55 protein-coding genes, 1 pseudogene and 1 riboswitch (2 of these 57 only partly in view) are annotated in these 57,671 nt (G+C 37.0%); of the genes and pseudogenes, 38 read left to right on the forward strand and 18 right to left on the reverse strand.

Annotated elements, in window-relative coordinates:
- The 3 genes in view from ACHUFV_RS03285 to ACHUFV_RS03295 are tightly spaced (at most 36 nt apart) and all read right to left on the reverse strand, a layout consistent with a single transcriptional unit that may run on beyond the window.
- A protein-coding gene (locus tag ACHUFV_RS03285; RefSeq protein WP_394232180.1) for an FAD-dependent monooxygenase crosses the window boundary here: on the reverse strand, window positions 1-1,265 show its 5' portion. It extends 79 nt beyond the left edge of the window; the window shows 1,265 of its 1,344 coding nt (coding positions 1-1,265); its start codon is at window positions 1,263-1,265; the stop codon falls past the left edge of the window.
- Window positions 1,266-1,301: 36 nt separating this feature from the next.
- Entirely contained in the window at window positions 1,302-2,282 is a 981-nt protein-coding gene (locus ACHUFV_RS03290) for a sensor histidine kinase (RefSeq protein WP_394232181.1), read from the reverse strand.
- A gap of 13 nt (window positions 2,283-2,295) precedes the next feature.
- Window positions 2,296-2,994 carry a LytR/AlgR family response regulator transcription factor gene (locus tag ACHUFV_RS03295; protein ID WP_394232182.1) on the reverse strand — a complete coding sequence of 233 codons (699 nt, stop codon included), beginning with the start codon at window positions 2,992-2,994 and terminating at the stop codon, window positions 2,296-2,298.
- Between the two features lie 191 nt (window positions 2,995-3,185).
- Between ACHUFV_RS03295 and ACHUFV_RS03300 the strand changes: the two genes are divergently transcribed.
- The 8 genes and pseudogenes from ACHUFV_RS03300 (at window position 3,186) to ACHUFV_RS03335 (ending at window position 10,930) form a co-directional block, all read left to right on the forward strand.
- Window positions 3,186-3,938, forward strand: a complete 753-nt coding sequence (locus tag ACHUFV_RS03300) for an ABC transporter ATP-binding protein (RefSeq protein WP_394232183.1) — start codon at window positions 3,186-3,188, stop codon at window positions 3,936-3,938.
- Window positions 3,928-5,085: an ABC transporter permease gene (locus ACHUFV_RS03305; RefSeq protein ID WP_394232184.1), complete on the forward strand. Its 1,158-nt coding sequence runs from the start codon at window positions 3,928-3,930 to the stop codon at window positions 5,083-5,085. Before ACHUFV_RS03300 ends, ACHUFV_RS03305 begins: the two co-directional genes overlap by 11 nt.
- A 159-nt stretch (window positions 5,086-5,244) precedes the next feature.
- A riboswitch (TPP riboswitch) is annotated at window positions 5,245-5,345 on the forward strand.
- Window positions 5,346-5,448: 103 nt separating this feature from the next.
- Window positions 5,449-6,723: an acetylornithine deacetylase gene (locus tag ACHUFV_RS03310; protein WP_394232185.1), complete on the forward strand. Its 1,275-nt coding sequence runs from the start codon at window positions 5,449-5,451 to the stop codon at window positions 6,721-6,723.
- 23 nt (window positions 6,724-6,746) lie between these two features.
- The gene (tenA, locus tag ACHUFV_RS03315; protein ID WP_394232186.1) at window positions 6,747-7,421 is read left to right on the forward strand and encodes a thiaminase II; all 675 of its coding nucleotides are present in this window, start codon (window positions 6,747-6,749) and stop codon (window positions 7,419-7,421) included.
- A complete protein-coding gene (locus tag ACHUFV_RS03320; protein WP_394232187.1) occupies window positions 7,414-8,178 on the forward strand; it encodes an ABC transporter ATP-binding protein in 765 nt (254 codons plus the stop codon). The genes tenA and ACHUFV_RS03320 overlap by 8 nt, the downstream gene beginning before the upstream one ends.
- Complete coding sequence (locus tag ACHUFV_RS03325; protein ID WP_394232188.1) at window positions 8,175-8,924, forward strand: ABC transporter permease; 750 nt, start codon at window positions 8,175-8,177, stop codon at window positions 8,922-8,924. The genes ACHUFV_RS03320 and ACHUFV_RS03325 overlap by 4 nt, the downstream gene beginning before the upstream one ends.
- On the forward strand, window positions 8,924-9,946 hold the full coding sequence (locus tag ACHUFV_RS03330) for an ABC transporter substrate-binding protein (protein ID WP_394232189.1): 1,023 nt from the start codon (window positions 8,924-8,926) through the stop codon (window positions 9,944-9,946). The genes ACHUFV_RS03325 and ACHUFV_RS03330 overlap by 1 nt, the downstream gene beginning before the upstream one ends.
- 126 nt (window positions 9,947-10,072) lie before the next feature.
- A pseudogene (locus ACHUFV_RS03335) lies at window positions 10,073-10,930 on the forward strand (manganese catalase family protein).
- 92 nt (window positions 10,931-11,022) lie between these two features.
- Here the strand turns inward: ACHUFV_RS03335 and ACHUFV_RS03340 are convergent.
- A complete protein-coding gene (locus ACHUFV_RS03340; RefSeq protein ID WP_394232190.1) occupies window positions 11,023-11,382 on the reverse strand; it encodes a carboxymuconolactone decarboxylase family protein in 360 nt (119 codons plus the stop codon).
- Between the two features lie 208 nt (window positions 11,383-11,590).
- Here ACHUFV_RS03340 and ACHUFV_RS03345 point away from each other — a divergent pair, with 208 nt between their 5' ends.
- The 10 genes from ACHUFV_RS03345 (at window position 11,591) to ACHUFV_RS03390 (ending at window position 21,307) form a co-directional block, all read left to right on the forward strand.
- Complete coding sequence (locus ACHUFV_RS03345; protein WP_394232191.1) at window positions 11,591-11,869, forward strand: transcriptional regulator SplA domain-containing protein; 279 nt, start codon at window positions 11,591-11,593, stop codon at window positions 11,867-11,869.
- Entirely contained in the window at window positions 11,847-12,875 is a 1,029-nt protein-coding gene (gene splB / locus ACHUFV_RS03350) for a spore photoproduct lyase (protein ID WP_394232192.1), read from the forward strand. Before ACHUFV_RS03345 ends, splB begins: the two co-directional genes overlap by 23 nt.
- Window positions 12,876-12,981: 106 nt before the next feature.
- Entirely contained in the window at window positions 12,982-13,155 is a 174-nt protein-coding gene (locus ACHUFV_RS03355) for an asparagine synthase (RefSeq protein ID WP_394232193.1), read from the forward strand.
- Between the two features lie 226 nt (window positions 13,156-13,381).
- On the forward strand, window positions 13,382-14,392 hold the full coding sequence (locus ACHUFV_RS03360; protein WP_394232194.1) for a DUF3231 family protein: 1,011 nt from the start codon (window positions 13,382-13,384) through the stop codon (window positions 14,390-14,392).
- Window positions 14,393-14,402: 10 nt separating this feature from the next.
- Complete coding sequence (locus ACHUFV_RS03365) at window positions 14,403-14,873, forward strand: hypothetical protein (RefSeq protein WP_394232195.1); 471 nt, start codon at window positions 14,403-14,405, stop codon at window positions 14,871-14,873.
- Between the two features lie 170 nt (window positions 14,874-15,043).
- Window positions 15,044-16,654, forward strand: a complete 1,611-nt coding sequence (locus tag ACHUFV_RS03370) for a GGDEF domain-containing response regulator (protein ID WP_394232196.1) — start codon at window positions 15,044-15,046, stop codon at window positions 16,652-16,654.
- A 35-nt stretch (window positions 16,655-16,689) separates the two neighbouring features.
- Window positions 16,690-17,064 carry a response regulator transcription factor gene (locus ACHUFV_RS03375; RefSeq protein WP_394232197.1) on the forward strand — a complete coding sequence of 125 codons (375 nt, stop codon included), beginning with the start codon at window positions 16,690-16,692 and terminating at the stop codon, window positions 17,062-17,064.
- A complete protein-coding gene (locus ACHUFV_RS03380) occupies window positions 17,051-19,945 on the forward strand; it encodes an ATP-binding protein (protein ID WP_394232198.1) in 2,895 nt (964 codons plus the stop codon). The genes ACHUFV_RS03375 and ACHUFV_RS03380 overlap by 14 nt, the downstream gene beginning before the upstream one ends.
- A 159-nt stretch (window positions 19,946-20,104) precedes the next feature.
- On the forward strand, window positions 20,105-20,809 hold the full coding sequence (locus tag ACHUFV_RS03385) for a hypothetical protein (RefSeq protein WP_394232199.1): 705 nt from the start codon (window positions 20,105-20,107) through the stop codon (window positions 20,807-20,809).
- A 159-nt stretch (window positions 20,810-20,968) separates the two neighbouring features.
- Window positions 20,969-21,307, forward strand: coding sequence for a hypothetical protein (locus ACHUFV_RS03390; RefSeq protein ID WP_394232200.1), 339 nt, complete (start codon window positions 20,969-20,971; stop codon window positions 21,305-21,307).
- Between the two features lie 36 nt (window positions 21,308-21,343).
- On the opposite strand, the gene ACHUFV_RS03395 is transcribed toward ACHUFV_RS03390, so the two are convergent.
- A complete protein-coding gene (locus ACHUFV_RS03395) occupies window positions 21,344-22,186 on the reverse strand; it encodes a hypothetical protein (protein ID WP_394232201.1) in 843 nt (280 codons plus the stop codon).
- A 270-nt stretch (window positions 22,187-22,456) separates the two neighbouring features.
- Here ACHUFV_RS03395 and ACHUFV_RS03400 point away from each other — a divergent pair, with 270 nt between their 5' ends.
- The 3 genes from ACHUFV_RS03400 to ACHUFV_RS03410 all read left to right on the forward strand — a co-directional run bounded on the left by ACHUFV_RS03400 (window position 22,457) and on the right by ACHUFV_RS03410 (window position 24,052).
- Window positions 22,457-22,666, forward strand: coding sequence for a DUF1540 domain-containing protein (locus ACHUFV_RS03400; RefSeq protein ID WP_394232202.1), 210 nt, complete (start codon window positions 22,457-22,459; stop codon window positions 22,664-22,666).
- 187 nt (window positions 22,667-22,853) lie between these two features.
- Window positions 22,854-23,372, forward strand: coding sequence for a hypothetical protein (locus tag ACHUFV_RS03405; RefSeq protein WP_394232203.1), 519 nt, complete (start codon window positions 22,854-22,856; stop codon window positions 23,370-23,372).
- A 23-nt stretch (window positions 23,373-23,395) separates the two neighbouring features.
- Window positions 23,396-24,052 (forward strand): DUF429 domain-containing protein, encoded by a 657-nt coding sequence (locus ACHUFV_RS03410; RefSeq protein WP_394232204.1) that lies wholly within the window; start codon window positions 23,396-23,398, stop codon window positions 24,050-24,052.
- An 83-nt stretch (window positions 24,053-24,135) separates the two neighbouring features.
- Here ACHUFV_RS03410 and ACHUFV_RS03415 read toward each other — a convergent pair whose 3' ends face one another.
- Complete coding sequence (locus ACHUFV_RS03415) at window positions 24,136-25,101, reverse strand: endonuclease I family protein (RefSeq protein WP_394232205.1); 966 nt, start codon at window positions 25,099-25,101, stop codon at window positions 24,136-24,138.
- Window positions 25,102-25,288: 187 nt separating this feature from the next.
- On the opposite strand from ACHUFV_RS03415, the gene ACHUFV_RS03420 reads away from it, so the two are divergent.
- The 6 genes from ACHUFV_RS03420 (at window position 25,289) to narI (ending at window position 33,264) form a co-directional block, all read left to right on the forward strand.
- A complete protein-coding gene (locus tag ACHUFV_RS03420; RefSeq protein ID WP_394232206.1) occupies window positions 25,289-25,471 on the forward strand; it encodes a hypothetical protein in 183 nt (60 codons plus the stop codon).
- Between the two features lie 163 nt (window positions 25,472-25,634).
- On the forward strand, window positions 25,635-26,597 hold the full coding sequence (locus ACHUFV_RS03425; protein ID WP_394232207.1) for a phosphoglycerate dehydrogenase: 963 nt from the start codon (window positions 25,635-25,637) through the stop codon (window positions 26,595-26,597).
- A gap of 155 nt (window positions 26,598-26,752) precedes the next feature.
- Window positions 26,753-30,442, forward strand: coding sequence for a nitrate reductase subunit alpha (locus tag ACHUFV_RS03430; protein WP_394232208.1), 3,690 nt, complete (start codon window positions 26,753-26,755; stop codon window positions 30,440-30,442).
- On the forward strand, window positions 30,432-31,997 hold the full coding sequence (gene narH, locus ACHUFV_RS03435; protein ID WP_394232209.1) for a nitrate reductase subunit beta: 1,566 nt from the start codon (window positions 30,432-30,434) through the stop codon (window positions 31,995-31,997). Before ACHUFV_RS03430 ends, narH begins: the two co-directional genes overlap by 11 nt.
- Complete coding sequence (gene narJ, locus ACHUFV_RS03440; protein ID WP_394232210.1) at window positions 31,972-32,520, forward strand: nitrate reductase molybdenum cofactor assembly chaperone; 549 nt, start codon at window positions 31,972-31,974, stop codon at window positions 32,518-32,520. The genes narH and narJ overlap by 26 nt, the downstream gene beginning before the upstream one ends.
- Window positions 32,521-32,559: 39 nt before the next feature.
- Window positions 32,560-33,264 (forward strand): respiratory nitrate reductase subunit gamma, encoded by a 705-nt coding sequence (narI, locus tag ACHUFV_RS03445; RefSeq protein ID WP_394233362.1) that lies wholly within the window; start codon window positions 32,560-32,562, stop codon window positions 33,262-33,264.
- A gap of 37 nt (window positions 33,265-33,301) precedes the next feature.
- Here the strand turns inward: narI and ACHUFV_RS03450 are convergent, their stop codons facing one another.
- The 4 genes from ACHUFV_RS03450 to ACHUFV_RS03465 all read right to left on the reverse strand — a co-directional run bounded on the left by ACHUFV_RS03450 (window position 33,302) and on the right by ACHUFV_RS03465 (window position 36,049).
- The gene (locus ACHUFV_RS03450) at window positions 33,302-33,730 is read right to left on the reverse strand and encodes a hemerythrin domain-containing protein (RefSeq protein ID WP_394232211.1); all 429 of its coding nucleotides are present in this window, start codon (window positions 33,728-33,730) and stop codon (window positions 33,302-33,304) included.
- Window positions 33,731-33,859: 129 nt separating this feature from the next.
- Window positions 33,860-35,356: an MFS transporter gene (locus ACHUFV_RS03455; RefSeq protein ID WP_394232212.1), complete on the reverse strand. Its 1,497-nt coding sequence runs from the start codon at window positions 35,354-35,356 to the stop codon at window positions 33,860-33,862.
- Between the two features lie 182 nt (window positions 35,357-35,538).
- Window positions 35,539-35,808 (reverse strand): hypothetical protein, encoded by a 270-nt coding sequence (locus ACHUFV_RS03460; RefSeq protein ID WP_394232213.1) that lies wholly within the window; start codon window positions 35,806-35,808, stop codon window positions 35,539-35,541.
- A gap of 88 nt (window positions 35,809-35,896) precedes the next feature.
- Entirely contained in the window at window positions 35,897-36,049 is a 153-nt protein-coding gene (locus ACHUFV_RS03465; protein WP_394232214.1) for a hypothetical protein, read from the reverse strand.
- 205 nt (window positions 36,050-36,254) lie between these two features.
- On the opposite strand from ACHUFV_RS03465, the gene nagB reads away from it, so the two are divergent.
- Window positions 36,255-36,986, forward strand: a complete 732-nt coding sequence (gene nagB / locus ACHUFV_RS03470; protein WP_394233364.1) for a glucosamine-6-phosphate deaminase — start codon at window positions 36,255-36,257, stop codon at window positions 36,984-36,986.
- A 342-nt stretch (window positions 36,987-37,328) separates the two neighbouring features.
- On the opposite strand, the gene ACHUFV_RS03475 is transcribed toward nagB, so the two are convergent.
- Complete coding sequence (locus ACHUFV_RS03475) at window positions 37,329-37,889, reverse strand: ribonuclease H-like YkuK family protein (RefSeq protein ID WP_394232215.1); 561 nt, start codon at window positions 37,887-37,889, stop codon at window positions 37,329-37,331.
- Window positions 37,890-38,355: 466 nt separating this feature from the next.
- Here ACHUFV_RS03475 and ltaS point away from each other — a divergent pair, with 466 nt between their 5' ends.
- Complete coding sequence (ltaS, locus tag ACHUFV_RS03480) at window positions 38,356-40,308, forward strand: lipoteichoic acid synthase (protein WP_394232216.1); 1,953 nt, start codon at window positions 38,356-38,358, stop codon at window positions 40,306-40,308.
- Between the two features lie 97 nt (window positions 40,309-40,405).
- Here the strand turns inward: ltaS and ACHUFV_RS03485 are convergent, their stop codons facing one another.
- Window positions 40,406-40,906 (reverse strand): MerR family transcriptional regulator, encoded by a 501-nt coding sequence (locus tag ACHUFV_RS03485; protein WP_394232217.1) that lies wholly within the window; start codon window positions 40,904-40,906, stop codon window positions 40,406-40,408.
- A gap of 224 nt (window positions 40,907-41,130) precedes the next feature.
- On the opposite strand from ACHUFV_RS03485, the gene ACHUFV_RS03490 reads away from it, so the two are divergent.
- Window positions 41,131-41,937 (forward strand): SIR2 family protein, encoded by an 807-nt coding sequence (locus ACHUFV_RS03490; protein WP_394232218.1) that lies wholly within the window; start codon window positions 41,131-41,133, stop codon window positions 41,935-41,937.
- A gap of 218 nt (window positions 41,938-42,155) precedes the next feature.
- Here the strand turns inward: ACHUFV_RS03490 and ACHUFV_RS03495 are convergent, their stop codons facing one another.
- The gene (locus ACHUFV_RS03495) at window positions 42,156-42,461 is read right to left on the reverse strand and encodes a phasin family protein (protein ID WP_394232219.1); all 306 of its coding nucleotides are present in this window, start codon (window positions 42,459-42,461) and stop codon (window positions 42,156-42,158) included.
- Window positions 42,462-42,758: 297 nt separating this feature from the next.
- On the opposite strand from ACHUFV_RS03495, the gene ilvB reads away from it, so the two are divergent.
- The 3 genes from ilvB (at window position 42,759) to ACHUFV_RS03510 (ending at window position 46,970) form a co-directional block, all read left to right on the forward strand.
- Complete coding sequence (gene ilvB / locus ACHUFV_RS03500; protein ID WP_394232220.1) at window positions 42,759-44,444, forward strand: biosynthetic-type acetolactate synthase large subunit; 1,686 nt, start codon at window positions 42,759-42,761, stop codon at window positions 44,442-44,444.
- 148 nt (window positions 44,445-44,592) lie between these two features.
- Complete coding sequence (locus tag ACHUFV_RS03505) at window positions 44,593-45,882, forward strand: globin-coupled sensor protein (protein WP_394232221.1); 1,290 nt, start codon at window positions 44,593-44,595, stop codon at window positions 45,880-45,882.
- Between the two features lie 161 nt (window positions 45,883-46,043).
- Window positions 46,044-46,970 carry a ketopantoate reductase family protein gene (locus ACHUFV_RS03510; RefSeq protein WP_394232222.1) on the forward strand — a complete coding sequence of 309 codons (927 nt, stop codon included), beginning with the start codon at window positions 46,044-46,046 and terminating at the stop codon, window positions 46,968-46,970.
- A gap of 101 nt (window positions 46,971-47,071) precedes the next feature.
- Here the strand turns inward: ACHUFV_RS03510 and ACHUFV_RS03515 are convergent, their stop codons facing one another.
- Window positions 47,072-47,482: a hypothetical protein gene (locus tag ACHUFV_RS03515; RefSeq protein WP_394232223.1), complete on the reverse strand. Its 411-nt coding sequence runs from the start codon at window positions 47,480-47,482 to the stop codon at window positions 47,072-47,074.
- A gap of 268 nt (window positions 47,483-47,750) precedes the next feature.
- Between ACHUFV_RS03515 and ACHUFV_RS03520 the strand changes: the two genes are divergently transcribed.
- Window positions 47,751-48,368, forward strand: coding sequence for a TVP38/TMEM64 family protein (locus tag ACHUFV_RS03520; RefSeq protein ID WP_394232224.1), 618 nt, complete (start codon window positions 47,751-47,753; stop codon window positions 48,366-48,368).
- A 37-nt stretch (window positions 48,369-48,405) separates the two neighbouring features.
- Here ACHUFV_RS03520 and ACHUFV_RS03525 read toward each other — a convergent pair whose 3' ends face one another.
- Entirely contained in the window at window positions 48,406-49,545 is a 1,140-nt protein-coding gene (locus ACHUFV_RS03525; RefSeq protein WP_394232225.1) for a CAP domain-containing protein, read from the reverse strand.
- A 227-nt stretch (window positions 49,546-49,772) separates the two neighbouring features.
- On the opposite strand from ACHUFV_RS03525, the gene ACHUFV_RS03530 reads away from it, so the two are divergent.
- Window positions 49,773-50,171 carry a GNAT family N-acetyltransferase gene (locus tag ACHUFV_RS03530; RefSeq protein WP_394232226.1) on the forward strand — a complete coding sequence of 133 codons (399 nt, stop codon included), beginning with the start codon at window positions 49,773-49,775 and terminating at the stop codon, window positions 50,169-50,171.
- 60 nt (window positions 50,172-50,231) lie between these two features.
- On the opposite strand, the gene ACHUFV_RS03535 is transcribed toward ACHUFV_RS03530, so the two are convergent.
- Both ACHUFV_RS03535 and ACHUFV_RS03540 read right to left on the reverse strand, forming a co-directional pair.
- Window positions 50,232-50,792: a TVP38/TMEM64 family protein gene (locus ACHUFV_RS03535; RefSeq protein WP_394232227.1), complete on the reverse strand. Its 561-nt coding sequence runs from the start codon at window positions 50,790-50,792 to the stop codon at window positions 50,232-50,234.
- Between the two features lie 2 nt (window positions 50,793-50,794).
- Window positions 50,795-51,601, reverse strand: coding sequence for a hypothetical protein (locus ACHUFV_RS03540; protein WP_394232228.1), 807 nt, complete (start codon window positions 51,599-51,601; stop codon window positions 50,795-50,797).
- 178 nt (window positions 51,602-51,779) lie between these two features.
- Between ACHUFV_RS03540 and pepF the strand changes: the two genes are divergently transcribed.
- The gene (gene pepF / locus ACHUFV_RS03545; protein WP_394232229.1) at window positions 51,780-53,567 is read left to right on the forward strand and encodes an oligoendopeptidase F; all 1,788 of its coding nucleotides are present in this window, start codon (window positions 51,780-51,782) and stop codon (window positions 53,565-53,567) included.
- A 119-nt stretch (window positions 53,568-53,686) separates the two neighbouring features.
- Window positions 53,687-54,685 (forward strand): LLM class flavin-dependent oxidoreductase, encoded by a 999-nt coding sequence (locus ACHUFV_RS03550; protein ID WP_394232230.1) that lies wholly within the window; start codon window positions 53,687-53,689, stop codon window positions 54,683-54,685.
- A gap of 53 nt (window positions 54,686-54,738) precedes the next feature.
- Here the strand turns inward: ACHUFV_RS03550 and ACHUFV_RS03555 are convergent, their stop codons facing one another.
- A complete protein-coding gene (locus ACHUFV_RS03555; protein WP_394232231.1) occupies window positions 54,739-55,620 on the reverse strand; it encodes a LysR family transcriptional regulator in 882 nt (293 codons plus the stop codon).
- A gap of 760 nt (window positions 55,621-56,380) precedes the next feature.
- On the opposite strand from ACHUFV_RS03555, the gene ACHUFV_RS03560 reads away from it, so the two are divergent.
- A protein-coding gene (locus ACHUFV_RS03560) for an aromatic ring-hydroxylating oxygenase subunit alpha (RefSeq protein ID WP_394232232.1) crosses the window boundary here: on the forward strand, window positions 56,381-57,671 show its 5' portion. 20 nt of this gene lie beyond the right edge of the window; the window shows 1,291 of its 1,311 coding nt (coding positions 1-1,291); its start codon is at window positions 56,381-56,383; the stop codon falls past the right edge of the window.

Genomic DNA, 57,671 nt, shown 5'->3' on the forward strand with positions numbered 1-57,671 from the left:
TTCATGACCTTTACAAATGAATCGTAAATATCTTGATTCTGTGATGATAATAGGAAAATCTTTTTGGCGTACCATTGCTGGATTGAAAGACCAATCGGTTTCTTACCGGATATACCTGGATAACGAAAATCCTCTGTAATGACCATATTCCAGATAGGGGCGATGATTTGTGGGACTTTTTTATGGAATCGAATAATGCTTCTTTGCAATGTATCACGGTCACCCCGAAATATCTTTTGCAATGCAAGTGCCTCTAATATCGCAATACTCATTCCTTGTCCAAAAACAGGATCAATTCTGCAGACTGTATCACCAATCACTAATAGTCCATTTGGTAGCTCTTTTGCTTTATCATATCTTTTCCATATGATTTGCGGTACACGAAAAACAGAGGTTTTGGACAACGGGGATCCATCTTTAATTTCATTATATATATCTAATTTTGGCAGTCCTTTTGCTAATTCTAGGAACCCATTATCATTCTTTACGGCCTCTTTTTCATCTATGGCATCCTGATAACCATTTATCGTAACAATATAGCGATTATCTTCAACCTTTGAAATCGTCCCACCTATTTTTTCTATAGGGGGATTAGGGTAAACTATTTTTATCATCCAATCCCTGGTATTATTGTCAGGAAGTTGAAAAGATTTGCTTACATATTTTAAGCCAATTTCTACTTTTTCATTAGGAATATGAATTCCTAACTTTTCTAACCAACTCGACGAAATACTACCTGCACCACTAGCGTCTACAATTAAATCTGCCTTTTGAGTTTTTAACGTGTCATCATTATTTTGTATTTCAACCCCATACACACGATTTTCGTCCTCGTCGTAAAGCAGATTTTTGACGACATGATTGTAGTAAATTGATATATTTGGAATCTTCTTTATATATTTTTCTATATGCCATTCCAAATGCGGGCGTGTTTGAAGGGTTGTGGTATACCCTCCATCATAACGAAGTTTCCATACACCATGATGAAACCATGCTAGATCTTTTGTTGAATTTATTTTCACTGCACCGCTTGCATAAAAATTTTCTGTGATTCCCGGAAATAACTCTTCAAGTCCATATTGACCTGCATGGAGAAGAGCGTGTAAATGTTCACCTTGTCTTGCACCTTTTCTTGGATAAGGTCCTAATGATTCAGTATCTCTTTCAATCACCACTACATCCTTAAAAAAATCAGATAAAACACGTGCAGCGAGTTTACCAGAAATCCCTCCTCCTATAATGATTGCTTTTTGTTTGTTGAACATATATGTACACCTTTCACATTTAATTAATCTATTCCGTCAACGGATAGAGGGGATTTTGATTTTCACGGTAAATTCTTGATTCTTATAGACAAAATCTAAATATCCTTGATTGTCCTTTACAATATCATGTATCAGCTTTGTACCTAAGCCTTCATGGTCGCCATTTTTTGTTGTTTTACCATATACCTGATATAACCCATCTACTATATCAGTTGGAATTATCCCACTATGATTCTTACAAATCAATACATACAATCCTGCTCTTTTATAAAATTGCATTGTAATCATTCCAGATGTGTCAGAACTCTTTTGCCATTCCTCACACGCGTCGATACTGTTTGATAATAGATTCCCTATTAATGTCACCATATACTGATCTGAAAGAGGTAGGGAGGACAACGGGATTTCAAAATCATAAACAATAGCAATCCCTCCTGCCTTTGCGCGTCTGTACATTTGATGCAAAACACCTGCTACAATTCCGCGCTCACCTTTAATCGATAAATTGGTCTCCTCATATCCATCTACTAATCCATCCAGATACGTTTTCGCTTCAAGAACTTTGTCATTTTCCAATAAAAAGTGAATGGCCGAAACATGCTTTAAAAAATCATGTCGCTCACTTCTAACCTGACGAAATGTTTCATTAACCTGCAGGCTTTGTTCCTCAAATTGCTGAACCTTTCTAGAAAAGGCTGCAAGCTGCTTTGCCCATACAATGCGAACTACCTCAATTCCAATAAAAATCATAAATAAACCAAAATAAACCCATGATGGCTCAACACTAGCATAAATCAAAAGCAGCAAAGCCTGCATAAGGAGGAGTGTTCCATTCCACTTTACGCCTAGATCCGATAACCAAAGAGGAAGCTTCCTCCATAGAAAATAAACAATCACAATGATAAGGACTGAAGTAATGTAGAAGGGGAGTGGCACACTTAAAATACTTAAAAGTTCCTGTACATGTACAATCCCCAGAAGTGTAATCATTCCCCAATAAATGATGTATTGTTTCAACATTTCCCCACCTTTAAAAATAATGTTGCTGTAAAAACTCTACTTTTTCCTTTGTAATCATAGCCTGTTCCTCGATGCCCTCAAACGTGACAATATAGGAATTCTTGGCATAAAGGGAGAAATTCAATACATAATGAATATTAATAATGAACGAACGATGGGAACGGATAAAATCACGCTCACGCAGTTCTCCCTCTAATTCATTTAGAGTTTGATAGGTTTTAATTGGCCCCGTTTTCGTATAAATCGTTGTCGACCTCCCAGACCTCTCAATAAAAACGATATCCTTCTTTTGAATAATATGAATATTGTTTTTCTGTTTGAGATAAAGTCGACCAGTGATTTCCGTTGATTTCGTTTTCTCCATCAGCCTTTGAACAGACTGAATTAAGCGTTCCTTCGGGTAAGGCTTCATAATATAATCATGGACGTTTATTTCAAAGGCGTGCACAGCGTAGCCGCTGTTAGCCGTTACAAAGATAACCGAAATATTCAATGCATGTGAGTGAATAATATCTGCAATTTCAAAGCCTGACAAATGAGGCATCTCAATATCTGCTATTAATAAATCAAGCTCTTCTTTTTTAATAAATTCATAGGCTTCCTCTGCGGAAGTGGTTGAAAAGACGATTTCCACATCCGCTATTCCTGAAATAATACCATTTAATTTATCTAGATCAATTTTCCTATCATCCACTAAACCAACCTTCATATGTAACTCCCTTATAAACAAGCTTTTTATCATCTCAATGTGACTATCTCTATTCTTTATTTTACCATTCTTACCAGTAAATTTGTCATTTTCGCGACATGAAACGGAACATTCACGACATAACTACAGATTCACTTTCAAATTCTTTGTATGATAATCTCAAGAAAACGAACAACGGGGTGGAGAAATTTATGATTCAAATTCAAGAAGTGACGAAACAATTTAAAGATAAAAAGAAATATGTCACAGCATTAAAGCATATCTCCTTTGATGTAAATAAAGGGGAGGTCGTAGGACTTCTTGGTGAGAACGGTGCTGGAAAAACTACCTTGCTTCGCAGCATTGCAACATTGCTTACTCCAACAGAGGGAAAGGTGTTAGTAGATGGTTATGACACTGTGAAAAACCCAGAAGAAATCAAGAAAAATATCGGCGTGCTATTCGGAGGGGAAACCGGCTTGTATGAACGATTGACAGCAAGGGAAAATCTTGAATACTTTGCTAGTTTGTATGGTTTAGGCAAGCATGAGACTAAGGTTCGAATTGATGAACTGGCAAAAATGTTCGGAATGAGAGATTATCTTGACAGAAAAGTAGGAGGCTTCTCAAAAGGAATGCGCCAAAAGGTAGCAATTGCAAGGACTCTAATTCATAATCCAGAGATCATCCTCTTTGATGAACCAACAACCGGATTGGACATTACTTCCTCAAATGTATTCCGTCAGCTTGTCCATCAGCTGAAACGGGAAGAAAAGACAATCGTATTCTCGAGTCATATTATGGAAGAGGTTTCAATGCTTTGTGATTCTGTTGCCATGATGCATAAAGGGGAGCTGGTTTACCATGGAAATCTTGAAGCACTCTATAGTCAAGAAGGCAGCCGAGATTTAAATTATATCTTTATGAGCAAGCTTGTAAGAGGAGGAACAGACTATGCTTCTTAAAATCTACTTAAAAGAAATGAAAGATTGCTTTCGTGATAGCAGAACATTGATATTAACCGTACTATTACCTATCATCATGATGACCGGCTTAACCTTTTTTTATGAAAAAATGGTTTCGGATGATGAAGGAAAAACCTTTACACTTGCAGTAGATCAATCATTTAGCAATCAAGAGGAAGCTCTTTTTGCACCTTATGAACATATCGAATTCGTCCATTCTGAAAATCCTGAAGAATCATTAGAGGAAGGTGAAGCTTTAGCAGCACTTAAGCTTAGTCCTGATTTTATCCAAAGCATTGAAAATGGAGAGGAAGCATCTGTAACAATCATCGGAAATTCCTTCAGCCAAAATTCATCCAATTTGATGAACATACTAACAAACGCATTAACTGTTTATGAAAAATCAGTTACGACAGATCGCTTACAGTCACAGGGAACAGATCTTAGCGTTATCCAGCCATTTACGATTAATCAAAAGGAAATGACAAATGAAGATCCGAATATCAATCTTATAGCGTTGCTGATTCCGCTTATTCTATCCATTGCCATTGGTGTCGGAGCTGGTCCTGCCGCGTCCGATTTATTTTCCGGTGAAAAAGAAAGAAAGACTATGGAGGCTCTATTAATGACACCTGTCAGCCGTTCTACATTACTGTTTTCAAAATGGCTGACCATCGCATCTGTAGGTGCTATTACTGGAATCATTACATTAATCGTCGTCGTGCTCGAAATCGGACTATTCACTGAAAATTTAAAGAAGGCAGTTTCATTCGGAGATAACGCGGCAATAATTATTTCCTTAGCCATCATAATCTCGATTATCTACGCTATGTTCACTGCATCCCTGCTCATGCTCACAAGTATAATCGGAAAAACTGTTAAAGAATCGCAGAGCTATAGCAGCCCAATCATGATGCTAGCGGTTTTCCCTACCATGATAATTTCAGGAATTGGAATTAACGAGCTTGGATTTCAGCATTTTGCCATTCCAATTCTTAATCTATTTAGCCTGCTAAAAGAGTTATTGTTCGGGATCATTGATGCAGAGCATATTTTACTTACCATAGCCAGCAACCTCGTCTGTATAATTATTTTCTTTATTATCGGCAGAATACTATTCATGAAAGACAAATGGGTTATGAACTAAAAGCATGACAGCACCTGTTCAATCAGGTGCTTTTTATGGCTGATTGCTGAATAGGCCTATTTCCGCAATGATAATAAACGAAAAAGTATAAAAACTCCAATAAATCTATTGATTTACTTTTTGAATTATGTAACTATATGAATATACAATTTGATACAAAAGTAACACTAGGGGTGCTTTAAAAGCTGAGAGAGGTATTGGCCTTAACCCTTGAACCTGCACTAGGTAATGCTAGCGAAGGAAAGTGGTACATCGTTATCGTTATACTAAAATGTATATGGAAATAACAATGTGATAAACAGTAAACCACTTCTTTCATTTGAGAAGTGGTTTTTTTATTGTCATCAGGGGGAATGTTCATTCATGGAAGAACTTTTACAGGGTTTGATAAACCAGGTTGAAAACCGTAAAGAAGAGCTCATTCAATTATTAGTGCGTTTGATTCGCTATAAAACACCTGCACCTCCTGCACGGAATACAGAAGAGGCGCAGCAATTTATCGCGTCATTTTTAAAAGAAAAAGGCTTTGCCATTGATCAATGGGATGTATATCCAGGGGATCCGAATGTAGTTGGTGTTCTAAAAGGCAGCGATTCTAAGCACTATAGAAGTTTAATTATTAACGGACATATGGATGTGGCTGAAATAAATGAAGATGAAGAGTGGGTAACAGATCCTTTTTCACCGATCATTCGGGATGGTGCTTTGATTGGCAGAGGAGCCGCTGATATGAAAGGCGGTCTTGCAGGGGCCTTATTTGCTGTTCAATTGCTTCATGAAGCCGGAATTCAGCTTCCGGGTGACCTTACTTTTCAATCGGTTATTGGGGAAGAAGTTGGGGAAGCAGGTACTTTGGAATGCTGTAAAAGAGGATATAAGGCTGATTTTGCTGTTGTTGTCGATACTAGTGATTTACATATACAAGGTCAAGGCGGGGTTATTACTGGTTGGATTACGATTAAGAGTAAGAAAACATTCCACGATGGAACTAGAAAAGACATGACCCATGCTGGTGGAAAGCTATTTGGAGCGAGTGCCATTGAAAAAATGATGAAAATCATTCAAGGACTGCAAGAGCTTGAAAGACATTGGTCAGTGATGAAAAGTTATCCTGGATGTCAGCCTGGAGCGAATACCATTAACCCTGCCGTTATCGAAGGTGGACGACATGCAGCATTTATTGCGGATGAATGTCGTTTATGGATTACGGTTCACTTTTATCCAAATGAAACGTACGAATCGGTTTCAAAAGAAATTGAAGAACATATTCAAGCTGTTGCCAAGGCAGATCCATGGTTAAGGGAGAACCCCCCGATTTTTGAATGGGGTGGATCATCGATGATTGAAGATCGAGGAGAAATCTTTCCTTCTTTAGAGGTGGATCCAAATCACCCAGCAGTCAAAGCCTTAATGAATGCTCATGAAGGGGTTATACAACAAGCTGCAGTTGTCGATGTTTCGCCAACCGTTACTGATGGAGGCTGGTTTGGGGATGCTGGTATTCCTGCAGCGATATACGGACCTGGACACCTTCACCATGCACATGCCGTCAATGAACAAATCTCCATTGAACAACTATTGCACTATACGAAGGTCATATTAACGTTCATATACCAATGGTGCCATACGAAAAAATAGATGAATAGAAAAGGAGTTTACAAATGAAGTTTTCCGAACACTTACTTGAAAAACTGCAGCCAATTTGGCGGAAAAATCACGCCCATCCATTTGTACAGGAAATGGGTGCAGGAACATTGGATAAAGAAAAGTTTCGTTTTTATATGATTCAGGATTATTTATATTTGATTGACTATGCCAAGCTGTTTGCCTTAGGAGCAGTGAAAGCGACTGATTTAGAAGATATGAAAATATTCTCTGCTTTATTACATTCGACTTTGGATGAAGAGATGTCCCTTCACCGCCAGTATGCAGCCCGTTTTGGAATTTCAGAGGAGGAATTGGAACGTGCAGAGCCCTCTCCCGTAACACTCGCTTATACTCATTACATGCTTCATTCCGCCCAAAATGGGACACTGGCGGAGTTAGTTGCAGCCTTGCTGCCATGTGCTTGGAGCTATTGGGAAATCGGAAAAGAACTGAGTGAAATTCCAGGTGCAGCCGATCATGCATTGTACGGTGATTGGATTACCATGTACAGTTCTAAGGAATTTGGCCAGACTGCGGAGTGGTGTATTGATTTACTAAATAAATTAGCTGCAGGAAAGCCAGAGCATGAGCTTCGTCAGCTAGAAAAAATCTTTTTAAATACAACTCGTTTTGAATATCTCTTCTGGGACATGGCTTACCACAAAGAAATGTGGCCTGAAGATGAATAAATCGGTATTAGAATTTAATAAAGTAACCTTTCACTATCGTCAAAACCCAGAGCCAATCCTGAATCAGATTCATTTACATATTCAAGAAGGAGAATTCGTCAGCATCATAGGCCCTAGCGGTTCCGGGAAAAGTACAATATTCCGATTAATAACCGGACTTGAGCAGCCCTCAGAGGGAACGATTCTCGTAAATGGAGAGAATATCGACAATCGCTTAGGATCAGTCGGTTATATGCCGCAGCAGGATTTGTTAATGCCCTGGAGGACTGTATTAGAAAATGCTTCCCTTCCTTTAGAGATAAAAGGAATACGAAAAGAAGAAGCACAAACACGGGTAATAGAACTGCTTGATGCTTTTGGCTTGCAGGGTCAAGAAAACGAACTCCCAGGTAATTTGTCAGGAGGGATGAAACAGAGGGTTTCATTTCTCCGAACCATCTTAAGCGGGTCTAATATTTTATTATTGGACGAGCCATTCAGTGCACTAGATGCCATTACACGATTAACAATGCAGGAATGGCTATTAGAACAATGGCAGAAATGGAAGAAAACAATATTATTTATTACTCATGATGTAGATGAAGCCCTATTTTTATCAGATCGAATTTTTGTATTGCAGCAAGTAACGGAGGCTTCCATTCAGGAGGTCAAGATCCCTTTAGGTCGTCCGCGAAAACTTCGTGATCTAAGTAAAGCAGAAATCGTTATGTTAAAGGAACAGTTAATTGACCAGTTACGATCGAAGGTGAGTATATGAATAGCCTCAAGTCTTATATAGCTTCCAGCATACTTGTATTTGCTTTGCTGATGATTTGGGAGATAGGAGCAGGAATCTACAACAAAAGCTTTATCCTGCCATCACCGACAGATATTTTATGGAAGCTTTGGGAGTTAAAAACGGTTTTATTATTTGAGCACCTTCCAGCTACATTATTAATCATGGTGATTGGTCTCCTTTTTTCGATTATTATTGGCATTGGTCTAGCTATATGGATGAACATGAGTAAAATAGCTGAAAAAACCTTTTACCCTTTAATTGTTGCATCGCAGACGATTCCTACCATTGCGCTAGCACCGATATTTGTCATTTGGTTTGGCTATTCCATTTGGAGCAAAGTAATTGTGACTTTTTTAATCACCTTTTTCCCATTAACTGTCAGTACCTTTGATGGCCTTCGTTCTTCGAATAAGGATATAAAGGAATTGCTGCTGACAATGGGTGCCTCCAAAAAGGATATCTTTTTAAAATTAGATGTACCGTCTGCCTTACCTTCCATGTTTTCGGGACTTAAGGTGGCAGTAACGGTTAGTGTAATCGGGGCTGCCATTGGAGAATGGTTAGGTGGAGAAGCGGGCCTTGGTTATTTTAGCCGGAGAATGATGACACAATTTGATGGGGCAGCTGTTTTTGCTCCGATTGTACTACTTTCTATCGTAGGGATTCTTTTATTTTTATTGGTTTCATGGTTAGAAAAAATCTGTTTGAAATGGAGAAAAGAATAATGAAAAAACGAGTTATGTTGCTTGTAAGTATTGTTTTTGTTTTATTACTGGCTGCCTGCAGCGGAAACAGCACTTCACAAAGCTCCGAAAACAAGGATAAAGAAGACAAGGATTTAAAGGAAGTCAGCATTATGTTAGATTGGTATCCAAATGCTGTCCACAGTTATTTATATGTAGCACAGGAAAAAGGCTATTTTGAAGATGAAGGAATAAAAGTTGATATTCAATTCCCGGCGAATCCAACTGATCCATTAAATTTAGCAGCTGCAGGAAAAGTAACATTAGGATTATATTATCAGCCGGATGTCATAATCGCACGTGCAAATGAGAATGTTCCGGTTAAGTCAATTGCTTCTATTGTACGTTCCCCATTAAATCATGTGGTATTTGCTGAGGATAGTTCTATCAAATCACCGAAAGATTTAGAAGGCAAAACAGTAGGTTATCCAGGGATTCCTTTAAATGAAGCCATGCTTAAAACGATGGTAACAAAAGATGGCGGTGATTTTACAAAAGTCAAAATGGTTGATGTAGGATTTGAGTTGAATTCTTCTCTTGTATCAGAAAATGTAGATGCTGTGATTGGAGCCTATATAAATCATGAGGTTCCAATCCTTAACCAAAACGGATTTAAAACACGTACCTTTAATCCAACCGAACATGGTGTACCTGCCTATAATGAAATCGTACTTGTGACAAGTGATGAAACATTAGAAAAAGACAAGGATGCGATTCAGGCTTTTTGGAGGGCAGCAGAAAAAGGCTATGAATTCATGAAAGAAAATCCAGATGAAGCACTTACTATTCTTTTAACGAATCAAGATAAAGCGAATTTCCCATTAGATGAGGCAATTGAAAAGGAAAGCCTTCAAGTATTACTGCCAAAAATGGAAGCGGAAGGGACAGCCTTTGGTTCCCAGGAAGAACAGTCATGGGAGGAAACAGCCAATTGGCTGAAGGAAGCAGAATTAATTAAAAAAGTACCTAATACTAGTGACATGATGGTAAATATAGAGAAGTAATTTTTTATAAAACGCCGATTTTTCTTTTATGATGAAAAATCGGCGTTTTTGACTTTCTTTAGGATAAGACGCTTTTGTTAGGAAAAGCTATCCTCGTGTCAAACTAATTAAAGGGGGTATTCTGTCTTGTATTTTTACAAAGAAGACTTAATTAATATAATCGTACCGGATAAACCGGATCCTGCTGCTGCAAAGGTACTTCAGGAGGCATTGGGTGGTCGTTTTGGCGAAATGCGTACCATGATGCAATTTTTCTTCCAAAGCTCAAATTTCCGCGGTAATGCAAAACCTTTCCGTGATCTTATCCGCGGCATCTTTCTTGAGGAAATCAGCCATGTTGAGCTGGTACAAACAACCATTAACCAACTTTTGAATGGCTCTGGTGAAGAAGCTGTCGGAGCAGGAGGAAATACTGGTGCGCCTTTAGAAGAAGCAGTTAAAGAACACGCAAATCCACATCACTATATTATGGGCGCACAAAGCTCGCTTCCAGTTGATGCGGGTGGGAATACATGAACCGGAAACTATGTATACAGCCACGGGAACTTAGTCGCAGATTTATTGGATAACGTCGTATTAGAATCGACAGGTGTGTTGCAAAAAACGCGTATCTATGAAATGAGCTCAAATAAAACATTTAGAGAAACCCTCGCATTTTTAATTGTTCGTGATAACGCCCACCAAAATGCCTTTGCCAAGGCATTAGAGACACTTGGAGTAAATTGGGGCAAGATTTTCCCTGTACCAAATTATGATATAAATAAATATCCTGAATGCCGCAAATATGTAGAAATGGGCTTCCATAATGCCCAATTCAATTTCAGATTGGATGATACCCTAATGGGTCAAATCTTCCAAGGTGAATCACCGAGCAGAGATGATGGCAATCTCCAAGTCGTTCCGCCTCCAAATGGCTATCCTGTACCAATTTTGCCTGAAATGCCGAATGAACACAGCCCTGGTCTTCATGATATAAATTCCTAGTATTTTTTCGAGAAAAAGGATGGACCATGTAGGCCCATCCTTTTTACTTATATTTTTTCTCAACAGGTACTGCCCCTTTATAATAGGTTATATTATTGCATCATTTGATTTAATTCCTGCATACATTCCTGAACAAGAGTAACACCCTGACTCATTGATGCCCCGCCGCCAAATGCAGCTGTTACACCGACAGCTTCAAGTATTTCCTGCTCTGTACAGCCTTGATCAAGACAGCCTTTCGTATGGTAAATAATGCAGTACTCATCCTGCGCATGTATGCTGATGCCAAGGGCAATTAGTTGTTTCTCTTTTTGTGTCAGAGTACCGGCTTTAAAGCATTCCTCCGTAAAATCATTAAATTTACTCGCAAACTCAGGCATCTTTTGCGTGAATACCCCGAGACCCTCTTTGTATTTTAATAATGCGGATTCTATAGAATTCCCAGCCTCCATTATTTCAGCTCCATTCCTAATTGTATTGATTGACCAAGGTTATTATTAGCTAAATAGAGAGGTTTAAACGGCCCATTTTATTGAATATTAATTGGTTAAAACTTAACTTATTTACCATTAACAAGTAAACATAATTACAGGAATACAAGGCAAAATTTTAATATTGTAAACCGCAAATGCCAGTGATAATTCTAGAAAAGGTGATGGAATGGATTTAACTAGCGAAAATCAATCCTATCAAGCAGGAGAGATTGTTTATGTTTTTTATCGAAATCCTCATACCCAGGATGTAGCCAATGTTCAGGCAGCAGCCGTTGTCAATAACCCCGAACAGCCGGGAGAATTAGCCTTATTTTTATATGAGACCTATTATCCGTTAACAAATGAAACCGCTGTATATAAAACGGAAGAAGAAGCAAATCAAGCCTATCAGTACTATTATGGGGATTATAGAGGGGAGTGGAATGATGGATCCTTTTACTCCTAGACTTGTTTACTTTGAACCGAAAGCATTGGACTATCCATTAGGAATGGAGCTGAAGGAGAAGTTTGAGAAGTTGGATGTCGAAATTCGATATACAACTTCTCATAACCAGGTTCGAAATCTTCCTGGCGACACGGATCTCCAGAAATACCGAGTAGCGAAATCCACACTTGTGGTCGGTATCCGAAAAACACTTAAATTTGATACATCGAAGCCGTCTGCAGAATATGCCATTCCGTTTGCAACCGGCTGCATGGGACACTGCCACTATTGTTACCTGCAAACCACTATGGGAAGCAAGCCGTATATTCGGACATATGTAAATGTAGATGAAATCTTGGGGGCTGCTGACAAATATATAGAGGAGCGTGCCCCTGAAATTACCAGATTTGAAGCAGCCTGTACCTCTGATATTGTCGGAATTGACCACCTAACACATACGTTAAAAAGAGCCATCGAGCATTTTGGGGAGTCCGAATATGGAAAATTGCGATTTGTGACAAAATTTCACCATGTCGATCATTTGCTAGATGCAAAGCATAATGGAAAAACAAGATTTCGCTTCAGCGTCAATGCTGATTATGTAATTAAAAACTTCGAGCCTGGAACATCACCGTTAGCAAAACGGATTGAAGCAGCAGGTAAAGTCGCACGTGCAGGCTATCCATTAGGCTTTATCGTCGCTCCTATTTATATGCATGAGGGGTGGGAGGATGGTTATTATCATATGTTTGAACGTCTAGATGCCGAATTGCCGAAAGATACAAGAGAGGATATCACATTCGAATTTATCCAGCATCGTTTTACAAAACCAGCTAAAAGAGTCATTGAAAAAAACTACCCTATGACTAAATTAGAATTAGAAGAAGAGAAACGAAGATATAAATGGGGAAAATACGGAATTGGAAAATATATCTATCAAAAAGATGAAGAAGAGGATTTGAAAAGTAAGCTTTTCACTTATATGGAGAAATTTTTCCCTAAAGCTAAATTAGAATATTTCACATAGTCCCGAAGAGTTAAACTGCTCTAAAATTTTAGGATATTCCCGTACTTGAAGGTAACACTAATGATGGTGAACCAACACCAACTAACTTTGGCAAGGGGGAAACTTTATGAATATTCGTGAAGGACTTATTCCAACAGCTTTAGGTTCGGCAGTTACAGCAACAGGCTATGCCTTAAAGCAAAAGCGCGGATCAAATAAAATGATAGCCAACACTGTTTTTGGTTTTGGACTTGCCCATGTCGTGTTAGGTGTCATTGACCTTGCCACACATCGTCATTAGAAACAACAAAGAAGGCTGAGCATCAAGAGCTCTCCTTCTTTGTTAAAATCCAAAAACAAATCTCCGTAATCATACAATATGCCTATTTGACCATCTATTCCTAAATATTTCCTCTTCCATTGTATAGTGAGAATAAATTACCGTTACAATATGGATAATAATGTTAATCAATTTTATACATACTCTTTCTAAACATATGGTTTAGCACCACCTACCGGAGGGACTTATGGAACAAAACAAGCATTTAGAATTAAATTCAGCTGAAATTGCTAATCTATGGACCCAATACCTAAATGACAGTGCCTCTATTTGTATTCTTTCACATTCCATCGCAAAGGCAAAAGACGAGGAGGTAAAGAATATTCTTGAATATGCTCTCACGCTTTCTCAAGGGCATATTGCAAAAATTACCGAATTTTTCGAAGAAGCAAATTTCCCCATTCCAAAGGGGTTTACGTTAGAAGAGGATGTTAATCTGAATGCACCTCCATTATTTACAGATACCTTTATGATGGTTTACATGTATGTGATGACATTACTTGGATTAACTGGGTACGCAGGCGCAGTTGCTACATCTGCACGTTCAGATCAAATCGACTATTTTATTGAATGTAATCGGCAAACAATGGAGCTGTATAAACGAATCGCTACACTCATGCTGAATAAAGGGATCTACAGTAAACCTCCCCGAATCAATACACCTAACGAAATTGACTTTGTTACTAATGATCAGTATTTAACAGGCTGGTTTGGAAAAAAACGGCCATTAAATGTGATGGAAATTAGTGGTGTAAGCTTTAACATGGTCAAAGTGGTTGTAAAAGTTGTTTTGGAAATTGGTTTTGCACAGGTTAGTCAAGATAAAGAGGTTCAAAAATACTTCCAAAGAGGAAAAAAAATGTGCGAGAAACAATTTGGTATTCTGAGCAAATTATTAACAAAGGATGAGTTAGCTTCACCAGCTTCTTGGGTTTCAGAAGTGACTAGTTCAACGGTGCCTCCATTTTCTGATAAATTGATGTTAAACCATATTGTCATTTTAGTTGCTTCCGCAATCGGTTATTTTGGTGCAGGTGCTTCTGTTTCACAAAGAAGGGATCTAGCATTGGAATATACCCGTTTAATGGCAGAAGTAGGCTTATATGCTGAAGACGGCGCCCAGCTTTTAATTAAGTACGGTTGGCTGGAGCAGCCTCCTCTAGCAGATGACCGTGAAAAATTAGCCAATGCGAAATAATGTGGATCCTATGACTAAAGATAAAGAGAAAGTATTAGAAAATATTTTATGGAGCATCGCATTACCAGGCTTCCCCCAACTATTAAACGGGAAATACCTAAAGGGATTTGGATTTATTGCACTTGAGATTATTATTAATGTTCAGGCAAAATTTAACCTTGCTATTCTTCTTAGCTTTCATGGAGAGATTCAACAAGCACTTGACGTAACCAATTTTCAATGGCTTATGTTTTACCCCTGTTTATATTTTTATGCTATGTGGGATGCCTTTAAAGCAGCAGCGGGAAAGAGTTCCCCATTTATGTATCTGCCTTTTGTTTTCTCGGCCTACAGCGTAACTGTAGGATTGATTTTATCACCAAAAGTCATGCTGTTCGGGAAGCTTTGGGGACCTGTTTGGCTGCCGATGTCGTTTGTGATTCCTGGAGTAATCGTTGGTTTTATAGTAAAAATGATACTTCAGTATTTTACTCGTAAATAACAATAGTGCTTAACAATCAGCCCCTCTATCATATAGAGGGGCTTTTACATACAAAAAAAGTTTTGAAAAAGTACAAACTTAAACCTTTTTTATTAGTAATCAGATAATACTTTTTTAGTAAAATATTCATATGCATTACACAAAAATAATCATCTGGAGCAGGAGCATTGATGGAGAAGTATCAAAAGCTATTATTAAAAAACATTCGCTCACAATTAGAAAAATGGATGGAACAAAAAAAGGATATTCCCCATCATGAGGTCTATCGTTTCCTTCATTCCATTTCAGGAACAGCTGGAACCATAGGCATGATCGAAATAATGAAGATAGCAAAAGAGTTAATGGTGCAATTAAATGAACAAGCAGCAAAACTCTGGACACTGAAGGAAATTCAAGAATTTATGATACAACTTATCTATTTGTCTTATAATCAAACTTTAGAACTGACACACGAAGATAAGGCGGAAAAACAAGTAAAGGAGGGTCAGCCTTTTATTCTAGTTATTGATGATGAAACATCTATGCTGATGTATATAAAAGAGGAACTTGAAAAAAGCGGCAACGTTGTTATGGTAGCTGCCGATCCAGTAAAAGCCATTTCATCCTTTTATGATATGCGGCCTGATTGCATTATTTTGGATATTCATATGAAAGGAAAAAATGGATTTGAGCTGTTAACTTTTTTAAAGGAAAAACTAAAACAGCTATTTGTCCCTACCATTATGATTAGCGTGGATAACTCGATTGAAAATAGAGTAAAAACATTTGAAATGGGCGCTGATGATTTTATTGCAAAACCGTTTGATATGGAGGAACTCAGAGCTCGGGTCAAACGACATATAGAAAAGAAACGATTAGTAGATAACCTCATATTAACAGATGAATTAACTAGAGTATACAACCGCAAATACATGAAGCACGCATTTGATACCATGTGTTCAATCCTATTAAATCGTCAGGAGCCCTTTTGTCTGGCTATGCTAGATCTTGATCATTTCAAAGTTGTAAATGATTGTTTTGGCCATTTAATGGGTGACCATGTGATACAAACCTTCGCAGCTTTCCTGCAAGAAAAAAGCAGTAAAGATGATATTGTCATACGTTTTGGCGGCGAAGAATTTTTACTTTTAATGCAGGGAGTCTCCGCAGCAGAAGGGAAAGAATTTCTTGAACAACTCATAGTGAAATTTCAAAATCAAACTTTTTACACGAAAACAGATTCTTTTTCTTGTAGCTTTTCTGCTGGAATAGTAGAAGTAAACACAGCAAATGATGATATTGAAAAATGGTTAAGTCTTGCCGATGAGGCTTTGTATAGAGCAAAAGAAGCGGGACGAAGACAAGTCTATATGAACGAAAGTGATATCGAGATATGCTACAAAAAGCCATTGCGCGTAGCCGTTATTGATGATGACCCAATTATGTGCACAATTCTTGAAGAGATGCTTGTTAGATTTTCAAATGAATTGCCCTTTCAGCTAAATGTCAAATCATTTCTAAATGGTACGTTATTTTTATCTGATGAATGGACATATTCAAATGAACCTTATTTGGTTTTACTTGACGGCATCATGCCGGAAATAGATGGACTTGAGGTATTACAGAGTCTTCGGGAATCAACCAGACAGGATCAATATACCGTCTTTATGCTGACGTCTCGAAATAGTCAGAAGGATATAGCAAAGGCATTGGAACTCGGGGCAGACGATTATTTGACTAAACCATTTAAAATGGCAGAATTACAGAAAAGAATTCGCTATTTATGTACTCGAATGAAGTAAAAGGACTAAAACACGTAGTGAAAGGAAGAAAATGCATGGCTCAAAAAATATTATTAGCAGAAGATGAAGATGTACTTCGTATGCTGGTGGTTGATAGTTTAGAAGATGAAGGATATTTAATTGACGAAGCCTGTGATGGAAATGAGGCGCTTAGGTTTGTAATCGATAATGATTATGATTTGATCTTAATGGATTATATGATGCCTGGAATGTCTGGATTAGAAGTCATAAAGGAAATTCGCAAAATGGCTGATAAGGAGCAAGTACCCATCATGATGCTGTCCGCTAAAAGCCAAAAAACAGACCAAGAATTAGTTCTTCAAGAAGGAGCTGATTATTTTATGGCCAAACCATTTAGTCCGCTTGCACTAATAGAAAGAATTGAGGAAATACTACGTGAGGAAAAATAAGAGAAAGCAGAGTATAACAACCCAATATATTAGATTAATTGGAATTTTTGCTTTCGCTTTTATTATTGGGCTTGTCGTTTTACTCGGCTATCAAAAGTATATTCATAATCAGTATGCCGAAACAAATAAACACCTGCAAGAAAAAGAAGCCGCGGCCCATCAGCTTGAGCGCACCTTTAATCAAATATTTTTTGAAATGCGCGGCTATCTAGCCTTTGATAATATCACAATGCGCAATAAAGCACTGCAATTGGAGGATGATACAACAGAATTAATCCTTCTATTAAAAAAGGCAGCAGTAACAGAAGAAGATCTTTTATTTATTTCTGAGGTATCAGACTTTCAAAGCTATTATTTCGAAGTATTTATTCCAGAGCTTTTAACTGCATATGAAACAGAAGCAAATAGCGACAAGAGTATTGCCATGAATATAGCTCAACAAAATGGTACACAGCGAGTGAATGAACTCCAGTCAAGTATGAGTTCGTATACAAATGCCGTCGATTCACATATCCTGGAAAATTTCAAAAAGTATTCGTTAAAACAAACCATTAGTCAATGGTTCTTTGTCGTTTTTCTATTCTTCATGTTAGGTATGCTCGCAACCTTTGTTCGTTTTATGTTTAAACGGCTGGGAACACCGTTATCTGAGCTTGCTGCAGCTGCGGAGGAAATTTCACTAGGAAGAGATATTGTCACCTTTCCACAAAATGATATTCGCGAAGATGAGCTGGGAACACTTTCTCGTGCCTTCGAGAAAATGATTAGGAGTATTCAAGAGAACGAACAAAATCTTGTTGCACAAAACGAGGAGCTTATTGCGCAACAAGACGAGCTCCATGTCCAAAAGGATGAGCTTGAATTCGCACTGAATAAAATACAAGTGAATGAAACAAATTTAAAGAGAAGAAATGATCTAATAAAATCCTTGTCAACCTCACTAAATAAAACAGACGTCCTGCAAAATATTGTTGAGAACTTCAGCAGACTATTGAACGCCGATCACGGCCTAATTGCTACTACAGATTTGAACATTGAATATGCAGCATTTGGTTTATCAGATGAGGAAATAAAGCAATATATTTACCATCAGTATTCGGGAATTATACAGCGGCTATATAAGACCAAACAGGCTTTTACCATTCAAAGAAAATGTACACCAGAAGAAAAAGGATATCATGTATCTGAATTGTACTGTTATGACTTTTATATTCCTGTATTGTCTGCAGACAATGAGCTAGTCGCTCTCATGACCTTTACCCGATTTGCAAACACTTTTACAAAACAAGAGATAGAAGAATATACAGCCATTTCTAAACAGATCTCCCTATCACTTGAAAGAATCCGTCTATTCGAGGAATCAGAGTTTAATCGGTTGCTAACACAAGATATGATTAATACCCTCCATGAAGGAGTGCAGCTAGTTGATGACAAGGGAACCATATTGCAGGAAAATACAATCATACAAAAACTCTTTATAGTTAATCCTATCACAATGGTGAATGAGTCTTTTGAAACGTGGAGTACTAAAATTCTTCCTTCCATTGAAGATGGTGCTGCATTAATGTGTTTTTTGAAAACCATTATTTCAGATGGGACGCCTCAACAAAGTACACATACGTACCATATTACCTCACCGGTTAAACGTGTCATGCAGGTTTATTATGAAGAACTGTACAGGGGTAATAAGAAATATGGAACCTTGTTTGTCCACCGAGACATTACTAAAGAATATGAAGTTGACCAGATGAAGTCAGAATTTGTTAGTACTGTCAGCCATGAGCTTAGAACGCCTTTATCCAGCGTCTTAGGTTTTACAGAGCTAATGTTAAATAAGGACTTAAAGCCTGAGAGGCAGGAAAAATACCTACTCACCATCTATCAGGAAGCAAAGCGTTTAACAGCATTAATCAATGATTTCTTGGATGTTCAAAGAATGGAATCTGGTAAACAAACGTACGAGAAAAAATTTGAAAACCTTTTACCAATCATTCATCAGGTGATTGACATGTACAATGAAAACGAACCTGACCATATTTTTCAGATACAAAAGAAAACAGCTAATACAACTGTATTAGGTGATAATGACAAATTAATCCAAGTATTTAATAACCTTATTAACAACGCAGTCAAATACTCACCAGCAGGTGGAGAAATAAAAGTCGTTCTTTATGAAAAGGAACATTCGCTTTGTATTGACATTATAGACCAGGGGCTAGGGATTCCTGAAGAGGCGCTGCCAAATTTATTTACAAAGTTCTATCGTGTCGATAATTCTGATCGCAGGAAAATTGGTGGTACAGGATTAGGTCTTTCCATTGTACATGAAATTATGAAGGCTCATGAGGGCACTGTCAGTGTCACATCAATACTCAGAAAGGGCAGTAGATTCACATTGACCTTTCCTTTAGTTGAATCGAAAGCAACAGAAGAAAAAGTAAGGAACGATTTCCAATCCTTTTCGTTGGATGACAGCGTTCATGTCATTGTAATTGAGGATGATAAAAATTTAGCCTCTTTATTAACGACAGAACTAGAGGATAATGGATTTCATGTTTTGCAATATATGCAAGGGGATGCAGGAATGGAGGCCATAAAGAAATATAAACCGGATACCATTGTCCTTGATATTATGCTTGATGAATCAGGCATTAATGGTTGGGAAATTCTAGAGCAGGTTAAGCACGATTCTGATTTACAGGATATTCCAATCATTATTTCGTCTGCATTAGAAGAAAAAGAAAAAGGTTTTAAGCTTGGTGCATCAGAATATCTTATCAAACCATATCCGCCACATAAATTATCAAGCACGATTTTGCAAACATTATTAATAAAGGAAAAAAGTGGTCAAATTTTAGTTCCTGCTAAAACGGAGAGTTAAGGGGATCACGCAATAACTAGTCCTTCATTGTAACCCAATGGAGGACTAGTATTTTTTATATGGGAAAATATCTTCCCTTAAACACAAGTGCAAATCTATTAATTTTAGTGATATTTCCCGAATACTTTTAATATAATTCATAGAAAGGAGGGGAGATTCTTGAGCCATAACATTACCGAACCACAATTACTATCTCAATATAGGAGCATGATCCAATTTATTGAAATCACATTTAACGGAGCTCGCTTAGAGCAAACAACGATAAAAATCCCAAGCGAGCTCTTAAAAGGGAAGCACGCAAAGGGATTAGGGGACAAGCTGAAAGCCACCTATCCATTATTTCATGAGGACTTTTCTAACTATTCTAAGCCTGTAAAGGAAAAGGTCGATGCATGTCGGTCATGGTATACAAGGGTCCTATCCAAAAAGTACGGAAGAGTCATGTTTGTTAAAGATAAAGCGGCTTTTGAAAAAGAGGTTCAGACTATCCAATGCCTCATTGAACAATATAAAAAGAAAGTAAGTGATATTTTAAACATCCAAATGGAAGAAACAAAACAGGAATTAATACAGTACTTTACCCCTATTCTAATAGAAGATCCACCTGACCACCTGCTGCACTTAGACAAGGAATCACTTGATGAACAAGAAGTCAGGGATTATATTGAGTGGCTGCTTGGCAAGGAATTTCCCACAGCAGAACAAATCCTAAATCGTGTTGAATTTTACTATGTCTATAAAGATGTCACATACCAAATTCTGCAGGATGACCAGTTTTATCGTGATATCGAAAAAGCTTTTAAAAGAGACCCCATTCATTGGCCGCATCAAAAACAGAAACAGGAAGTATTAAATTTATCCTGAGCATCGAACCTAATCCTAGGAGCAATTCTTCAAACAAGAAGAACTGCTCTTATTTCATTTCGGATAAGATATAAATAACAATAAATATACAAGAATAATAAAAAGGGCTGAGGGAATGATAGTACGTAGTATGTTAAATTTTTTCTAGGGGTGCGTTCCATGTCAGTTATTGTGTATCAGACATTCGAGATGAAACAGGATAAATTTAAGGAAGGTATCGATAATTTAAAAGAGATAAAAAAGTATCGAAATGAGAATTATGATCACAAGGTTGAAATTTTATCTCCAATTTCCGGTGAGGACCATACATATGCACTTCTTGCAACATACGAAGGACTAGCAGAAATGGAATTGCAAAGTAAAAAAATGTCTAATGATGAAGAATACGGAAAGATGATTGGTCAATTTTTTCTAGAAAATATCGTACAAGGCAGCATATACACGACTATATACAGATCACTCAGCGATAAGAAGAACGAGAAAAACAAAGAAAAATAGAACATACTTCACCTTGTATGTTCTTTTTTTATAATATTAATTTAATTCCTCTGCAATACCATCATCTATTTTCCATTGTCCTGAAACAATATCCTTCCAAAACATAAAGTGCAGAGGCTTTCTTTCTTGAGTGTTATTACTTTTATAAATGGTGGCTTTCACATTTATTTGCTGGGAGACAACATCCTCTTTTCCTTCATTCACTGATAAAGATTTCTCATCTAAACGAATAATCATAATCTTTTTTAATTTTTTCTGCAGCAGTTTTTCTTTTTCTCCATTTTCAACAAGCATCTTTATGATCTGTTCATCACCCTGATTTACCGCTACTTCAAATACATTAAGAAGTTGAGATGGACTTATGACATTTAGATAGTCATCAAGTTTGCCGCCTGCCCGTAATATCATTAACTTATGGGACAAATCTTCATGTTTTGAACCATGAGTTGTGCTTCCTAGAAAATGAACACAGAAGTGGCCTGGAAAGCCATTCCTCAAAGCTCCTGCTCCATGTGGCATGCCATGCATTGATGCAGCCAGCATCTGATCATTTGTAACAACAAGAATGGCTCTTCGTTTCCAGCTCCATTTGCCGTTGTAAATTTTCTTCATTATTTTCGTATCCTTATACGTCAAGGGCTGAACATCTGCATGCTTACTCCCGGCACGTCTTTGAACGGTAAATTGCAGCCCTGTCTCCACATCTGTAATGGTGAAAATTGATTTATTTGGAATAATATGATTCACCATTGTCCACGGCAATATTTCTACCGTAAAGCTGTTCGGACTATCTGGATCTTCTAATGTAATCGCATGAGCTTGGACGGAATTTAGAATCAATAATACTGCAAAGACTAAACGGAATAGTTTTCTTTTCATGTTTGAATCGTTCCTTTAATTTTATTAACGCTTCAGGGATAGGATTAACTTAAATTGAAGCACTAGCTATGTATCAGGTGTTACTCTTAATAGAACACCTTTCTATTTTTCTGTCTTCAGGATAATAAATACCTAATAATATTTGGAATTACATAAGGTACAGAACTGGGCAATTCTGATAATCATAAAGGTTAAGAAGCAGGGTAAAATAATCATCTACATCCTTATTCTAAATGCTGCATTATTTATTATTTGAAATGGGGGATTCAGATGCCAAATGTTGAAGTAGGATGCTCAGTAGTAAATTGTGTATTCCATGCAAAAGGGAATATTTGTGGAGCAGATAAAATAAAAATAGACATGGATTTCAACTCAAACTATGATGCAGAATTCTCAAACGAGCTTGGATTTGCTGACGTGAAAGAAGAAGCAAACCATTCAGCCGATACCTGCTGCAAAACCTTTAAACCAAAAGAATAGATATATCGGTGTCAGGCACCCATTATGGACAAATTACACTCTTTTGTCTTTTTGTGGTGCCTGACACCAAAAGTTTTGTTTGTTCACAATCATTCCTCTAATTTGAAGGTAAATATAAAGGAAAATAGTCAATTTATAGCGAATTTATATAATATACTTCATTTCTTTAGAAGGGGAGGGATATGAAATGAGGATATTTCACAGATTTACAAAAACAGATAAAGAGAAAAACACGGAAGGGAAGCTTGGAAAAACAAAAAAGATAAAAGATGAGTTGAAACTAAAACAGGTTGATCAGTTCTTTGGCTATTTATTAACCATCTATAATGAATTTGCTGATAAATATTCAGAAAATGAAGAAGTAAGGCAAGGATTGAAACCACACTCAAAAGAATATTTAAAAAACCTTGAACATGGAATTGCATTAACAAAGAAAGCCCACGATAAAATAAAAGCAATCCCATATGTATACAATATTCCAAAAACAACTCAACAATACATGAAATCCTCGAAAGAACAATTCCTCTTGAATTTAGAAAATTATATTAAGCGGGATGAGACGATTAAAAACAAAAGTGTCGAGGCAATCGAATCTGGATTAATAACAGAAATCTCCGATGAATTTATCATTCCATTTACAGTAAAAGCTCAATTTCATATGGAATCTGCAACAAATTATATGGATCAAGCACGTCAGTCAGTCTAAAACTAAGGGATGGATTAACGATCATGATAGTGATTGGAATTGATTTATCTGGACCTGCCAATCATAAGGACACAGCAATGGCGGTTTTTCAAACAAAGGGGGATGATTTAGTCCTTGCAGAATATATGGTTAATTGTGACGATGAGAAAATTCTATCTACCATTTTCTCATACACTGCACATGACATAATTATCGGAATAGATGCCCCGCTTTCCTACCAGGATGGCGGCGGAGACCGCCCGCAGGATAAATGCTTGCGTGATTTTATTAAGGGGAATGGCCTTTCAGGAAGCTCCATTATGCCGCCAACATTAACCAAGATGGTATATTTAACTCTTCGTGGCATTTCTCTAACTCGAAGAATCAGGAATATAAAGGAAGCTAAGCAAATAAAACTGGTAGAGGTGCATCCAGGCGCTGCAATTGGCACAAGGATTGAGCCTGACCTACTATCCCATGCACTAAACTATAAAAAGAATATCCAATCAAGATACGTTATTTTTGATTGGTTTCATACTGTTGGACTGAAAAATTTGCCTGATATCTTAACGGAAACATCCCATCAAATTGATGCATGTGCTGCAGCATTGGCAGCATGGCATTGGGGTCACCCGGCAAAAAGGCCTGTATGGCGGTGGGAACACGTGACTCCAGCACACCCATTTGAAGTGTGCTGCTAAATTTTTTACTTTTAATCCGAATGATTAAAAGTAAAGTAAAAAGACACATTTCATTGTATAAAAGAAATGTGTCTTTTTCAGGTTTAATAAATGTTCTTTTTCCGAGATGGAGATATTTGAAAGGTCATTTGCTCAGCAAGTTCTGGAAAATCGATAAATGGATTGCGGTTACCTTGAATCAAATAAATAGCTTGATTACGATGTTTCTCATAGATTGATACTTCAAATTGCTGATGCCATTTTATCATTAAGGAAATATCAATATTTCGTAGAAATGACTTTTTAATCGCTCTTGGATAACGAACCAAGAAATACATCATTGCCCTTGCTACAGTTCCTTTGCCATATTCCGGTTCAAAACGGTTTTCCATTGTCACACCACAGTGATTTTGGATTTTTTCATTCGGTAATTCTGGATTATAAAATGAAAAATCATCATAAGGGAAATTAGAGCGTTTAATATTGCAATCGGGCTGACAGGCAAACAAATGATGCAAATCTCCCTTCATTGGATCCTCCGCACCATACCATGATTGCGGGACAATATGCTCTGTATTAAATTTATATTCAACATCTATCTTTGTAATCTTTTCATTTCGAATAACGTAAAGTTCCTTTTGAGTGTTTAATAGTTCCTGAAATCTCCAGTACTTTTTCTGTATTGTTAAAAAGTCATCCTGTAACAGCTTTTTAGGATCCTGATCCATGCCTGAATAAATACTCTTAATCGTTCCATCGGGATGCATATCGACCCACGTATATAAAAATTGATCCTTACTAATAAAATACGTCAAATGATGCTTATGGGTTTTCTTTAGTAACTCATGATATCTATAAAACAAATTAGCTGTTAGGTTTGAAACAGACTGATAGTAGTGTTTTTTATCCTTTTCATCCCTTTTTTGATTATAGTAAAGCTCTTGATTCAGTGTAATAACTTCTTTATTCTTCTCTATCTCCCGAATGGCATCGTTTATATCCTGATAAAAAGGCTGTTGTAATTCATTCAACCTTTCAAGTAGAGTCGTTTCAATTAGACCTTCCATCATATCCCACCTTATAATCCTATCATTTAGGTATAGTGAGTCCAAAACCGTTTCATACTATTAAGTTAACGAAAAAAAAGAAAAGTTTCAATCTATTTTCCATTTCCTCCTTTTCATTTTACTGAAGTGTTTCAACTGAGTATAAATCACTCACAAACGGTAATAGTAAGGGGAAAAGGGGTTGAACATCATGAGTGATTGGAATGAACAAAGTGCACCAAATAATAATTTGACATCAAGTTCGATTCGCACCTCCAACCTGGTTGGAAACAACAAACAAAATCATGAATTTTCTGAGGAACTGTCGGATGGTGGCGTAAGAGACGAAATCATTAATTGGCAGCGTAACAAACGAAAATCCGGAAAATCCTAACATATCTATTTGAAATGGCTGACGATAATCGTCAGCCATTTTTCATGACAGAGGAATTGTCCTTTAATAAACTAAAGCTAATAAATCCCATCTGGGTTACAATGAAATTATGTTTTTTCGATAAGAAATATCGGTAATAGAAAGAAGAAAATGGGGGAGATTTATGAAAATATTATTTATGATTCGCGATCCATTTGTTACTGCCTATCCAAAGCTAATTGAAGATGCAAAAAAGGTGGCAGATGATGTCAAGGTATTATATACAGATAATGGAATCAGTAAATCAGAGCTTTTACAAGAAGTAAGGGATGTAGACATCATTGTTGTAGCAATCGTTAACATTGACCAGGAAGTGATGGATGCAGCATCCCATTTGAAATATATCATTAAATTTGGTGCCGGCTATGATAATATTGATGTTAAATATGCCTTTCAAAAAGGCATTCCTGTTACAAATGCACCTGGACTCAATGCAGAATCCGTTGCCGATCATGCCTTTGGTTTGATGCTGTCAGCGTCAAGAAACATTCCGCAAAAGGATAATGAAATCAAATCCAGCCATTGGGAACTGTCTGTTGGTCATGAAATTTATGGTAAAAGACTTGGCATTGTCGGGTTCGGTTCAATCGGAAAAGCCATTGCAAGACGAGCATTTGGCTTCAATATGGAAACCATAGCATTTGGAAATTACAAGGACTACGATACAGCTGAAAAGTGGAATGTTACCTTTGTTGATAAAGAAGAGCTTTTTTCAACCTCCGATTACGTCATTATTAGCACCTCAGTAACTGAAAAGAACCGCAAAATGGTTAACAAAGAACTGTTAAACAGAATGAAGCCAACCGCCTTTATTATTAATATTTCACGTGGCGCACTCATCAATGAAAATGATCTTATCAAGACATTGAAACAGCGAAAAATTAAAGGTGCGGCATTGGATGTCTTTGAAACAGAGCCGCCAACAAATGAATTGGCCCTGCTGCCTAATGTTGTAGCCACCTCCCATATTGGCGGGTCAACCTATGAATCTATTGAAAAAATTGGAAGTTTAACCATCCAAAATATAATCAGATTTTTAAAAAATGAACCATTAGAATATGAAGTAACACCTGTTTCAAACAAATAAGTATAAAGAAGTAGTTCCCTTTTCAAAAGGGAGCTTTTTTTTTATCCAACAAAGCATAATTATTGTCATTATTTCTCAATCTTTTTACATAATAAATCACAAAGCGTGAAAGATAAGCAAGGATAGGAAAATTCCACCATGAAGGGAGCAAGATGATGCGAAAAAAAATCTCGCCTTTACTGAAAAAGCTGACGTACTTTGGCAAAACGCAGGACTTAGCCGAACACAGTGTTCTTCAGGGAGCAGACCGGGAAATGGAAAAATACTACCGTAATCGGTGGCAGCACGATAAAGTCGTTCGCTCTACACATGGGGTAAATTGTACCGGGTCATGCAGTTGGAAAATCCATGTAAAAGATGGAATCATCACATGGGAAACACAGCAAACAGATTACCCTACAACAGGTCCTGATATGCCGGAATATGAACCGCGCGGATGTCAACGGGGGGCTACATTCTCCTGGTACACATATAGCCCGCTTCGTGTCAGATATCCTTATGTTAGAGGGGATTTGATTCGGATTTGGAAGGAAGCACGAAATAAAATGGATGATCCCGTTCAAGCCTGGAAATCGATCATTGATGATCCGGAGAAGCGAACAGCATATAAGAGTGCAAGAGGAAAGGGCGGATTTGTCCGTTCAACATGGGATGAAGTATATGAGCTCATTTGTGCTCAATTAATTTATACCCTTCAGGAATATGGCCCAGATCGGATAGCCGGCTTTTCGCCGATCCCAGCTATGTCGATGGTCAGTCACGCAAGCGGTTCACGGTTTATCAACCTACTTGGCGGAACGATGCTTAGTTTCTATGATTGGTATGCAGATTTACCACCTTCTTCGCCACAGGTTTGGGGCGAACAAACAGATGTTCCGGAAACATCTGATTGGTTTAACTCCTCTTATTTACTCGTTTGGGGGTCAAACGTACCGCAAACCCGAACACCAGATGCTCATTTCCTTACAGAGGTTCGCTATAAAGGGACAAAGGTAGTCTGTGTAGCACCTGATTATGCAGAATATGTAAAATTTGCTGATCATTGGCTACCGGTACAGGCAGGGATGGATGGCGCACTGGCGATGGGAATGACTCATGTCATTTTAAAGGAATTTTACGTTGAACAGCAAACCCCATTTTTTGAGGAATATGTTAAACAATACACAGACCTTCCATATCTAATAACATTAAAGAAGGACGGGGATCATTTTAATGCTGGTCGTTTCTTGCGTGCCACTGATTTAGGGATGGAGCTGGAATATAAAGATTGGAAAACCATTATTTATGATAAAAAGTCAGGTAAACTCTCTGCACCTAACGGCAGTATCGGCCATCGCTGGGAAAATAAAGGTGAATGGAATCTGGAAATGAAGGATTCTGATAATGGTTTACAGGACTTAGATCCTGCTTTAACCTTACTCGGCATAGAGGATGAAACAGGTATTTTATACTTACCTTATTTTGGTACGGAAAATAATGAAATCCTAAAGCGCGGAGTACCAATTAAAAAGCTCGAGCAGAACGGTGAAACTATCTATGTAACGACGGTATTCGATGTATTAATGGCGCAGGCTGGTGTGAAGCGCGGAGACTTACCCGGCGATTATCCACAGGATTATGATGACCCTAAACCACATACCCCAGCGTGGCAGGAAAGTATTAGCGGCATTGATCGGAAGGTATGTGCTCAAATAGCCCGTGAATTTGCTCAAAATGCCATTGATTCGGGCGGAAGATCCATGATTATTATGGGGGCTGGTATAAACCACTGGTATCATTCAGATGCCATTTATCGTGCCATTCTAAATATGGTTCTCCTTACAGGCTGTGAAGGTGTAAACGGAGGGGGCTGGGCCCATTATGTAGGGCAGGAGAAGGTACGTCCGCTTGAAGGATGGCAGACGATCGCCATGGCTCGTGACTGGGGAGGACCGCCGCGTTTGCAAAATGCCACCTCTTTCTTCTACTTTGTAACAGAGCAGTGGCGGTATGACGATCAGCGGCCTGCCGAACATCTTTCACCATTATATGAAAAGCCGCGTTATAACAATATGGCCGACTATAATGCGTTAGCAGTCAGACTTGGTTGGGTAGCTGCCTATCCTCAGTTTAATGCAAACTCATTAAAACTGTATGACCAGGCAAATGCTCAAAATAATGATGAAGCTGTTAGCTATGTGGTCAATCAGGTTAAAACTGGCGCATTAAAATTTTCTGTTGAGGAACCGAGTCATCCGGTCAATTTCCCACGGACACTCTTTGTTTGGAGAGCTAATTTAATCGGGAGTTCCGCGAAGGGTCATGAATATTTCCTAAAATACATGCTTGGAACACATAATGGTGTACTGGCTGAGCCTTATAAAGATCTTGGATGTACAGAAGTGAATGAAAATATCCCAATTCCTGATGAAGGAAAACTCGATCTCTTAATTGATTTGAATTTTCGTATGTCCGGAACGGGCATGTATTCTGATATTATTCTTCCTGCAGCAACTTGGTATGAAAAATATGATATTAGTTCTTCTGACACACATCCATTTATTCATCCATTTAATCCGGCAATAACACCACCGTGGGAAAGCCGGACAGATTGGACAATTTTCAAAAAATTAGCCCACACCTTCAGTGAAATGGCAAAGCAATATTTTCCAGATCCGGTAAAGGATATTGTCACAAATGCGCTTCTACATGACTCAAGAGATGAAATTTCTCAGAAGTTCGGATTGGTACCAGATTGGAAGCAGGATGGGTCAGATCCTGTCCCTGGGCATAATTTCCCGCGAGTTCTTGTTGTCGAAAGAGATTACACAAAAATATTTGATAAATATGTCGCGCTCGGAACCAACGTGAAAGAAAACATCGGGGCCAAAGGAATAAGCTGGGATGTGAAAGAAGAATATGAGGAATTAAAAGACATATTGGGTACGGCGAAGGATTCTGCTCAATATAGCGATTGTCCTGATTTATCATTTGACAGAAATGTAGCGGAAGCGATCTTAACGTTATCAAGTACAACAAACGGCTCTGTTAATCAAAAAGCATGGGTTGGACTAGAAAATCGTACAAGCCAGAAGCTTAGTCACTTATCACAAGAACGGGCGGAAGAGCATATTTCCTTTGACGAAATTTCTGCACAGCCCAGGAAGGTTATCACTTCGCCGGTTTATAGCGGTATTGAAACAGGTAATAGAAGATATGCACCGTTTGTTATTAACCGAGAATATTTGGTTCCATTTAGAACATTAACGGGAAGACAGCATTTTTATCTAGATCATGAAATGATGTTTGAATACGGGGAAGCCCTGCCTGTCTTTAAAGGTCCGATCAAACGTATGGCTTTTTATGATAAAGATGGGAAGCCTGAGACGAATAAACAGGAAATTCGGCTTCGTTATTTAACCCCGCATTTTAAATGGTCATATCACAGCACATATTTTGATACCTTGCCAATGTTAACGTTATTCCGCGGTGGCACAACGATTTGGCTGAATAATGAGGATGCACAGTCCGTTGGTATTTCGGATAATGACTGGCTTGAAATCTATAATCGCAATGGAGTAACAGTAGCCCGCGCTGTTGTCAGCCACCGGATGCCAAAAGGAATTTCGTATATGTATCATGTTCAAGACCGTTTAATCAATGTACCAGGCTCCACCATTACAAAGGAGAGAGGGGGGACCTTCAATAGTCCGACCTGTCTTACAATGAAACCGACCCATTTAATCGGGGGCTACGCCCAGCTGAGCTATGGATTTAACTATTACGGACCAACTGGTAATCAACGGGATGAGCAGGTGATGATTAGAAAATTAGAACGAAGCGAGGTGGATTGGCTTGAGGATTAAAGCGCAATTCGGCATGGTTATGAATTTGGACAAATGTATCGGCTGCCATACCTGCAGTGTAACTTGTAATAACACATGGACAAACCGCGCTGGTGCAGAGTATATGTGGTGGAACAATGTTGAAACAAAACCTGGAATAGGTTATCCAAAAGAATGGGAAAATCAAGAAACCCACAAGGGCGGTTGGGAGCTGAGAAACGGGAAAATTGAGTTAAAAGCAGGTGGCCGCTTAAATAAGCTCCTTAATATCTTTTATAATCCAAATCTGACAAAGATTGATGATTACTATGAGCCATGGACATATAACTATGAACATTTGATCAACAGTCCAAAAAAGAAGCACCAGCCAGTCGCCCGCCCAAAATCCTTATTAACAGGAGAATTCATGGACTTGGACTGGGGACCAAACTGGGAGGATGACCTTGCGGGTGTCTATGAAACTGGAAAACGGGACCCCAATATGAATAATGTTGATGCCCAGGTAATAAAAGATTTTGATCAAGCATTTATGATGTATTTGCCTCGGATTTGCGAGCATTGCATGAATCCACCCTGTGTATCGTCTTGTCCGTCTGGGGCGATATACAAACGGGATGAAGATGGAATTGTACTCGCGGATCAGGATGCATGCAGGAGCTGGCGTTTTTGTATGAGCGGCTGTCCTTATAAAAAGGTTTATTTCAATTGGAAAACGAATAAGGCCGAGAAATGTACCTTCTGTTTCCCAAGAATAGAAAATGGCCAGCCGACGGTGTGTTCTGAAACATGTGTTGGACGTCTTCGTTATATCGGTATCGTTCTCTATGATGTTGATCGGGTAGCAGAGGCGGCATCTGTTGAAAATGAGCAGGATTTATATGATGCACAGCTGGGGCTTTTCCTTGATCCTAATGACCCGGAAGTCATTAAGCAGGCCAAACGAGACGGTATTCCTGAGGATTGGATTGAAGCAGCACAAGAGTCACCTGTGTATAAGCTAGCTATCGAACACAAAGTAGCGCTGCCGTTACACCCTGAGTACCGTACGATGCCGATGGTTTGGTATGTACCACCACTTTCACCGATTATCAATCAATTTGGCGGAGAAATAGACACAATTGATCCAGCTATTGTTTTTCCAACAATTGATCAATTTAGAATACCGATTCAATACTTAGCAAACCTTATGACCGCCGGTGATACAGATGTCATTAAGCGTGTCCTAAAAAAAATGGTAGCGATGAGAACATTTATGAGAAGCCATAATCTAGGCAAATCCTATGATGAGCAGCTTCTTCAAAATTCCGGTCTAACCCGCGAATCAGCCATTGAGTTGTACGAGCTATCAGCGATAGCAAAATATGATGACCGCTATGTCATCCCGAAATCACATCGTGAAAAGGCTGGAAATATGTATGAAGCACAAGGGTCAACAGGCTATTCATTCAATGAAGGCTGTAATAGCTGCAGCGTGAGCCCGGAGCAGCATGAAGAGGATGAGATTTATGCTTTTAGTGAACGGTATTGGAGTGATCTAGGTGGAACAATGGATGGAAAATTATCAGTTGACTTTTAAGCTATGTTCCATTATGCTTCGCTACCCTGACAAAGAATGGGTCTGTAGTGATGAAATGGATGAATTAATCAGATCAATTGAAGAGGATGAGATAAGAAGCTCGTTCCTCTCCTTTTGGGATTATGTTCGGGCAACGGGTTGGGAGGATCTTGCGGAAAACTATGTGAGATGGTTTGACCTTACCGATAATACGACACTTTATTTAACCTATGGGATTTTTGGTGATAACCGGGAAAGAGGGCCGGCATTTGTAAAATTAAAAATGGAATTTGCGAAGGCAGGCTTTTATATTAAGGAAAATGAATTACCTGACTATTTGCCGCTTATTCTCGACTTTGCTTCAATAGCTGAATTGAAGCACGCGAGAAAGGTCCTTGCTATTCATCTTAAAGCAATCGAAACCTTATCCAAAGAGCTGCATAAGCACAAAAATCCATATGCTTATTTAGTAAATGCAAGCTTAAGGACAATCGAAAACCTATTGCCAAGAAAAGAAAAAAGGATTAACCACAATGTTGGTTAATCCTTGCCGGAGGGAAACCAATTGATTACGTTAACGTTGATGGACGTCTTTTTATGGGTCGTATTCCCGTATTTAACACTTACGGTATTTGTATTAGGGCATATCTATCGGTACAACACCGATCAATTTGGCTGGTCAGCAAAGTCAAGTGAATTCATCCAGAAGGATTCATTACTGAAGTGGGGCAGTATCCTTTTTCATTATGGAATCGTGTTTGTCTTTTTCGGCCATGTAGCAGGTGTATTAATTCCAAAGGGTTTTTATGATGTAATAGGCATTAATGAGCATATGTACCATTTTGGTGCAGTCTGGATTGGCGGATTGGCAGGAGTAGCCACTGTTATTGGGGGATTGCTGCTAACTATCCGCCGCGTTACAAACAAACGTGTTTCTAAGAATAGTTCAAAAAAGGACCTGATTACATTACTTTGGATTGGTGTTGTGGTTGTACTAGGTTTTACAAATACAATTGGTTACACCGCAACAGGAGGAGATTTCGACTACCGAACAGCCATCGGCCCTTGGTTTAGAGGTATCTTAACCTTTAGGCCGATGCCCGAGTTAATGGCAATTTCACCAATTGGATTTAAGCTGCATATTTTTACGGGCTTTATACTATTTGCCCTTTGGCCGTTTACCCGCCTTGTTCATGTTTGGAGTTTACCTTTGGAATATTTAACAAGGAAATATGTTGTTTACCGGAAAATGAATCCACGAAAAGAGGTTCGTGGTGCTGAAAAATAATCATACGTAAAAAAGGAACCGCAGGCGGTTCCTTTTTTTAGTGATTGTCGAATAAATAGCCTTCTTCATGTTGATTATGAATCTTTGCCAGTACATAAATTGCTTTAAAATAGTCGACCATTTCATCAGTAATCGTATCCTTATTCATCAACTGCTTAATTTCATCAATAATTGTGCGAAAGAGATCATGATCCCGTTTTAACATCGTAAGCGGCACAGCTAATTCGGGCTTCTCTTTTATTTTCTCTTCATAAAATTTTTCCTCTTCGGAATCAGCATGGGCTATCAAACGTGTTTCCCAATGCTCAATCAGTACCTCTGCCGTCATCCTGGCATGTTTTTCATGATCCTTTTGCTTTTCAAGCCGTACCTTTAAAAGAAGATTAAGCAAATCTCTTCCTTCTGTTACAACACCATCGTGTATTGATCGATGTGCATCTAATTTATGTAATGAAGGACCTGACATCGTACACTTCCTCCTTTATTAGTAACCTATTTTTTTACGGAGCCTTTTGCTAGAACATTCTTAAGTATGGTCATGAAATAAAACAAGTAAACATGAAATAAGGTACCCATGTGGATACCTCGTTTAGTATTACTTTTGCGGATGTATTTCATTAAACATTCCAACATAATGGATTGGATTATCGTTTTCATCCTTTATCATCGTAATGGTTAATAGCTGAAGATATTCTTTATTATTTTTTTTCCGGTTCCAAATTTCTCCTTGCCAATAACCATTCTTTTTTATTTGCTCCCACATATTTGAATAGAAGGAGGGCTCATGCTTCCCTGATTTTAAAACAGCAGGTGTCTTACCTATGATTTCATCTTCCTCAAATCCTGTAACTGCTTTAAAGGCAGGATTCACCCTTTGGATACTTCCTTTTAAATCTGTGACCATTATTCCTTCAATTGTTCCTTCAATAATTCGATCAGACACTGTAAGCTTATCCTGATAATACAGTCCGATGACAATCACTAAACTGGCAAGGGAAAATTCTGAAAGTGCCATAAATCCAATCGCATAATGACCGGTTAAATCAAACAAGGTCGTAAGAATCAATGGAGGGAAGAAGCCCCCAAGGCCTCCCATCGCGGCAACAATTCCATTTACAATGCCAGCCTGTTTTGAAAAGTATAAAGGAACCAGTTTAAAAACGGTACCATTTCCAACACCTGCACAAAATGCTATCAATATACAGCCAATAGTGTAAATCGTTAAGGAAGGCTTAAATGAAAGAATAAACCCGCCGAAGGTGATACCACTAAATACAATGATTAAGATCATATAGGAATTAATCCTATCTGCCAGTAATCCCCCAATCGGACGCATGATGGTAGCTACAATGATAAATCCAGCTGTACGCATACCTGCATCTACGCTTGTTAATTGAAATTGATTGACAAGAAAGGACGGTAAAAAAACGGTAAATGCAACAAAGGATCCAAAGGTAATAAAATAAAAAAGACAGATAAACCATAGCTTATAGCTTTTATAGACCTCTTTTATTTGCTCGGAAAGAGCAATTTTCACTCGGTTTTCTTTTCGGTCACCAAAAAGGAACGTTAATGCTGCAAATACCAAAAGTAGTATGATATAGAACTGAATAGTTCTACGCCATCCAAATGTATTTGCTAAAACAGGTGCTGAAAAGGAAGTAATGGCTGTACCAATATTTCCTGCACCGTATATACCGTTTACAAACCCTTGCTTTTCTTTTGGGTAATATTTTGGCAGTGCCGTTACACCAACAGAGAATATCGCTCCACTAAGACCTAATGCTAACCCTCCAACAATTAAATCAACGACAGAATCAGCTGCGCTGATATAAAACACCGGCAGAATTAAGAACAAAAGACTGATGAAGAATACCCACCTTGCTCCATATCGATTCGTCCAATATCCTATGGGAACCCTTAATATCGACCCCAATATGACAGGAACAGCTGTTATCATGGCTGACTCACTTGGCGTTATTTCAATATCTACTTTAATAAATGATATAAGTGACGATAATATCACCCAAACCATAAAGCCTAAGACTAAATTTCCAGTTTGTAAAATAAGCTGCGAATTGGCTCGTGCCATCAGTTATGCACCTTCCTAGAATAAAATAAAACATTGTCTCTATTAGGATGAACTAAACCTATCAAAACAAAGTAACCAATATTTTCTATTTTTATAAAAATCTTAGATCATTACGACAATAAAAAAGAAAAGGAATCCCTTATAAATTGGGATCCCTTGATATCTGGTTTAGTCATTTATTATTAACTATAGGATTCAATCGCTTGCTCCAACGCATTAAATGCTTGCCCAAAGGCAGCGGATGAAGATACATCACCAGCACTCTCTAGTGCAACCTTTGAGTTTCTAGCTTGTGTTAAAGCAGTAATAGCATTTTCAATCATCGTACCTTTATCTCCGTATTGATTTAATGCAGATTGAAGCTGCACGATACAATGGTCTAAATCACACGATTCAGGATGATCATACGCTTGTTCTAATTGCTCTTTTACTTGCTGTAGAATTTCTTTCATTCAGATCCCCCGTTTACGTAAAAATTAAACACAAAATGTAGTTTGACCAAGTTTTAGGCTTATATTCATCATTTTAATTGAATTCACTTTACCTATACTCGCGTCCTTGATACATCAGAGCTAATCGTCTTCTTGTAGCACCGCTAAAGTCAACACCATGCTTGTTTTTCAAACGTTCTCTGATTGGATTATGCTCAGGCAAACTCGGCATTTGCTCAGAATTCTGTTGGTTTTTAGGCATATGAATTCCTCCTTTCATTATAGTATGACCTTGTTTATCTAACATTTGGAATGATCAAGTATATATTTTTAAAATGTCCAACCAATCTTAGGTCTTGTACGAATAATTTATTACTAACAGTAACATTTAAAAGCTAAACAGGTATGATCCGGAGTTGAATGAAAAGGGGAGGACAAACTAATGATAAAAAGGAGAAATATTCATGATGAAAATCATTAAAGCCGAGAATTATGATGAAATGAGTGTTTTTGCTGCTCAGTACATTATGAAAAGAATGAATTCTAAAGCAATACGAACATTAGGACTTGCAACTGGCAGTACACCTAAAGGAGTCTATGCACAACTTATTAATCATTTTCAAAGTAACCAACTAACCTTTCAACATATCTCAACATTCAATCTTGATGAATACGTCGGTCTACATCCATCTGATTTCAACAGCTATCATTACTATATGATGTCACACTTATTCGATGCTATTGATATCCCAAAATCCCAAACACATCTTCCTAATGGAATGGCCAAAGATTTAACTAAGGAATGTGAGCATTATGAAAAGCAAATTGATAATCTTGGGGGTATTGATATTCAGCTTCTTGGGATTGGACATAATGGGCATATTGGATTTAATGAACCAGGTAGTTCTTTCAATAGCCGTACTCGAATTATCAAACTTACAGACAGTACGAGGAGTTCTAACGCAAAATTCTTTCCGTCAATTGATGAAGTACCAACACATGCTATTACGATGGGAATCGCTACTATATTGGAATGCAAGGAAATCGTACTACTTGCTTCAGGAACGTCTAAAGCAAGTGTCATGGAGAAGCTGATTAATGGAAAACCAAGTGAACAGCTTCCTGCATCAGCACTTAAACTTCATCAGCATGTGACAATTATTGCCGATCGTGATGCATTAGCACTAGTAAATGAATGAGGAGAAGTAGAAAGTGATTGGAAGATACCACGAATAAATAGCCCCAAAAAGAAACTAACTGAGGAAATTCCGAATCCCGTATCGATTTGGAAACAAACGAGTTCCTTCTATATAATTAGTTCCCTTATCGATATGCTGTTCACATGAAGACACCTTTTGATAGGATATCCATCATGTTGTAATTATATTCTTTTGGAGAAGTAGGGGGAATTGTATTTTCCGCTGCTTATGATTTAAATCTGAAATTTAAGAGGGGAGAAGCCTGTCCTGCTTATCAATTCCCCACAAATTGGGGAAGAGGCCCTAGGCGGATCATAAAGAGAAGACTAAATGAAAAAACGATTATTTTGTAAAGCGATTCGCATAGCAAGAAGCAACAAAGGAATTTGGTTTAATTTTAGGTTTTATCCCCATTGATTCAATTCTTGTGACCATTTCTTCTACAAATATTTTTGTCTTATTCCTATTTCCAGCACCAATATCCAGATGACCCTCCATCGTAAAAGAAGCACCTCGGTAGATATTAGGAAGGACGATATCGATCATCTGATTTTTTCTATCTTCCGTAAACATCGACACAATTTCTTCGGTCAAGGTGGTTTCCTTTGATATTCGTTCATGGAGCATTTTCATTCTCCTCGGAATCACAACCTTTCGAATGCAAGCCCATGCACCCTTGCCATCGTTTAGGATGACTATCCCTGTAATAAACCTTGTATATTTATCATGCACCTGCGAGTCAGTACCGATCATTAAACGGAAATTGCCGCTCGTATCCAAATTCATAAATTTTATGATTCTATTGAATGCTTGTTCAAAGGTCATACTGTTTTCTTGTGAATTTTGAAAAAGATAATGGCACCCATAATTAGATTTCATCCTATCACCTTTCTTATCACTCATTTTTTACGCTTCGTTAAAGCACATATAAGACACAGCAACTGATTAGATCTGCTACATTTATATCTATGCAGCCTTGACCCTTATACATGATATTTTTTAATAAAGATTTGTATTAGAAACGGGAAAAGATAAATGGGGAACCCTTGTTATGCTGAATAAATACTTAGAATATACATGATAGACAATCGTCGAAATTGATGTCATTTTTTGAAGTCATACCATGGTGATAGGAGGAAATATACTTGACTAAAAAAAGTGTTTTGTTTACTATGAACTTGACATTTTTGCGTCATAAAGTATAATGATAATCATTCTGCTCGTGGAAATTTGCATAGAGGCAAATTTGCATCTAGACGTATAAAAATTTTTTTCTTGATATGAAATAATAGAATGTTAGATTTGATTATTTTTTAACTAAAATATACGAAGTTCGTGTATAATAGTTTGTTAGAAAGTAGGTGTAACAATGAATAAAGGATTCCTAAGGGGGACAAGTATTCTAAATAAGTATATCGGCTTTTTCTTTATGACAGTATTGTTCCTTTGGATCAAAACATACCTTATTCAACTAACACAATTTGATTTAGGAATTGAAAATGGGATTCAAAAGTTTTTATTGTTCTTAAATCCACTGGGTTCAGCTTTATTGTTTTTAAGCTTTGCTTCCCTTTTTAAAGGTCGTAGAAAGTATATTTGGTTAATGATTATCCATTTCCTAATGACATTTCTAGTCTATGCCAACGTCTTGTATTATCGCTTTTTTAATGACTTTATTACATTGCCAACTATCTTTCAAACACAAAATTTCGGTGATGTAAGCAGCAGTGTAACTTCACTATTGAGACCATACGATATATTGTTCTTTGTTGATAATATCTTGTTAATTGGTTTACTTGTTTTTAAAATGGCTAAAATCGAAATGAAAAACTTTGGTCGACGCAAAGTAGCAGCAATTATTTCCCTAGCTTTAGGTATTTCATGCCTAAATTTAGCATTAGCTGAAGCAGATCGACCACAACTTTTAACTCGAGGCTTTGACCGAAATTATATTGTTAAGTATTTAGGAATGTACAATTATACTGCCTATGACGCAGTGCAAAGTACCAAGGCTTCTGCACAACGAGTTACAGCTGACAGTAGTGATATTACAGAAGTAATTAACTTTACACAATCTAATTATGCTGAACCAAATCCAGCAACATTCGGTATCGGTAAAGGAATGAATGTTATTTTCTTCCACCTAGAGTCCATGCAGAACTTTTTAATTAATTACAAATTAAATGGGGAAGAGGTAACACCGTTTTTAAACTCATTAACAAATGACCCAAACACTATGTATTTTGATAACTTTTTCCATCAAACAGCACAAGGAAAAACAGCGGATGCTGAATTTTTGATTGAGAATTCATTATATGGATTACCGCAGGGTTCTGCCTTTACAACAAAAGGGTTAAACACATACCAGGCTACGCCAGCTATTTTAGGCCAACAGGGCTATACTTCTGCCGTATTCCATCCAAACTCAGGTACGTTCTGGAATCGTAATGAGATTTATAAGTCGTTTGGTTATACGAAATTTTTTGACTCAAGTTATTATGAAATGAAAGAAGAAGATCTTGCAGATTATGGTCTAATGGATAAGCCATTCTTTGCTGAAACAATTCCACTATTGGAAACATTACAGCAGCCATTCATGGCTAAATTTATCACAGTATCAAACCATTACCCATATCCAATTAAAGAGGAGCTGGCAACAATTGCTCCACATACAACAGGTGATAAATCTGTTGACTCATATTTCCAGACTGCACGTTATGCAGATGAAGCATTACAGGAGTTCTTCACATACCTAAAGGAATCTGGTTTATATGACAATTCCATTATCATCATGTATGGAGATCATTATGGAATTTCTGAAAACCATAATAAAGCGATGGAGCAGGTATTAGGTAAAGAGATTAATTCTTTTGAAAGCACTGGCTTACAACGTGTACCATTCTTTATTCGTGTGCCAGGAATGCAGGGTGGAATCAACCATGAGTACAGTGGTCAAATTGATATTATGCCAACACTTCTACACTTACTTGGTATTGATACAAAGGATTATGTACAACTAGGTACAGACATTCTATCTGAAGATCACGATGAACTGATTCCTTTCCGTAACGGAGAGTTTGTAAGTCCAACCATTACTTCAATTGATGATAAGTTTTATGATTCAACAACAGGATTAGAAATTGATGAAAGTCGAATGGAAGAGGCAAAACAAAATCAGGAAATTGTTCGTCATAAATTAGCACTATCAGATAAAGTGGTTAACGGTGATTTATTGCGATTCTATAAACCAGAATCCTTTACCCCGGTTGATCGTTCTAAATATGATTATACAAAACCAGATGATGAATCTGATAAAGAATAAGTAAAGAAATAATAAAGTTTGAAGGAGGCTGCCAGTCAGGCAGTCTCTTTTTTTATAGTAACAAAAAAAATCAGCACCATTTAGATGTGCTGATTTTTCAACTCCCAAAAATTAAATTAAAAAAGCTTTTCTTTTTTCGAGGCTTCTGATCATCGCTTTCACTGCTCGCAGCAATTTCAATTTTTTCTTTTACTACATTCTCAAGTGAAGTAATCCGCTCAGTTAACTGGGCAATTTGTTCTTGAAGCTCTTCCATTTCACGACGATGCTGAAGTATCTGATAGGACACTACATCATCGGCCTTCTGATCAAGGCTTTTCTCTAGGTTCTTAACTCTTTGTGCTAATTCACCTATATCTTCATCTTCTTGTGTTTGTTTTACGATTCCCGTACGCTTCGGTAGCTGAATGGAAATATCCTGTAAAAGTACACCTTCCTGCAACTGTTGTTTCACTTGTTTTAATATCTCTATATCCTCTTCAGAAAAGATAAAATGGCCTAGCTCATTTCTTTTCATCTCTAAATTTAATTGTTTTACCCATCTTTGCACAGTACTGGTCGAGATTCCTAACAAATGAGCAACGGCTTTTGTATTCAATAAAAATCCCTCCTTTATCTACTATTTCTCCTTTCTTTCATACATTCCTTCAAGGGTGACAAAACAAGAAGGAATTCGTCAATAAAAACATTAGAACCAGCGTTTGTCGATTGAATAATGCCCCTTAATATTACCTGATGTTTAATTGAAAAGGTCTTTCACGAAAATAAGAATCATAGGATGTAATAGTCATTCACATATTCATAATGTAAGGGAGGGATCCTATGATACAGGAATTAGCCAATTCCATTAAGAATAAAAACGTTATCCTATTTGTTGGATCTGGTGTTCCAAAAAATTTAGGATTACCCGTCTATTCTGAATTGATCAACCAAATGGCTGAAAATTTAGGCTTTGAGCCGGTACAATTTAACTCCTGGGGAAATGGTGATTTTTTGATCATGGCTGAATATTACTATAATCAAAAAGGAACACTAGGAGCCTTAAGAAGCTGGATGGACCGGTTATGGCATCATTCAAATATTGATATTGGGAAATCGGAAATATATAAGCTGATTATTGAGTTGGATTTTCCAGTGATTTACACAACCAACTTTGACCGTTGGCTGGAAAATGCATATGAATTTTATAAAAAAGAATATATTAAAATCACGAATGTAGCTGATATTGCTAGAATCAAAATGAACAAAACCCAAATTATTAAATTTCATGGTGACTTTGATGACGACTCATCACTTGTTCTTACGGAATCAAGTTTTTTTAAGCGACTTGATTTTGAATCACCCTTAGATCTCAAATTACGTTCAGATTCACTTGAAAAATCCATATTATTTATTGGCTATAGTTTGTCAGATATCAATATTCGATACATGTTATACAAACTTCATAAACAATGGAAAGAATCCAACTATGAACACATACGGCCAAAATCTTATATTTTATTAGTTGAGCCGAATCCTATCAAAGAAAGTATATTAAAGGACAGGGGAATTATTCCAATTGTAGCAGCAAAGGAAGAACCTGGAACGGCACTTATGAACTTCCTTAAGAATATAAAAGACCGAATATAGCCCCCTAAGGTTACTCTTACACTTCTTAAATTTTCCACTAAACCGATCATAAATGACCATATATAGAACGTATTAGCGTTTTCATAATACAAGAGCATTTCTTTTTATCTTACCAGGATTTTTTTCTAATTAATACAATTATTATGAAAATTGTGTAGATATATCTTTATTCTAATAAAAACCCCCTTTGCTAGGCAAAGGGGGAGAATTTTAGGTAATTAGTTTTCTTCCTTACTTACATTTTTGTTTTCAAGCGCCTGAATTCGTCGCTCCAATTCGTGAAATTCATCTTTTGTGACAAGATTTAAATTCATTAAAGCCTGATTGACTCTTGTTTTTACAATATCATCTAATTCCTGTTTAGCCTGTTCGCCTTTTTCAACCCATTGCTGGATAAGTTCTTTTGATTCATTTCTGTTTACTTCGCCTTTTTGCACAAGCGTATCAACCATTTTTTCAATTTGTTCTTTTGTTACAACTGCAGCACCTAAACCGAGTGTAAAAACCTGTTTGAAAAGATCCATTTTTATAAATACCTCCAGTTGTTTAATATAATCATTTTATGGATATCGGTTATCACCATCACCACAAACTTGATACTCTTATCATACACTATTTGTCAAAAATTGCGTAATATATATACAAGATATACATAAGGACATTGAATTCAGAAAAAAACGAAATATTAGTAAATTTTACTTTTTTCGTTTAAAAAATCAAAATACATGGTTAATTTGAATATTTGTGATGATCATCACTTACAAATCCTCGATAGTCTAGTAACTTTTAGAAAAAGAAAGGTGAATGTGATGATCAAAACAATGGAAAAAGTTATCCCAACCGAATTAAATACAATGGATTTAGTTCATGAATCTTTTATGAGAGAAAAAGTTGAAGTCATTTTCTCCTCCTGTGATTCGATCTTGTCTCCCTTTTATTCATACCTCCAACAGGAACACAGGATTCAAACGGTATTCATGAAACACGAACAGGCCATTGTCCATGCTGCAGATGGCTATGCAAGGGCAACCGGAAATATTGGATTAGCCGTCATTCCTGCAGGAAGCGGTATTACCAATGCAATTACTGGTATTGCAACCGCACAAATGGATTCAGTCCCGCTCGTTATTCTTACCATTCAACCCGCTAAAAAGCTATGCGACGATTCTCAGATTGTCGATACATTCGGTATGACATTACCAATTGTAAAGTATCATTTTCATGTAAATGATATAAATGAATTTCAAGATATTATCAAAAAGGCATTTACGATTGCCGGTGAAGGACGTCCCGGGCCCGTCCTAATTGAAATGCAGGAAGAATTATTAATGAAGATTGTCCCTTACTCAAGAGAATATTTTACAGAAAAAAAAGATACCAATTTACCAAGAACATTTTCTACTAAACTAGTGGAACAGATAAAAAACGAGGTCATGAGCGCCCAGAAACCCGTCCTGTTTATCGGCGGCGGGGTTAGTATTTCCGGCGCAGATAAATTAGTTCAGGAATTAGCAGAAAAAGCGAACATTCCTGTTGTCAGTACAATGATGGGATTAGGATCATTCCCAGGTACCCATCCGCTATTTTTAGGTATGGTCGGGATGCACGGAACATTTGCAGCAAATAGAGCTGTACATCGATGTGACCTGCTGATTTGTCTAGGTTTACGATTCAGCGATCGCGTTACTGGCAAAATCAGTGGTTTTTCACCTAGATCGCGTAAAATACAAGTGGACATTGACAGTGCGGAAATTAACAAGATTATAAAAGTCGATATTCCCATTGTCGGTGATATAAAGGAATTTTTACAACAAATTAATCCATTCGTTGTACCAGGAAATACTGAAGACTGGGTAAATGAAGTCTCTTCATGGCAAAAAAAGGTCCCGCGCTATTCAGATTCTGATTCCAAAGGTAACTTAAAACCACAGCAAGTGATTGAATTGCTAGATTATTATTCTAACAGCAATGCTGTTGTCGCAACGGATGTCGGTCAGCACCAAATATGGACTTCCCATTATTATCAATTTCACAAGCCACGGACTTTTATTACTTCAGGTGGCTTAGGAACGATGGGCTATGGGTTGCCTGCTGCTATTGGAGCCGCACTGGCAAATACGGGAAAAGAAGTCATCCTTGTTAGTGGTGACGGAAGTTTTCAAATGAATTTTCAGGAATTATTAACAGTTGCTCAATATCAGCTTCCAATCAAGATTGCCATTCTTAAAAACAGTTATTTAGGCATGGTCCGTCAATGGCAGGAAATGTTTTATCATGGCCGCTACTCATCCGTGAAGATGTCTTCACCCAACTTTACAGCACTTGCTGCAGCCTATGGTATAGATGGGGCAGCAGCAACTAGTCTTCAAGAGGCAGCCAACATTATTCAAAAGGCTTTTCAGCATAACAAGCCTTTTTTAATGGTATTCGATATTACAGAAGAAGAAAATGTATTTCCGATTGTTCCCCCAGGTGGAAATAATACTGAAGCATTATATAAAAAATGAACTTAGAAAAAGAGCTTGGAATCCAAGCTCTTTTTCTATATAAAAATAGCATTTCACTATTTCAATATTTAAAATAGACTAAAAAATTTTATTTTATGGTATTATTAACCTAGTTAAAAAAGGGGACTATTTTAGGAGGAGAATTTTTTTGTTTTTTAAAAGATCACAGGCAAAAGATAAAACAGACTTTACAAAGGGGAAAGCTGAACTTGAAATAAACCTTAGTCATGACATTGCAAGACAAATAAAAATGATTGCACTAACAAAAGATGACTTGCGGATTATTAACACATTGCAGCCGTATGTCTTGGAAAATATTGAACATATTGTAGATCAATTTTACCATAACTTGGAAAATCAACCATTATTATTCAACATAATAAAAAACAATAGTACAATTGATCGACTTAAACACACGCTTAAAAGACATATATCTGAAATGTTTGATGGAATTATTGACCAGGCCTATTTTGAAAAACGGATTCGTATTGCCCACGTCCATGTAGGAATAGGCCTGCAAACCAAATGGTATATGTGTGCATTTCAGGATTTATTCCTTTCATTAACCAGCATTATTGAAGAACATATCCCAAACCGGGATGATTCCTTTTTAGCCATGAAGGCTGTTTCTAAACTGTTAAATCTTGAACAGCAGATTGTGCTTGAAGCCTATGATGCCGAAACAGATCGATTAAGAAAAGCGATTGAAGATGAAAAAGACGAGATTAGGGAAAATGTCATTTCATCATCACAAAACCTAGCGGCTATCTCTGAAGAAACAAATGCTACATTACAGCAATTAAATATACAGACACAAGAAATTATTATTCTCGCCAATACTGGAACAGAGTTATCAAAGTTAGCAGAAGAACGTGCCTATACAGGTAAAAAACAACTCGGCAAACAAAGTAATAATATGTCCAATATCACTAGTTCAGTGGATGATATATCCCAAGATGTTCAAACCTTGCTTAGCATATCGAATCAAATGCAAGATATCATTAATATTGTGACAAGTGTAGCAGATCAAACCAATTTATTATCGATAAATGCAGCCATTGAAGCGGCAAGAGCGGGTGAACACGGGCGAGGATTTGCGGTGGTTTCTGATGAAGTACGAAAGCTGTCAGAGGAAACAAAGAATTCTGTGACAAGTGTATCCAATTTAATTACAAACACAAATTCCGAAGTAGAAAAATTAACACAATCACTAGAAAGAATCAGAGAGGCTGTTAAAGAAGGAAATCAGGGTATGGAAGAAACCGAGGATTATTTTGAACAAATCTTATCGACCCTTGATGAAACTAAGCTAAAACACAACCAAATAAGTCATGAAATTGTCTCATTTGCCAACTCGGTAAATGAAATGGGGAAGGCATTTGAGGAAGTGGCCGTTTCTGCCGACAGCCTTACAATGATCGCACAGAAAATGAATTGAGTTAAATAAATAAGGATATAAAGGAGTAGTAATTTTTATAAGGAACCAGTCTGGTTCCTTTTTTCAATAGGTTGAATACTATCATTTTTATATTTTGAACATGCTTATTATCTGATATCCTTATAATATACAAAAATACTGACAGAGCGAGGGGAACACGGTTGAAAAAAATAAGAAAAGTAACATTAGTCGGTCTTGGAGCAATAGGTGCGGCTTATGGAAGCTTACTACATGATTCTTTAGCTGATTCATTTCAAGTTGTCGCAAATGAAGAACGAATTAAACGATATCAGGAAAAGGGAATACTTATTAACGAACAACCATATTATTTTAATTACATAACACCCGAAGCAAAAACTGAGCCTGCAGACCTTGTGATTTTTGCAGTAAAAAATGCTGAACTGCCACAAGCCATTAAGGATGCAAGGCATCATGTCGGTTCTGATACCATTATTCTATCTCTGCTAAATGGAATTTCGAGCGAAGAAGAGATCTATGCTGCCTATCATAATGAACATATTTTATACAGTATGAGCGTTGAAATTGACGCGGTTCGAGCCCATAACGAAGTCCGTTTTACAACACGCGGCCGAATTGAATATGGGGAAATGGACAATACATTATCTGATGATGTCCACGCAGTTAAGGAGTTATTTGAAGAAATCGGGATTAATTATGAAATTTCCCGCAATATCTCGCATACTATGTGGTGGAAGTTTATGATCAATGTCGGTATCAACCAAACATCTGCGGTATTAAAAGCACCCTATGGTGTTTTTCAATCATTGCCGATTGCATATGAATGGGTGGAATCTGCCATGCGAGAAGTCGTTTCGTTATCAGAAAAAACAGGAACAGGATTATCAGAGAAGGATTTGAAGAAGTTCTGGCCGATTATTAATAATTTGTCTCCAAATGGAAAAACCTCTATGTTACAGGACGTTGAAGCGGGGCGAAAAACAGAGGTTGAATATTTTGCCGGAAAAGTATGTGAATTAGGTAAGAAATATGGAGTCCCTACACCAATCAACGAACAACTTTACAAAATGATTCGAATCATTGAAGAAATGGAAAAACTCCCTAAATAATGTACAACAAAACCCACCACATTCTTCTTTGCTGGTGGGTATTTTCATATCAAATTTCGAGATGGCTGTTGAAAGGAAAGTGATGCGTAAACATTGGAGAATTAAGTGGTTTTCACAAGATTATAGGAAGAATGCTCTTCATCCCATTGAAAAATACCCTCTTGTAGTCGAATCATCGTATCGAAAGGTGGTGTATTCGTACCATTTCCTTCTACTGATACTTGCTTAAGCTGTTCTTCATACTGATTTTTTAATTCCAGCAAATCAATCTTTGTTGCAACCCGAACAATCATTTCAAGTGTAATTTCATTTTCCATCACGCCAAAGTAGCTACAAATTGAAGATTGAAAGTTCTTATTGTATTGGATCATCATTGGCAAATCATGAATACTGGCAACGCCAAAAATATCCTTTATGATATCCTCATATCTTAGTTGACTACCTGTTGCAAAGGCAATTTGATCTGTTTCTGGATTGGCTAGATAATAAATCGTTTCAATTTCATAATTCAACGAGAACATCCTTTCTGACGCATCATAAATTGTCATTTTTCTTAACATTATTTAATTATAACATAACTTTATCGAAAATTGTCGTCGTTTTTTGTCGATTATTCGTTAACTATAGATCGATGAACCTATTTGCATTATTTTGACATGAAATACCACTCCATTGTTTATTAAGTTTATAATAGAATTAAGGTTAAGACTCCTAATGAAATAGGTGGTACAAATTAAAAATTGGGTAAAATCACTCTCATTCCTTTTATTCATTTCAGTCATGATTTATATTATGTTTCAGGCAGAATGGTTTCAAACCATTAGAAGCGGGAACACAAGTAAAATTATCCAAGAAAATTTATGGGTAACTTTACTTATTACATTACTTATCATGATCATTCAAAATACATTTACTATTATCCCCTTACTACTAGTTATTACAATCAACTATACGCTATTTGGATTTATTAACGGTTTTCTTTGGAGCTGGTTAACAAGTATTGCAGGGGCTGCGCTTATGTTTTTCGGAAGTAGATATTTGTTTCAGGATTGGGTTCTTCCAAGGATGAATAAAGATTTTGTTGAGAAGATCGAAAGGAATGGATTCCTATTTGTTTTTCAAGCCAGAATCATGCCTTTTATTCCTACAAGCCTGATTAATATTTTAGGCGGAATCAGTTCTATTCACTTTCATTCCTTTATTTCTGCAACTATTTTCGGAAACTTTCTCTATTTCTTGCTCCTCATCTTAATTCCTGCAGGATTGATGAATTCGCATATGAATGATTTTCTTATCGAAGCAATTGTACTTCTTGCAGTCATATTGTTTCTCCTTTACAGATGGAAGAGAAAAAAAGGAGTTAAAGAAACATTTTCCGATCATTCTAAAGGGGTATAACAGTAAAAAAAGGAAAAACCATCTTGGTTTTTCCTTTTTAATGAGCTAAAAAGTTTTCTGTATAGTAAGGTCTCGATTCAGCGTCAAACGCGACACCGACGCCTAATGCTTCAAAGTCAGGCTGAAGGATATTTTCTCGATGTCCCAGTGAGTTCATTAACCCTTCATGGGCAAAAATACTGCTTAACTGTCCGGCAGCAAGATTTTCACCAGCTGCACGAAAAGAAATATGGTCCTCTTTCATCCGGTCGAAAGGGGACTGCCCTTCAAGATTGGTATGATTAAAATAATGATTTTGTGCCATATCTGTGCTATGGTCACGAGCTGTTACTGTAACAGCTTCATCCCATGATAAAACTGGAAGACCATGAACAACTCTTGCTGCATTTGTTAAATCAAATAGCTGATATTCAAAACCCTCTTTTAATTCTTTACTTTCCACTGAATAGTAAGCATCCTTTTGCTTCTCCAAGTCAGTACTTATGATTTGGATAGCTGTAACTGACTGGTTCTCATGCTTATCATAAAAAACGGTCACATAACTATTATCCACTTCAAACAAATGGTATTCACCCTGATTCTCAATCTGATAAGAAATCAAGCCTTTTCGAATGCTTGTGCTCGGCTCACCAAGCTGATCAAGAACGACATCCATAGAGGAGCCAATTTTAATCCCTTGTTTCGAGGTTAATAGGTCCTGGTTAGTGAACAACCCCACAACCTTATTCTCTTCATCAAAAGCTGCCATGAAGAAATTTTGATAGTTTTCGTGGTAAGCGAACCATTCTACACCGTATTCATTGTAGGAAGAACGCTTTGCTGCACCTACAACACTTTCTACATCCGCTTTCGAATCTCCTAGCTCAATATTATGAATGGAGAAAGAATGCGATATGGGATCATCCAATATCGGCTTCGCTATTTTATCTTCCTTTTTCTGCTGATCCTTTTGTAGCGAATTTAAAGCCTGATCTATTTCAATTAACAAAGTATCAAACCCTGTTTCTAATGTATTGATGGCAATTGTAACATCCGGGTTTTCCTTAATGGTCATGAGCTTTGTTTGAATATTCTCATATAAAGACGGCACATCCAGCCCTTGTTGACCTTTTAAAAAGAGAAACCAAATGCTGCTGAGCAATAATATCGTAGCGAAAAGCCTAAGAATGACCCTCAAACCATTTCCTCCCTTCATAAAGTGATAAAAGCTTTATATTCTTATAGCTATTAAAATAATAGCCAATATTAGTAATGATAACACACAAGATTGATTATTTCTTTTGAAAACCAAAGATGAATCTGGCCCCAAAACACGAAAATACCATATTAAAATGCAGGATAGTATAAGCGGCTTGCTGAATTTATAAAAAGAGTGGGTAATGAGTGAAGAAAGGAGCATAAATAATGCAGATTCAATATGAATGTATTCAAAAGCTTGATGCTTCTGAAGTAGTAAATGTCTTTAAAAAGTCGGGGATTACACGTCCGGTAGATGATTTAGAGCGTATTCAACGCATGATTGATCATGCAGATATTATTGCTACGGCGAGAAACAATGGTCAACTTGTTGGTATTGCAAGAGCAATAACAGATTATTCTTATTGCTGTTATTTATCAGATCTTGCTGTTGATGCTGAATATCAACGTCGTGGAATTGGAAAAGAACTCGTACGCATTATTCAAGATAAGCTTGGTGATGAGGTTACGTTGCTGTTAGTTTCCGCACCAAACGTAATTGACTATTATCCTCGAATTGGATTTGAAAAATCGGATAAAGCATTTTTAATTAGGCGTAAACGCTAAAATGCGCAGGTACAAAGGTTGTATTTACAAAGGAACGTCTTGAAGAGGTTCCTTTGTAAATTACTTCATTCTCTTTTTATAAAAGAGATAAATAAGAAGTATGATTATGACAAATACGATGAATCCAATCTGCCATTCTCTTTCTAATCTTAATACATGTGATACAGAATAAGCCTCTATGAATAATGCTGGAATTTTCCCTAGCGTACTGGCAAAACAAAAGGATAATAGGCTCATTTTACTTAATGCAGCAGTAAGTGTCACTGCCCCTGATGACACAAAAGGGAGAATGCGAAGAAGTACAACAATGAAAAAAGTAGTCATTCCTTTCGAATTTCTTAGTTTAGCTAAGTACTTATTTTGGATATTTCCCATTTTAGGAAAGGATAAAAATTTTTGAACACCTTTCCGATAGAGAATAAAGCTGACTATTGCTCCTAACGCTTCTCCGCAAATAAGGATAAAAAGACCCTTTTCTAAACCGAAAACACCCACTGTACCGACTGTGATAAAAGTACTAGGAAGAATACCGGAAATCGCTACAATGAGATTTAAGATAACACTGCTTAGTGCCAAAAAAAGAGGATTATCAGGGAACCAAGCAGCGATAAAATGCATCATATTCAGCTCTTATTAATTTTAGATGGATTATTAATTTTATATGGTACGGGTTCTTCTACAATAAATTCTTCTTCTGCCTCTTTACCTTTTGGTAATTTCTTCTTCACAATCTTGCCGTCAAATTCCAGATTCTCTCCGGGAGAAAGCTCGAATTTCTTCAACGTTTTAGAATGAGAGCACCAAGCAAGACCTATTTCTATTGGATTTTCTTTTTGAATCACAACATTTTCTAGGACAACGACTTCATCATTTTCTTCATTAAAATTATTCCAGCTTAAAGCAAATTGCTTAACTGTTGCTGTAAAATGCACTTTATCGGCCGGCAGTTCAAGTTTTGCTTGCTTCGCTTTCGTTTCGGTTTTCTTTACTGCTTTTTTTCCAGCTGGCTTTTTCTCCGTCAGTTCTTGTTCAGCCTGTTTTGATGCACTACCAGAATCTGATTCTTTCGCTCTTGCCGGTACATTTTTATCCTTTTCCTTTTCAGATTCTGTTACATTTGCTTTCTCAAAGTTTGGTGATTGCATTTCCTTTAAGTAAGAAGGGTGGATACAGGTTAAGTTTCCATCCTGGAACTCAAGTACAATTGTATTGTACTCTCCTGTTACCCCATAAACCTCATAGCCTTTAATCGTAACAAGCCTTTGAAAGGTTCTTTCTTTATACCAAAATGCATCCTTGTTCGTTGATAATCCCCATTCTTTAAGCTTTTCTATGTATTGTTCATTATTTTCAAAAAGTAGAAAATCTCCTTTCGGGGGAAAGTATGTTGTGTTATTAGAATCTTCAATATGAGGCAATGTGACAGCCATTTCATCCACATCCTTTCCAAACTATTGTACACTATGAAGCGGTTGAAGAAGAAATGAAAGATATATATGTATTTCAATTCTTAATTACATTTTAAAGGTGTTAGATGAGATTAGTGAGAATATATTAAGTATAATGTTTTTATCTGGACAATCATCTACAAAAAAAGGGGGACAATACATGACTACCTATACGACGAGGCAGGAAGTGCCTGAACAGGAAAAATGGAATTTATGTGATTTATACTCAGATCTTAATCTCTGGGAAAATGATTATCTGCAAATTGAAGAAATAGCAAAGAGATTAAAAGCATTTGATGGTCAGATTCATGATGGACACTCTCTTTATCAATATTTGAAACAAAGTGAGGAACTATCATATATATTCAATAAACTATATGCATATGCGATGTTAAAGGTAGATGAAGATACACGGAACACAAGCTCTCAGTCATTATTAGACAAGGCAAAGCAGTTAAGTGTAACAGTAAGCTCATCCACATCATTTTTTATGCCCTTTTTATTAGGCTTGAAGGAAGAAACACTGCAATCATACATTAAAGAAGAAAAGGGATTAGATTACTTTGCAGAGGACTTAATGGAATCATTTCGATATAAACCCCATGTGTTAAGCAGGGAGCAAGAGGAGGTACTTTCCCAATTAGGTGAAGCATTATCAGTTCCAAGTCATACATTTGGAATGATAAATAACGCAGATATTAAATTTGGTGAAGTGACCGGAGATAATGGAGAACGTATAGAGCTTACAAGAGGGATGTATACAAAGTTAATCGAAGATGAGGATCGTGAAAAACGGAAAGAAGCTTATTTTGCCTATTATCAACCATACCTTCAATTAAAAAACTCAATTGCGGCCACACTATCAGGAGCAATAAAAAATAACACCACGATGGCAAAAATACGTAAGTATCCATCCGCATTAGAAAAGGGTTTATTTGGAGACCGGGTTCCGAAAGAGGTCTATGAGAACCTTATTTTAACGACGAAGAAAAATATTGCCCCGCTCCATCGATATACAAGGATTCGAAAAGAAAAATTAAACGTAGAGGAGCTTCATCAATATGATATGAGTGTCCCATTAATCAAAGGAGTAAAGCCAGTCATATCATTCGAGGACGCCTATGAAACTATGCTAAAAGCATTATCTCCTCTTGGTGAGGATTACATACAAATCCTAAAAGAATTTCGAGACGCCCGTTATATTGACGTTCGGGAAACACCAGGGAAAAGGTCTGGTGCGTATAATTTGGGTGTATATGGGGCACATCCATTTATTCTCTTAAACCATCAGGATGATTTAGATAGTTTATTTACCTTGGTCCACGAATGCGGCCATGGAGCACATAGTATGCTAAGCTCGAAATACCAGCCGCAAATTACGGCCAAATATAGTATTTTTGTTGCTGAAGTCGCATCTACGGTTAATGAAGTACTTTTAATAAACTACTTATTAAAAAATGAACAGGATATTGATGTCCGAAAGCATCTATTAAATCATTTTATCGATCAATATAAAGGAACATTCTTTACCCAGGTGATGTTTGCCGAATTCGAGAAAAAGACACATGAACTGGCAGAGAAGGGAATGCCATTGAACGTAGAAGTCTTTAATCAGACATATGAAACCTTATTTAGAGAATTCAATGGGGAGGAAATCGTATTTGATGAACAAGTGAAATATGGCTGGTCAAGAATCCCTCATTTTTACCGCCCATTTTACGTCTATAAATACGCAACCGGATATGCATCTGCCATCCATTTAGCGACAAGGATTTTTGAAGGAGACGAGGAAACCATCCACTCCTATCTAGAATTTTTGAAAAGTGGCAGTTCAGATTATCCACTTGAATTATTAAAAAAGACTGGTGTTGATTTAACCACACCTGAACCAATCGAAAATGCACTTAAACGTTTTGAAAACTTAGTAGAGGAATTTTCAAAGCTGTAATTCACGGTATTAAGTACTGTAATATAAAGACGTCACTTGCATTAGTGGCGTCTTTATGAGTTAAAAAACTAATTTCACAGATGGAATTTAATTATGTTGAAGGAAGGAAGGGCTTCTTATTGAAATTAAGTATATTAGATCAAGCACCTATATCCGCTAATCAGACCGCACAGGAAGCTTTAGTAAACTCTCTTAAATTAGCCCAAGCCGGCGAGAAATTAGGCTATACACGATATTGGATCGCTGAGCATCATAATTTACCAGGACTAGCCTGCTCGGCACCTGAAGTTATGTTAAGTTACATAGGAGCTAACACCACAAAGATACGCCTCGGTTCTGGAGCTGTATTATTACCGCACTATAAACCATATAAGGTTGCAGAAGTCTTTAATTTATTGGCAACCTTGTTTCCCAACCGGATTGACATCGGAATCGGCCGGGCTCCGGGAGGATCCGCAGAGGCAACAAATGCACTGTCAGACAACTTTTTACAAAATGTATGGAAAATGCCCGCATTAGTGAAGGAACTGATAGGATTTTTAGAAAATGATTTTCCCGCTGTTCACGACTATTCAGGATTATCTGCTTCGCCTCTCCCTGAAACGGCACCAGTTCCTTGGCTTTTAGGAACCGGTAAAAAAAGTGCTTTCTTGGCAGCTGAAAACGGGATAGCCTATGCATTCGGACAGTTCATGAGTGATCAGGATGGGGTGGAAATTGTAAAGCAATATCGAGATACATTTATACCCAGAAAAAACAGACATCAGCCAAAGGTGATTCTAACTGTATCGGTTATTTGCGCCGAAACGAATGAAAAGGCAGAGGAGCTTGCTATTAGCTGGCTAATTTGGCAATTACAAAAAGAAAAAGAAGAACAGCTGCTAGGAGTTCCGTCTATTGAACAGGCACTGAAATATAAACCCAATAAAAAAGAAACTATGCACATAAATAAAATGAAGGAGAATATCATTATCGGAAACCCGAACGTTGTAAAGAAACGATTGCAGCAACTGCAAGTGAAATATCAGGCAGATGAGATGATGATTGTCACCATTACTTATTCAATAGAAGATAAAATTCACTCCTATCAATTGGTTGCCGAGGAACTGCTACAATAAGAAAGGTGTCAGACAGTACAAAAAATCTTTATTGTTGTCTGACACCTTTTTTATTAATTCTTTTTATTATGATGATTAATGATTGACTCAATAATATTTTCGATGAATTGATCAATTATTAAATTTTTTCGATATTGTATATAAATTTTATTGGGAATATGCTGAAATTCTCTTATTTCCTTTACTACCAGCTGTTCTCGGTCGTATTGATCAATCCCTATTAATGGTGTAATCCCAAGTCCGATTCCACTCGCTACAACCTTCTTTAACATTTCATTATTTCCAACTTCAATATGTTTTATATTTGGTATGCCAATCAGACGTTGATCAACGCTAGATAAAAGGGGGGAGTTCCTCCGGTACCAAATAATGGTTTCATCGTGTAAGTCATCCATTTTCATTTCTTCAAGATTAGCAAGACGATGATTTTTACCGCATATAAGAACTAGTTTATCATCAAATAGATATTCCGAAATGAGATTAGGATTATATGCTACATCGTTTCTTGTAAGGACCAAATCTAATTCACCAGTAATAATTTGTTCGTTTAATTTACTTGAATCCTCACCTTCCATTACAGAAATATTCAAATCATCAATTGAGATAATTGATTGTATGAGTTGAGTGATAAATGAGTAGGAAAATCCAGGTGGAAAGCCCACTTTGAGGCTTGGATATTTGGATGATAAAGTCTCCTCTTTTGAATATTTAACATATGAAAGGATTGTAGTAGCATATTTAAGAAATACTTTTCCTTCTCTTGTTAATGTAACGTTTTTACCTGAACGCTCAAATAATTTGCATGAGAGTTCGCTTTCTAAATTTTTCATTCTCGCCGTAACAGTAGGCTGGGTTACATTTAGATGTTCGGCCGCTTTTGAATAATTATTATACTCATAAATGGCTAGAAATGTTTCAAGTTGACTTGTATCCACGAGTATACCTCCTATAATAATGAAACCATTAATATATTTCCATATTTCGATAGTAACTAAACAATAAAATGGTTATACAGGTTCAATCCATATATGTACCAGCACAATGTGCAAGTGTCGATATTTTTCCAAAAAAATATTTTTGAAAATAAAGAAAAAATTAATAACTATTAAAATACTAATAAATAAATTTTCATTTGTCCACTTATTAGCGTGTCCTTAAATAGCCTTTACGCAGTGGAAACTATATTGATATTGCCAAACAAGGGACTTTAACAAGGGGATATTAGTTAAAATATAGAGCATATAACCCAATTTGAAAATAGGTCTATAAAAAAATTATTGAATATATTATGGAAAAAGAAGATTTTTTTGATTAGATTTTAGAGAATTTAACTTATATAATGTGAGTATAGTTAAAAAAGAGAGAAAATTTTAATATTTAATCTCTTAATATTAGTATAAAAAATTTCTTGTTTGGGTTTAAGTTGTAATCACATAGAAACTTGTATTCGATTTCACCCCAACAGAAAAGATGAATGCGTAAACATATCATAATATTTATTATTGTATAATAATTAACAATTTATGATATAATAAAATTGTAAATAAATTGTTTTAATGGAAAATACTAATATAATAATTTATTGGAATTGTAAGCGCGTTCAAGTAAGGGTATTCATACTATGCAATAAAAATAATCTCGATAGATTATTTTTATATATAATTTCTAAGTTATAGAATTCTAGGAGGGACATTGATGGGGAAATATATTAGAGAAGACAAAGAGAAGTTGTCTTTCAAAGTCAATCGACAAGCGTTTGTTAATCCAGAGATTTTAGAAACAGAGAGAGAAGCCATTTTCAGTAAGTGCTGGCTATATATTGGACATGAATCTGAACTACCAAACAAAGGTGATTTCCATAGAAGAAAAGTTGGTGGACGCAACTTAATCTTCACTCGCAGCCAAGACGGCGAAATCCGCGCTTTCTATAACAGCTGTCCACACCGCGGTGCATTAGTTACTCGTGAAGCTTGTGGAAACTCTAAAGTATTCCGTTGCTTCTACCATGCATGGAGCTTTAATAACCAAGGTGAATTAGTTGGTATGCCTGATAAAGCAGGTTTCCCAAATGATCATAATTGTGATGGTTCAAAAAACCTAGCTACAGTAAAGCGTCTTGAAAACTATCGTGGTTTTATGTTTGTTAACTTTGATGATAACGCTATCTCTTTAGAAGATTACTTAGGAAACGCTAAAGAATATTTAGATTTAGTAGCTGACCAAGCATATGCTGCTGAAGATCCAACTCTAGGAATGGAAGTTCTAACAGATCCTCAACAATACAGCGTACGCGCCAACTGGAAGTTACTAGGAGAAAACAGTGTTGACTTATATCATGGTGTACCAACACACAAAACTTATTTTGATATTGTTGCTACTCGTGGCGGTACAATGGAAAAAGACAGTCTTATTGGTGAAGGTAAAGACCTTGGCGGCGGACATGCTGTTATGGAATACTACTCTGCTTGGCCAAGACCAATTGGAAAATGGATTGAAGGTTACGGTGAAGAAGCGAAAGAAGTAATCGAAGGATACAATACGAGATTAGAAGAAAAATTCGGTAAAGAAAGAGCACACCGTATTGCAAAGAAAAACCGTAACATCTGGATTTTCCCTAACTTAATCATTAACGATATCATGGCGATTACAATCAGAACTTTCTATCCAATCGAGCCTGGATACATTGAAGTAACTGGTTATGCATTAGCACCTAAAGCTGAAAATGAAAACTTTAGAGAAGTTCGTAACGATAGCTTCCTAGAATTCTTAGGACCATCAGGCTTCGCAACTCCAGACGACAACGAAGCACTTGAACTTTGTCAAGAAGGTTTCTTAAATGCTAAAGAAGTAGGCTGGAACGACATTTCTAAAGGTATGAACAGAGAGGTACCTCAAGCAACAGACGAAGCACAAATGCGTGCATTCTGGCGTAGATGGAATGAATTAATGTTGGCTGAAGAAGCAAAACAAGAAGGTAAAGAAGAAG

The sequence above is a fragment of the Niallia oryzisoli genome, from assembly GCF_043641075.1.
Lineage (GTDB): Bacteria > Bacillota > Bacilli > Bacillales > Cytobacillaceae > Bacillus_BD > Bacillus_BD oryzisoli_A.

Excerpts from the sequence above, each read along its gene's own strand:
- ilvB (WP_394232220.1), top strand. The coding sequence starts at position 42,759 with ATGGAAAAAGTTATCCCAACCGAATTAAATACAATGGATTTAGTTCAT.
- ACHUFV_RS03400 (WP_394232202.1), top strand. The coding sequence starts at position 22,457 with ATGCCAAATGTTGAAGTAGGATGCTCAGTAGTAAATTGTGTATTCCAT.
- ACHUFV_RS03355 (WP_394232193.1), top strand. The coding sequence starts at position 12,982 with ATGAATATTCGTGAAGGACTTATTCCAACAGCTTTAGGTTCGGCAGTT.
- ACHUFV_RS03325 (WP_394232188.1), top strand. The coding sequence starts at position 8,175 with ATGAATAGCCTCAAGTCTTATATAGCTTCCAGCATACTTGTATTTGCT.
- ACHUFV_RS03320 (WP_394232187.1), top strand. The coding sequence starts at position 7,414 with ATGAATAAATCGGTATTAGAATTTAATAAAGTAACCTTTCACTATCGT.
- splB (WP_394232192.1), top strand. The coding sequence starts at position 11,847 with ATGATGGATCCTTTTACTCCTAGACTTGTTTACTTTGAACCGAAAGCA.
- ACHUFV_RS03345 (WP_394232191.1), top strand. The coding sequence starts at position 11,591 with ATGGATTTAACTAGCGAAAATCAATCCTATCAAGCAGGAGAGATTGTT.
- tenA (WP_394232186.1), top strand. The coding sequence starts at position 6,747 with ATGAAGTTTTCCGAACACTTACTTGAAAAACTGCAGCCAATTTGGCGG.
- ACHUFV_RS03465 (WP_394232214.1), bottom strand. The coding sequence starts at position 36,049 with ATGCCTAAAAACCAACAGAATTCTGAGCAAATGCCGAGTTTGCCTGAG.
- ACHUFV_RS03520 (WP_394232224.1), top strand. The coding sequence starts at position 47,751 with ATGATTTATATTATGTTTCAGGCAGAATGGTTTCAAACCATTAGAAGC.
- ACHUFV_RS03395 (WP_394232201.1), bottom strand. The coding sequence starts at position 22,186 with ATGAAAAGAAAACTATTCCGTTTAGTCTTTGCAGTATTATTGATTCTA.
- nagB (WP_394233364.1), top strand. The coding sequence starts at position 36,255 with ATGAAAATCATTAAAGCCGAGAATTATGATGAAATGAGTGTTTTTGCT.
- ACHUFV_RS03370 (WP_394232196.1), top strand. The coding sequence starts at position 15,044 with ATGGAGAAGTATCAAAAGCTATTATTAAAAAACATTCGCTCACAATTA.
- ACHUFV_RS03340 (WP_394232190.1), bottom strand. The coding sequence starts at position 11,382 with ATGGAGGCTGGGAATTCTATAGAATCCGCATTATTAAAATACAAAGAG.
- ACHUFV_RS03390 (WP_394232200.1), top strand. The coding sequence starts at position 20,969 with ATGTCAGTTATTGTGTATCAGACATTCGAGATGAAACAGGATAAATTT.
- ACHUFV_RS03530 (WP_394232226.1), top strand. The coding sequence starts at position 49,773 with ATGCAGATTCAATATGAATGTATTCAAAAGCTTGATGCTTCTGAAGTA.
- ACHUFV_RS03375 (WP_394232197.1), top strand. The coding sequence starts at position 16,690 with ATGGCTCAAAAAATATTATTAGCAGAAGATGAAGATGTACTTCGTATG.
- ACHUFV_RS03490 (WP_394232218.1), top strand. The coding sequence starts at position 41,131 with ATGATACAGGAATTAGCCAATTCCATTAAGAATAAAAACGTTATCCTA.
- ACHUFV_RS03420 (WP_394232206.1), top strand. The coding sequence starts at position 25,289 with ATGAGTGATTGGAATGAACAAAGTGCACCAAATAATAATTTGACATCA.
- pepF (WP_394232229.1), top strand. The coding sequence starts at position 51,780 with ATGACTACCTATACGACGAGGCAGGAAGTGCCTGAACAGGAAAAATGG.
- ACHUFV_RS03360 (WP_394232194.1), top strand. The coding sequence starts at position 13,382 with ATGGAACAAAACAAGCATTTAGAATTAAATTCAGCTGAAATTGCTAAT.
- ACHUFV_RS03460 (WP_394232213.1), bottom strand. The coding sequence starts at position 35,808 with ATGAAAGAAATTCTACAGCAAGTAAAAGAGCAATTAGAACAAGCGTAT.
- ACHUFV_RS03535 (WP_394232227.1), bottom strand. The coding sequence starts at position 50,792 with ATGATGCATTTTATCGCTGCTTGGTTCCCTGATAATCCTCTTTTTTTG.
- ACHUFV_RS03430 (WP_394232208.1), top strand. The coding sequence starts at position 26,753 with ATGCGAAAAAAAATCTCGCCTTTACTGAAAAAGCTGACGTACTTTGGC.
- ltaS (WP_394232216.1), top strand. The coding sequence starts at position 38,356 with ATGAATAAAGGATTCCTAAGGGGGACAAGTATTCTAAATAAGTATATC.
- ACHUFV_RS03310 (WP_394232185.1), top strand. The coding sequence starts at position 5,449 with ATGGAAGAACTTTTACAGGGTTTGATAAACCAGGTTGAAAACCGTAAA.
- ACHUFV_RS03450 (WP_394232211.1), bottom strand. The coding sequence starts at position 33,730 with ATGTCAGGTCCTTCATTACATAAATTAGATGCACATCGATCAATACAC.
- ACHUFV_RS03475 (WP_394232215.1), bottom strand. The coding sequence starts at position 37,889 with ATGAGTGATAAGAAAGGTGATAGGATGAAATCTAATTATGGGTGCCAT.
- ACHUFV_RS03425 (WP_394232207.1), top strand. The coding sequence starts at position 25,635 with ATGAAAATATTATTTATGATTCGCGATCCATTTGTTACTGCCTATCCA.
- ACHUFV_RS03455 (WP_394232212.1), bottom strand. The coding sequence starts at position 35,356 with ATGGCACGAGCCAATTCGCAGCTTATTTTACAAACTGGAAATTTAGTC.
- narJ (WP_394232210.1), top strand. The coding sequence starts at position 31,972 with ATGGAAAATTATCAGTTGACTTTTAAGCTATGTTCCATTATGCTTCGC.
- ACHUFV_RS03305 (WP_394232184.1), top strand. The coding sequence starts at position 3,928 with ATGCTTCTTAAAATCTACTTAAAAGAAATGAAAGATTGCTTTCGTGAT.
- ACHUFV_RS03365 (WP_394232195.1), top strand. The coding sequence starts at position 14,403 with ATGACTAAAGATAAAGAGAAAGTATTAGAAAATATTTTATGGAGCATC.
- ACHUFV_RS03410 (WP_394232204.1), top strand. The coding sequence starts at position 23,396 with ATGATAGTGATTGGAATTGATTTATCTGGACCTGCCAATCATAAGGAC.
- ACHUFV_RS03415 (WP_394232205.1), bottom strand. The coding sequence starts at position 25,101 with ATGATGGAAGGTCTAATTGAAACGACTCTACTTGAAAGGTTGAATGAA.
- ACHUFV_RS03300 (WP_394232183.1), top strand. The coding sequence starts at position 3,186 with ATGATTCAAATTCAAGAAGTGACGAAACAATTTAAAGATAAAAAGAAA.
- ACHUFV_RS03295 (WP_394232182.1), bottom strand. The coding sequence starts at position 2,994 with ATGAAGGTTGGTTTAGTGGATGATAGGAAAATTGATCTAGATAAATTA.
- ACHUFV_RS03540 (WP_394232228.1), bottom strand. The coding sequence starts at position 51,601 with ATGGCTGTCACATTGCCTCATATTGAAGATTCTAATAACACAACATAC.
- ACHUFV_RS03405 (WP_394232203.1), top strand. The coding sequence starts at position 22,854 with ATGAGGATATTTCACAGATTTACAAAAACAGATAAAGAGAAAAACACG.
- ACHUFV_RS03330 (WP_394232189.1), top strand. The coding sequence starts at position 8,924 with ATGAAAAAACGAGTTATGTTGCTTGTAAGTATTGTTTTTGTTTTATTA.
- ACHUFV_RS03495 (WP_394232219.1), bottom strand. The coding sequence starts at position 42,461 with ATGGATCTTTTCAAACAGGTTTTTACACTCGGTTTAGGTGCTGCAGTT.
- narI (WP_394233362.1), top strand. The coding sequence starts at position 32,560 with ATGGACGTCTTTTTATGGGTCGTATTCCCGTATTTAACACTTACGGTA.